Genomic DNA, 54,418 nt, shown 5'->3' on the forward strand with positions numbered 1-54,418 from the left:
CGCCGCGAGCGCCTGGGCCTGCCAGCCGAGCCGCGCCGACAGGTCGGGCAGGTGCCGCGTCGCCGGCGGGTCGAGCGCATCGTCGTCGACCGGATAGGCGGTGTTTCGCGTGGCGATCGTCGCGCCCTGGCACACCAGGGTCAGCCGCGCCACGCTCATCGCCGCCGCATCGGTGGCCGGGCCGCTCCCGCGACGGGAATGGCCATCACACCGGGCCGGATGGGTCCCGGCCGGCCTCGTCCCGGTCCCGCGCGAACTGGCGCAGCAGCGACCAGTCCACGGTGGAGCGGGCCGGCACCAGCCCGGGCACGACGATCTGGGTGGTGCGGCGCGGCCCTTCGCTGGTGGCGAAGAAGATGCTTTCCTCGACGCGCGTGTCCTGGCCTCCCGCCTCGAACATCCATTGCGTGCCGTCCGGCAACACCAGCATCACGGCCTTGCCGTGCGCCTGCTCCTCGGCCCGCGTGCCGGGATGCAGGTGGAAACGCAGCATGAAGGGGCGCGGCATGTCGGTGCTGGCACGCTTCGCTCCTGCCGCAGGCTCGAGCCCGTCCTCACCGAACAGGCCGCTGCCGTCGGCCGCGAGCGTCAGCTTGCGGCGGTGGATCAGCCCGAACCGCTCGGCATAGCCATCGTGGCGCACCTCGAAGCCGAGCGATTCGGAGGCCGGGTTCGGCTGGGCCGTCACCTGCCGCGGCCCGGAGGTGATCTGCCGGCCGAACCAGCGGCGCAGGGTGCCATCCGCGAAACGGCTCGACGAAGCGTCGTCGAGCACCAGCGTCGAATGGGCGGCGGTGGCGCGTGCCACCTCCTGCATCGCGGTTGCGGCCGGGGCGGGCCGGCCGCAATTGACAATCAGCCGTTGCGTGGCGTGCGAAAACTCGAAGGCCAGCGTGCCCGCATGGGCGCGTTCGGAAAAGGGCGGCGCCGGCGGCGCGCCGGTGTCGCAGATCACCAGGGCCGGGCCGGCCTCGAGCCGCCGATAGCCCGAATGGGGCGCATGGCCGAGCGGCCGCGCCTGGGTGTCGTCATGGCTCAACACGGTGGCCAGCAGATGCGCCTCCGTGACCCCCATGCCGTTGAACAGCGCCAAACTGCCGTCGCCATGGCGGAACATGCGCAGCACCGGCACCGCCCGGTCGATCACCGCCATCAACGGGGTCGGCAGCGGCAGGCCGCGGGCCGCAAAGGCCTGCCGCAACGGCAGCAGGTCCAGCAGGCAGGCCACCAGGATGCCGGGATCGCGCGACACATGCCCGCCATCGGGCAGGAACTGGCGCCGCAGCTCCTCGGTGAGGATGCGGGTGCCGGCCTTGCGGGCGCCGCCGAGGCCATCGGCGCAAACGCCCGCCTCGGCCAGCGCGATGGCGGCGAACAGGCGTGGGGCGCCATCGAGCCCGTTCGACAACGCCCGGGCCAGCACGCCGACCTGGCGGCCGATGCTTTTCATGTAGCGGCGGTAGAAGCCCGCGTCCGGCGGATCGAGCACCAGCGGCGACTGGGCCAGCCAGGACAACAGCCGCCGCGCCGTGACCTCCGGGTGCCAGGCGATCGGCACCCGGCCCGGTGTGCAATGATTGATCCAGTCGTCCACCAGCACCCGGGCATTGGCGCGCGCCAGGGCGGTGTCGGCGGCCCTGAGGTGGCGCAGCCAGCCGAAGCCGTGTAGGGCGGCCGCCCAGGCTTCCGTCGGCGGTTCGATGTCGAAGGGCGAGCGGCCATGCGCGTCCACCAGCCGGCCCGCGAAGGCCAGATGGCCGGCATAAATGTCGGACGCCACCGTGGGGTCGGCCGTGCGGATGTCCTGCGGCGCGATCACCAGGCGCTCGGGCGTACGGGACTGCAGCCGGCCGATCAGCCGGAACGGCCGCTGGGCCGTCGTCAGCGCCCGTCGGGCCTCGATGCGGGTGACGCCGGCCGCGAGGCGCGCGGTTTCGCTGAGCGGCCGCCTCACGGTCGTGGCGCCCCGTGGCGGCCACCCGGCCGGCCCGGCATGTCGGATCTCGGATCAGCCGGCAGGACGGATCACACCCTTCTTGAGGATGACGTTGCCATAAAGCCGAGCCTCGCCGGTGGCCACCAGCACGAAGCTTTCGGCCGCCTTGGCGTAGAAGGCGAAGCGCTCGAGGCGCGCCAGTCCGAACGCCGGCCCCGCATGCCGGGCCAGCGAGGCCCGGAACTCGGCGAAGATCGGCGGCTCGGCCGTAGGGTCGCCCACGACCTCCATGCACCAGGCGGCCTCGGGCACGAAATCGTCGAGCGGCAGCACCGACAACACCGCATCGAGCACCGCCGTCGCCGGGATGCCGTCGAGCCGCACCACCGGTGGGCCGCAGCTTTCGGCCGGGTAGTTGCCGTCCACGATGGCGATCTCGTCGCCATGCCCCATCGCCCGCAGCGCCCGGATAAGGTCGGGCGTGAGCAGCGGGTCGATTCCCTTCAGCATGATGGTTCCCTGATTTGCGTTGTTTGGAACCTTGAACCACGCGACCGGACCTGACAATGACAAGCCATCAGGCAGCGCCGGCGGAGACACGTGCGATGGCATCCAAGCTCGACCCGATGCGGGCCATGGCGGCCCGATGCTGACCATGTACGACGCCCGGGGCACGGTGTTGCCGGCCGGGTTCGAAGGGCGCGGCCTGCCGAGCGGCGTGGTGCTGATCGACCTGCTGCGACCGGACCCCGCCGAGATCGCCTATGTGCAGCGCGTCACCGGGCTGACGCTGCCGACCTCGCAGCGCATGTCGGAGGTGGAGGTGTCGAGCCGCCTCGCCATGCAGCGCAAGACCCTGCAGGTCACCTCGCCGATCGTCTACCGCACCGACGCCGTGGCGGTGAACACGTCGCCGGTGGGCTTCATGCTGTCCGAAAAGCTGCTCATCACGCTGCGTTTCGTCGATCTGAAGAGCTTCGACGATTTTCTGGCGCAGAAACCCTTTCGCGTCGCCGACCCGGCCCAGGCCGCGATCGAGCTGTTCCTGGGCCTGCTGGAAACCATCGTCGATCGCATGGCCGACGCCATGGAGCAGATCGGCGCCGACCTCGACCGCGTGTCGCGCGGCATCTTCCGGCCCGAAACGGGCGTGCATGCCACCGACAAGCCGACCGTGATCGAACGCCGGCTCAACCGGGCGCTGCGCACCATCGGCCAGAACGGCGACCACACTTCGCATGCCCGCGACAGCCTGCTCGGGCTCGGCCGCCTGATCGCCTATGTGGGCACCCACACGGGCGAGCGCCTGCCGGACGGGCTGAAGGCACGGCTCGAAACCCTGAAACAAGACGTCGGCTCGCTCAACGACTACGAGGGACGGCTGTCCGACAAGGTGCAGTTCCTGCTCGATTCGACGCTCGGCTTCATCAACATCGAGCAGAACCGGCTGTTCAAGCTGCTCACCATCGCATCCGTGATGGGCGTGCCGCCGACCTTCGTGGTGGGGCTCTACGGCATGAATTTCAAGAACATGCCGGAGGTCGACTGGAGCTATGGCTACCAGTTTGGCTGGGCCATGATCCTGGTCAGCATCCTGATCCCGGGGATCTGGTTGAAGCGCAAGGGCTGGTTCTGAACCCTTGTTTTTGGCTTAAGCGCGGCCGATGTAGCTTGGCGACGATTTATCGCGTGGGGGAGTGCGGGTCATGGAGTGGGAACAGTCCCGCCGGTCGGACAACATCGAGGATGTGCGCGGTCAAGGCGGTGGCGGTGGCGGTGGCGGTGGTGGGATGGCCATCGGCGGCGGTGGCCTCGGAATCGGCGCCATCATCGTGCTGGCATTGATCGGCTACGCGACCGGCATCGACCCGCGCATCCTGATCGGCGGCGCCGAGCAGGTGGTCAACCATGGCCAGACCCAGCAGCAGCCCGACACGGATCAGCGCCAGACCCAGCAGGCGCAAGGCCAGGCGGCCGGCGCCCCGAAGGACCAGATGGCCGACTTCGTGGCGGCCGTGCTGGGCGAAACCGAGGACGTGTGGAGCCAGGTGCTGCCGGCCCAGAAGGGTGTGCAATATCAGGCGCCGAAGCTCGTGCTGTTCAGCGGCGTGACGCGATCGGGCTGCGGCCAGGCGCAATCCGCCATGGGGCCATTCTATTGCCCGACGGACCGCAAGGTCTATCTCGACATGGCGTTCTTCAACGACATGAAGCGTAAGCTCGGCGGTGGCGGCGACTTCGCTTATGCCTATGTGGTGGCGCACGAGATCGGCCATCACGTGCAAAACCTGCTCGGCCTGCTGCCGAAGGTGCATGAAGCGATGGAGAACGCGGACGAAGCGCGCGCCAACCAGCTTTCGGTACGGCTCGAACTGCAGGCCGATTGTTATGCCGGCGTGTGGGCCGCCAATGCGGACCAGAAATACCACATCTTGCAGGATGGCGACGTCGACAAGGCGCTCAATACCGCGGAAGCCATCGGCGACGATCGATTGCAGAAGTCGTCGCGCGGTTATGCGACGCCCGACAGCTTCACCCATGGTTCCTCGGCCCAGCGCAAGCAATGGCTGGAGACCGGGCTGAAGACCGGCAAGGTCGACGCCTGCAACACCTTCGCCCAGTAACAAGCCTTCCGGGCCAGGGACCATGCCACGCATCGACGACACCCGGCCCTTCGTGCCGCTCGGCCTCGCGGTCCTGACCATGTCGGACACGCGGGCGCTCGCGGAAGACCGGTCCGGCGACGTGCTGACCGGTCGCCTCGCGGCAGCCGGGCACCGGCTCGCCGGGCGGGCTGTGGTGCGCGATGAGGTGACGGCCATCCGGGCTGCCGTGCAGGCTTGGATCGACGATCCGGCCGTCGACGTTGTGATCACCACCGGCGGGACCGGTTTCACCGGCCGCGACGTGACCCCGGAGGCGCTGGAACCGCTGTTCACCAAGCGGATGGACGGGTTCTCGGCCGTGTTCCACGCGCTGTCCTTCGCCAAGATCGGCACGTCGACGGTGCAGTCGCGCGTCACGGCGGGGCTTGCCGGCACCACCTTCGTGTTTGTGCTGCCGGGCTCGCCCGGCGCCTGCACGGACGCCTGGGACGGCATCCTGGCCTACCAGCTCGACTACCGTTACCGCCCGTGCAATTTCGTCGAGATCATGCCGCGTCTCGACGAGCACCTGCGCCGCGGCGTCTAGAGGCTGTCAGGGCCAAATGGGAAACCATTTGGCCTGATCGGGCAGCCGACCGAAGGGATGCTAGAGTTTGTCTGGTTCAGCAAGAACCAGACAAACTCTAGCTTAGGCGGCTCAGCCGTCGCCGCCGCTCCAGGCGCGCGTCCTGAACACGCGATGCGGCCGCAGGCTTCGCCAAAGCGCCGCAACGCTGTTGGCCCGCACGGCTGCCATCTGCTGACGCTCGGTCAACACGCCGACCGTCGGGGCGAACCGCGGCAGCACGCGACCGAAAACGCCGCTCTCGACCGCCTTGAGGGCGATGCCCTGCGGCACCCATGCGGCGTGCCGCGTGCCGATGCCCGCCATTTCATCCACGAAGGCACGGTCGAAGCTGACGCCGGCCAGCAGCACGAGGTGATGGGCACCGCGCGCCCGGGCAACCGCCGTCTGCAGCGCCGTGGCGAGATCGGCCTCTTGAATGAAGCCGCATCCCGCATGGTCGGCGATACGGTCGAGCGCGTCGTCGCCTGGTGCCGCCAACAGCTGCACGTCGCGCACCACGCCGTCCACCGCGGCCGGAACCAGCGCCGCAAGGGTGCGGACCGCGTCGGCGGTCGTCGAAGGGCGGCCCGTCGCCGTGTGCGAGCCGAGAACAAGAACCGAGACCATGCATGCATCCGGCCAGCCGCGCTGGGTGGACCGGGTGTAACCCATGCGGCGGCCCTGCGGAACCGCCCGGTGGCGTGCAGCGACCCATGACAGGTCACCGCGCGTGATTGACGCCGTCCTTGCCGTTCCGTATTTGTTCTGGCCTGAACGGCGACGCTCGTTCGGATGACGAGGTCTCGGCATCGCGTTTGCCGGAACGGAGCCGCCGCACGTGATGTCCTCGCCGAACACCACCGCGGGCTTTGAGGCCGACGTGTCCGAGCCTGCGCCGGCTCCGAAACGGCGACGCACCCCCCGCATCGTTCCGCCGCCCGTCGCGGTCGCCGACGATCCGGTCGACGAGGACCGCCGTCGCGGGCGCGGCACGGTGTCGAACCGTTCGGCCCGCTTCGAGCCGCTGCAGCGCGTCACCGAGGACGACGGCTGGGGGGCGCTTGAAACATTGGCGCCCTTCAAGACCACCGTGACGGTCGAGCGGCCCAAGACCATCATCACCCGCAACGAGTCGCCCGACCTGTCATTCGACCGCTCGATCAATCCTTACCGGGGCTGCGAACACGGCTGCGTCTACTGCTTCGCCCGGCCGACCCATGCCTATCTGGGCCTGTCGTCCGGGCTCGACTTCGAGTCGCGGCTGGTGGTGAAGCTCGGCGCGGCCGAGCGGCTCGAGGCGGAACTCGCGGCGCCCGGCTACAAGGTCCGCACGATCGCCATCGGCACCAACACCGACCCCTACCAGCCAATCGAGCGCGAGCACCGGGTGATGCGCAGCGTGCTGGAAGTGCTGGCCCGCACCGGCCACCCGGTCGGCATCGTCACCAAATCGGCGCTCGTCACCCGCGACATCGATCTGCTGGCCCCGATGGCGGCCCGCGGCCTCGTCAAGGTGGCGCTGTCGGTGACGACGCTCGACGGTAAGCTCGCCCGCACCATGGAGCCGCGTGCGGCGGCGCCCGGCCGCCGCCTCGAGGCGATCCGCCAGTTGAGCGAGGCCGGCATTCCGGTCGTGGTGATGACGGCGCCGCTGATCCCCGCCGTCAACGATCACGAGATCGAGGCGATCCTCGAGGCCGCGCAGGCGCGCGGCGCGCGCGAGGCCGGCTATGTGATGTTGCGGCTGCCGCTCGAGGTGCGCGACCTGTTCCGGGAATGGCTGCTGACCCATTTTCCCGACCGCTTGCGCCACGTGATGAGCCTCGTGCAATCGTTCCGCGACGGCAAGGACAACGATTCGACCTGGGGGAAGCGCATGACCGGCACGGGACCCTACGCCACCATGATCGGCCGGCGCTTCGAGATCGCGGCGGCGCGCCTCGGCTTCCCGAAGACCCGCATGCGGTTGCGCACCGACCTGTTCGTGCCGCCAGTGCCGAAGGGCGGCCAGTTGAGCCTGTTCTGATGGGGCGTTCTCCCAGGGCGGGTCGGCCCCCTGTCGTCCAAGCAGGGCTGAGGCTCGGACGCGAACTCGTCCTGTCCGGTCTCGGATTCCGCGCTATCGTCGGCATCGACGAGGTGGGCCGTGGCCCGCTGGCCGGCCCCGTCACGGCCGCGGCCGTGATCCTCGACGCCGACGACCTGCCCGACGGCTTGGCCGATTCCAAGGTGTTGCCGGCCGAAGCGCGGCACGAAGCCTATCGCGCCGTCTCGATGCGGGCCCGCGCGGTCGGGATCGGTTTCGCGACGCCGGCCGAGATCGACGCCATCAACATCCGGCAGGCGACCTTTCTGGCGATGCGGCGTGCCCTCGCGGCCCTTCCGGTCGCGCCCGACTACCTGCTGGTCGACGGGCGTGACCTGCCGCAGGGTGGCGCCGCCCCCGGCCTGCCCGGCGAGGCCATCATCAAGGGCGATGCCACCTGCGCCTCCATCGCGGCCGCCTCCATCGTGGCCAAGGTGGCGCGTGACCGGCTGATGGTGCGCCATCATGGCCACGATCCGCGCTACGGCTTCCACAACCACAAGGGCTATGCCACGGCCGAACACCGCGATGCGTTGAAGCGGCATGGGCCATCCCCCTTCCACCGCCGAAGCTTCGCGCCTTGCGGGCCGGGGCAGGGGGTGTTGTTCGACCTCGTTGTCGCCGATGAGACGCTGCCCGAGGCGTGAAGGCCTGACCCCGGCCGCGCCCGAGTTTTCATGGTTCGGTAACGCAAACGTCTCCGAACGACACAACATCTTTCCTGATCCGGAAACCCGCGCTTAAGCCTAACGCCCGTAATGTCGCGCTTGTCAGTAGCGTATTCGGTGTGTGGGTCATGCGTAATCTAAGAATAGCACACACCGGCTTGGCCGGCCCGAAGCCCCAGTCAAAGGTCTCGCGTCCTGGGGCTTCGGCCGCAATCGTTAAACCGAAGGAAGTCCTTCGACGCAATACGATCATGCTCGGCGATTGCATCGAGTCTCTTCGCGCCATGCCGCCCGAGAGCGTTGATCTCGTCTTTGCAGATCCACCCTACAACCTTCAGCTCGAAGGTCAGTTGTCGCGGCCCGACCAGAGTGTCGTCGATGCCGTCGATGACGACTGGGATAAGTTCGCAAGCTTCGCCGATTACGACCGCTTCACGCGCGACTGGCTCGCAGCGGCTCGTCGCGTGATGAAGCCCGACGCGACGTTGTTCGTCATCGGGTCCTATCACAACATCTTCCGGGTCGGCGCGACCCTGCAGGACCTGGGCTTCTGGATCCTCAACGACATCGTGTGGCTGAAGGCCAACCCGATGCCGAACTTTCGCGGCCGCCGCTTCACCAACGCCCATGAAACTCTGATCTGGGCTTCGAAGAGTCCCGAGGCCAAGCGCTATACGTTCAACTACGAGGCCCTGAAGGCCGGCAACGAAGATAGCCAGATGCGCTCCGACTGGTTGTTCCCCTTGTGCACCGGCCGCGAGCGGCTGAAGAACGAGGACGGCCGCAAGGTTCACCCGACCCAGAAGCCCGAGGCCCTGCTGGCCCGCGTCATCCTGTCGGCCACCCACCCGGGCGATGTGGTGCTCGACCCCTTCTTCGGCACCGGCACCACGGGCGCGGTGGCCAAGCGCCTCGGCCGCGACTTTGTCGGGCTGGAGCGCGACCCCGGTTACGCGGCCGCGGCCCAGGCCCGCATCGACGCCGTCGAGCCGCTGCCGGCCGAAGCGATCTCGCCCACGCCGGCCAAGCGCAGCGAGCCGCGCATCCCCTTCGCGTTGCTGATCGAGGCGGGCATGATCTCGGCTGGGGCGACCCTCACGGATGCGGCCGGGCGCCGCCCCGTGGTGGTGCGGCCCGACGGCGCGGTGGCGCTCGGCGCCATCATCGGCTCGATCCACAAGATCGGCGCCCTTGCCCAGGGTCTGCCGGCCTGCAACGGCTGGACCTTCTGGCACATCGAGCAGGATGGTCAGCGGCAGCCGATCGACGTGCTGCGCAGCGACTTCCGTGCCGGAACCCGTGACATGCAGGCCGCGCAGGCGGCCTGAGGCCTGCGGCGAAACGTTAAGGTTCGCTTAACCACGATCGTGGAACCGGGGTGGCGTCTTCCGCATTCGATTGACAATCAGGCGCCTGTCATAGGGCATGCTTTGATGTCGCGTGCGATCGTTCTTCGCCCAGGGTTCTGTCTTGGTGAAGTTCATTCGGGCCGGCGCACTCGGTCCGACGGCTGGTCTCATGGTAAGCTTGGTTCTGGCACTGGCAGCCGCTGCGGCAGCAGCTCTGATGGCGGTGCGTGACGATCGCCAGGAGCGGCCGGTCCCGGTTCGGGTGAAGCGCAAGGGCTGAACCAGCCTCCCAAACCCTCGACGCGCGTCGAGATTTATCGTCGACCGGCCAGTGCCATGTCCTGGTATAGCTTCAGGACCTTCCGCATCAGGGTGGGAAAGCCGATGCCGTCGAGCTGGCTTGGCGCCACCCATTTCCCATCTGCGTCGCTGTCGGGCGTCGACACATGGTGGACGTCGAGCGTCAGCTTGAAATGCGTCAGCCCATGTTCGATCTGGCCGAGATGGCGGGTCGGCCCGGCGAGGGTCGTGAGATCGTCCGGCAGAGTGGCTGATTGGCCTGCCGCGAAACCTTCCACCCACGGCGTCGATGGGAATTCCGGCAAGCCGCCGAACAGACCCGAGGGCGGCCTGTGGCGGACCAGCACGGCGCCGTCGGAACGCTCGATGACGAACACCGCTCCACCGCGTTCCGGCACGGCGGCCTTCTTGGTTTTGCGGGGCAGGTCGGCCTGCAAGCCCTCGGCCCTGGCCCGACAGGGCGTCGCCAGCGGACAGATCACGCAGGCGGGCTTTCGCGGCGTGCAGATCGTGGCGCCGAGATCCATCATGGCCTGGGCGAAATCTCCTGTCCGCGCGTCCGGGGTGACGCGGTCCATCGCGGCGTACAGGATCGGCTTGGCGCCCGGCAGCGGTGCCAGCACGGCGCACAGCCGCGCCATCACGCGCTCCACGTTGCCGTCCACCACCACGGCGCGCCGCTCGAACGCGATGGCCGCAATGGCCGCGGCCGTATAGGCCCCGATGCCCGGCAAGGTTCGCAGCCCTGCCTCGTTGCCCGGGAATGCGCCGCCGTGGCGTGCCACGACGGCCGCCGCGCAGGCATGCAGATTGCGGGCCCGGGAATAATAGCCGAGCCCCGCCCAGGCCTGCAGCACATCGGTCAGCGGCGCCGCAGCCAAGGCCTCCACCGTGGGCCAGCGGGCCAGAAAGCTGGTGTAATAGGGTTTCACGGCCGCCACCGTGGTTTGCTGCAGCATGATTTCGGACAGCCACACCGCATAAGGGTCGCTTGCCACCCCCGGCGGGCTACGCCACGGCAGCGTCCGCCGGTGGCGGTCGTACCAGGCGAGCAGCAGCGGCGCGACCGTTGCGGCATCGGGGTTCGGCGACGAAGGGATCGGTGCGGATTTGCTCACACCTGGTCTATACAGGGTCTCGCACCTCCACGCGCCCGGGCAGGCCACCACCGCGATGCCGCAGTCCTTCAGGCCCTTTCCGCCCCGGCGCAAGCCGCCCGGCAGCCGGCCGCTCGCCGACCTTGTCGGCGGTTGCATCGGCCCGGTGCTGGGCAAGCATGGGTTCGGCGAGGCCGATGTGCTGATGCACTGGCCCGAGATCGTCGGTGCGGAGCTCGCCGGCCGCTGTCAGCCGCTGCGCCTGCAATGGCGGCGCCGGCAGCGCGGCGACGAAGCCGTGGAACCCGCCACCCTGATCGTTCGGGTCGAAAGCGCTTCGGCCTTGATGCTGCAGCACCAGGGCGCCGTGGTGATCGACAAGGTCAACACCTACCTGGGATGGCGCTGCGTCGGGCAGATCGCGCTCCGGCAGGGGCCGCTGCCCCCGCCGCCGCGCCGCCGTTCGCAGCCGCGGCCGATCGAACCGGCCGCCTTGGCGGAGGCGCGCGCGCTTGTCGGAGCGGTCGAGGACGCCGGACTCGCGGAAGCGCTGGCGCGGCTCGGCGCCCGCGTGCTGAAGCGTCCTGTCAAAAAGTGATGCGGCGCCGGGCGGCTTTCCGCTAAGGTCGCGTCGAGGTCCGAGCCGCCCCGGCGGCCGACGATGCGAAAGAAGGATCACCATGTTCGTGCCATCGACGCGGCGGCAGCTCCTGCGTGGCGCCGCGCTGAGCGGGATCGCGCTCCCGGCCGTGCTGCGCGGCAGCGCCGCCTTCGCGCAGGCCAAGACCGACGAGGCCGTGACGGTTCCGGTCGACCAGCTGATGGCCGAAGGGCCGCTGCCGGACATGTGGATCGGTCAGAAGGACGCCCCGGTCTCCATCGTCGAATATGCCTCGATGACCTGCCCGCATTGCGCGGCCTTTCATGCCGAGACCTGGCCGACGCTGAAAACGAAATACATCGACACCGGCAAGGCGCGCTTCGTGCTGCGCGAGTTCCCGCTCGATCCGCTCGCCACCGCGGGCTTCATGCTGGCGCGCTGCGCCGGCCCGGACAAGCGCAACGCCATCACGGACCTGCTGTTCGACCAGCAGAAGAACTGGGCCTTCGTCGACAAGCCCGTCGACGCGCTTGCCGCCACGGTGCGTCAGGCCGGCATCACGCAGGCGCAGTTCGAGGCCTGCCTGAAAGACCAGAAACTTTACGGCCAGGTCAACCAGATCCGCGACGACGCCTCGACCAAGTTCAAGATCGACGCGACCCCGACCTTCTTCATCAACGGCAAGAAATACACGGGCGAGCTGTCCGTGGCCCAGATGGACAAGGACATCGACGACGCGACCAAGAAGTAGCGGCACGCCAGTTTTGGGCGCCGGACGACGCCCGCGCGGCGGTTCGGCGCCCGACACAAATCCGACACGGCCGCGTCGCTTGTGCGCTAGACGCGCCCGGGCCTGATCCCCCACATGGCGGCACCCTGTGTTCGAGCGCTTCCACGGAGTTACCCCCGTCCCGTGCGGTTTTCGCTTCTCAACCTGATCCGGCAGAGCTTCTCGCATAACCAGGGCTGGCCCGAGCAATGGCGCTCGCCGGAGCCGAAGCCGCGCTACGATGCCATCATCGTCGGCGGCGGCGGCCATGGGCTCGCGACCGCCTATTACATGGCGGCCGAGCACGGCATGCGGAACATCGCCGTGGTCGAGAAGGGCTGGATCGGCGGCGGCAACACGGGCCGCAACACCACGATCATCCGCTCGAACTATCTGTGGGAAGAATCGGAAGGGCTCTACAACCACGCGCTGACGCTGTGGCAGGACCTGAGCCACACGCTCAACTACAACGTCATGTATTCGCCACGCGGCTGCATGATGCTGGCCCACAACATCCACGACGTGCAGGTGTTCAAGCGCCACGTCCATGCCAACCGGCTGGCCGGCATCGACAACGAGTGGCTGACACCGCAGCAGGCGCAGGACGTTTGCCCGATCCTCAATATCTCGAAGGACATCCGCTACCCGATCGTCGGCGCGGCGCTGCAGCGGCGCGGCGGTACGGCGCGGCATGATGCCGTTGCCTGGGGCTATGCCCGCGCGGCTTCGGCGCTCGGCGTCGATATCCTGCAGAATTGCGAGGTGACGGCCATCCGGCGCGACCAGGCGGGCGCCGTCTCGGGGATCGAGACCACCCGGGGGGCGATCGCGACGGAGCGGCTCGGCGTGGTGGCGGCCGGCAACACCAGCCACGTGATGAGCATGGCCGACGTGCGGCTGCCGCTTGAAAGCTATCCGCTGCAGGCGCTCGTGTCCGAGCCGGTGAAGCCGGTGATGCCCTGCGTGGTGATGTCGAACACCATCCACGCCTATATGTCGCAATCCGACAAGGGCGAGCTCGTCATCGGGGCCGGCACCGACGCCTATACGTCCTATAGCCAGACGGGCGGGCTGCACATCGCCACCCACACGCTCGATGCCATCTGCGAACTGTTTCCCAACGTCCGCCGTTTGCGCATGCTGCGCAACTGGGGCGGCATCGTCGATGTGACGCCCGATCGCTCGCCCATCATCGGCCTCACGCCGGTGCCGGGGCTGTTCGTCAATTGTGGCTGGGGCACGGGCGGCTTCAAGGCGACGCCGGGCTCCGGCAACGTCTTCGCCCATACGGTGGCACGCGGGGTGCCGCATGCCATCAACGCCCCCTTCACGCTCGACCGTTTCCGCACCGGCCGCCTGATCGACGAGGCCGCCGCCGCGGCCGTCGCGCACTGAGCGGGCCCCAGGGTTCCCCGATGCTGCTGATCCCCTGTCCCTATTGCGGCCCGCGCAACGAGCTTGAGTTCAAGCACGGCGGCGAGGCCCATATCGCCCGCAATCCCGGCCAGGCCGACGACCAGGCCTGGGCCGAGTTTCTTTACGTCCGCTCGAACCCGAAGGGCGTCGTGGCCGAACGCTGGCGCCATACGGCCGGCTGCGGTCGCTTCTTCAATTGTTTGCGGCACACCGTCAGCGATCAGATCCTCGCCACCTACAAGGTCGGCGAAGCCCGGCCGGACGTCGAGCCGGTCCCCGTCCCGAGCGCCGAGCCGCCCAGGAGCTCCCAGCAATGAGTGGCGCCCTTCGCCTGCCGCGCGGCGGTCGTATCGACCGCAGCCAAATGGTCCGTTTCAGCTTCGACGGCCGCTCCTATGCGGGCTGCGCCGGCGATACGCTGGCTTCGGCGCTGTTGAGCCACGACGTCCACCTGTTTGGCCGCTCCTTCAAATACCATCGCCCGCGCGGCCTCCTGTCGGCCGGCGCCGAGGAGCCCAACGCGCTGGTGACGGTCGATCGCGGCGGTGGCCGGGTGACGCCGAACCTGCGCGCCACCCAGGTCGAGCTTTACGACGGCCTCGTGGCCCACAGCCAGAACCGTTGGCCGACGCTCGCGCTCGATGTTGGCGCCGTCAACGGCCTGGTGTCGCCGATGCTTGGCGCCGGCTTCTACTACAAGACCTTCATGGGGCCGCGCTTCATCAAGGGTGCCAAGCTGTGGGCCGACCTGTTCGAGCCGGCGATCCGCCGCGCCGCGGGGCTCGGTGCCGCGCCGAAAGTCCCCGACCCCGATCATTATGCCAACCGCTTCGCTCATTGCGCGGTGCTGGTTGTGGGAGCCGGTCCTGCCGGCCTTGCGGCTGCCCTTGCGGCGGCCGCCACCGGCGTGCGGGTGATCCTATGCGACGAGAACCCCGCCATGGGTGGCTCGCTGCTCGACGACCAGCATGGCGGCATCGAGGGCGTTCCGGCCGACGAATGGGCGTCCCGTGCGGTCGCGGAGCTCTCGGCCCGGCCGAACGTCACCCTGCTGTGCCGCACCCAGGCCTTCGGCTATTACAACCATAACCTCGTCGGCCTGCAGGAGCGCTTGACCGACCACCTGGCCAAGCCCGGCCATCGGGCCCCGCGCGAGCGCATGTGGCAGGTGCGGGCCGAGCATGTGGTGTTGGCGACCGGCGCCATTGAGCGCCCCCTGGTGTTCCCCGACAACGATCGGCCCGGCATCATGCTGGCTTCGGCGGGGCGCACCTTCCTCAACCGCTTCGGCGTCAAGCCGGGCCGCAAGGTGGTGATCGCCACCGCCCATGACAGCGCCTATCGGACGGCGCTCGACTTGGCGGCCGCCGGCATCGCGGTCGCCCGCATCGTCGACCTGCGGGAACGCCCCGAGGGCGCCCTCGTGCAGGCGGCCGAGCGCGCCGGACTGCCGATCCAGCGCGGCTCGGCCGTGGTCGGCACGCGCGGCAGCCACCGCGTCGCGGATGTGCGGGTCGCCCGCGTCAGCGGCGTCCATGTGACGGATGTCGAGACGATCACCTGCGATCTCGTGCTGATGTGCGGCGGCTGGACGCCTTCGGTGCATCTGTTCTCGCAATCGCGCGGCAAGCTGCGCTACGACGAGGCCAGCCAGAGCTTCCTGCCCGACGTGCCGGTGCAGCCGCAATCGACCGTGGGGGCCTGCGCGGGTGGCTTCGGCCTCGCGGACGCCCTGCGGGACGGGTATCGCGTCGGCGCGGCGGCGGCCGCTCACGGCACCGTGCCGCCGCGCGACTTCGGCGTGGTGGGCGACGATGCCTCGTCGGGTCCGGGCTTCATCGGGGCAACGCCGCACGACCGCGACGCCGCAACCGTGAAGGCCTTTGTGGATTTCCAGAACGACGTCACGGCCAAGGACATTGCGCTGGCGATGCGCGAGGGGTTCCGCTCGATCGAGCACATCAAGCGCTACACCACCTCGGGCATGGCGACCGATCAGGGCAAGACGTCCAACATGAACGCGCTCGGCATCGCGGCGGCGGCGCTGGACCGGCCGGTGCCGGCGATCGGCCTGACGACGTTCCGGCAGCCCTACACGCCCGTGACCTTCGGCATCTTCGCCGGCCTGTCGCGCGACGCGTTGTTCGACCCCGTGCGGGAAACCCCGATCCATGGCTGGGCCGCCGCGCATGGCGCCCGCTTCGAGGACGTCAGCCTGTGGAAACGGGCCTGGTACTTCCCCCAGGGCGGCGAGGACATCCATGCGGCCGTCAATCGTGAATGCAAGGTCGTGCGCAAGCGCGCCGGCCTTTTCGACGCTTCGACGCTCGGCAAGATCGAGGTGGTCGGCCCCGATGCGGCGGAATTCCTGAACCGCGTCTACATCAACGGCTGGAGCAAGCTCGGCGTCGGCAAGTGCCGCTACGGCCTGATGCTCAACGAGGCCGGCTTCATCATGGACGATGGCGTGGTCGGGCGCATCGCGGCCGACCGCTTCCACGTCACCACCACGACGGGCGGCGCGCCGCGCGTCATGGCGCATCTCGAGGATTATCTGCAGACCGAGTTCCCGGACCTGAAGGTGTGGCTCACCTCCACCACCGAACAATGGGCCGTGATCGCCGTGCAGGGGCCGCGGGCGCGCGACATGCTGCAGCCGCTGGTCGACGGCATGGACATTTCGGCCGACGCTCTGCCCCACATGGCGCTGAAGCTCGGCACCTTCCGGGGCGTGCCGATGCGCTTGTTCCGCGTCAGCTTCACGGGCGAGCTCGGCTTCGAGGTCAATGTGCCGGCCGATTACGGCCGTGCCGCGTGGGAAGCGTTGTGGGCCGAAGGCGAAAAGGTCGGGGCTGTCGCCTATGGCACCGAAGCGATGCACGTGCTGCGGGCCGAGAAGGGCTACATCATCGTCGGCCAGGACACGGATGGCACGGTGACGCCCGATGATGCCGGGATGGGCGGCATGATCGGCAAGGCGAAGCCGGACTTCGTTGGCCAGCGCTCGCTCGGTCGGCCCGACCTCGTGGTGCCGAACCGCAAGCAATTCGTCGGCCTGTTGACCGACGATCCGCGCACGGTGCTGGAAGAAGGCGCGCAGATCGTCGGCGACCCGTCGCCAGCCAAGGGCACCCACGCGATCGGACATGTCACCTCGTCCTATTGGAGCGAGGTGCTGGGCCGGTCCATCGCGCTTGCCGTGATCGAAGGAGGGCGGGGCCGCCTGGGCGAGACGGTCTTCATTCCCATGCCGGACGGGTCCGTCGCGGCGAAGCTGACGAAGCCGGTCTTCTATGATCCCGAAGGAGCGCGGCTGAATGGCTGACCTGGCCCCCCTCGACCGTCGCGGCCCCATGGCGGGCCGCCGCAATGTGGCCGTCACGCCCTTGCCGCCCTTGGCGCGATTCAGCCTACGCGGTCCAGTCGCGGATCTGGCGCCCCTGGGGTCTGCCTTCGGCATCGCGCCAGGTCAGGACACGTGCCGCGCGACCCAACAAGGCGATCGGGCCATTCTGTGGCTCGGCCCGGACGAGTGGATGCTGGTGGCGTCCCTGCCGAATGCCACGGCGTTGTTCGACGGCATCGAGCAGGCCCTGGCGGCCGTCCCGCACAGCCTGGTCGACATTTCCCATCGCAACACCGGCTTCACCGTGATGGGAGACGGTGTCGAGGCTTTCCTGGCCGAAGGGTGCCCCCTCGACCTCGACCAAGCGGCGACCCCGGTAGGCTTTTGCAGCCGCACGGTCCTGGGCAAATCTGAGGTGGTGTTGTGGCGCGTGGCCCCGGATGCTTTCCGCATCGAATGCTGGCGCTCGTTCGCGCCCTATGTGGCGGCGTTTCTGGCCCAGGCGACGGAAAATCTCTGACCGTCGCCTTGAGATCTGCGATTAGGACAAGCGACACGCCTGCAATCTGCGAAAGATCGAGAGCCGATCATCGATAAGGCAGCGCGCCTGCTCCAGCTGCATCAGCCGGTACGCTATATCTGTCCGGTTCTCGGGATGGCGCGAAGCGTCCGGGGGCTCGGTGGCGTGTTCGCCTTGCGCTTGCTTGTTCCCCGTTGTCCCAACAACGAGAGGGCAAACAGAGACCTGAATCTCCGCTTGCCCCAAAATTCTTACAATCATGACGGTCTACCTCGAGCCTTACCTATCATACCCACTAGGGGCATACAGTAAAGGCCTCAACTTGAGGTGGAGCCGCCCTGCTGTGACGGCGTGTGGCCGAGGATCTTACTCAGCAGCGGTCTGGGTCGTGCCGGCCGAGAAGTGACCGCACCAATCGCCCGTCGACACCACCGGCCACAGACCGTGATCCTGCGCGCTCGGCTGCGACACCGGCGGGTTGAAGCGGCACAGGCCGTCCTGCGTCGGCGTCTGGATGCCGTTCGAGTGCAGGTCGAAGAAAGCGCACTTGCTGCAGGTCACGTTGTTCATCGGAGGTCTCCGCCAGGGCCCCGTGCCCCGTTGCAGATTACAATAGTTCCAAAGCAGGAAGGTTGCAATACCTTGGAAGATTTCCAAACAAGGTTTTGGCGAGCGAGGGTCGGGCCCTCTGTGGCCACACTGGCCGGCAAGCCACAGACCGTCGTTAGGGTCCGATTGCCAGCCGATCTGCGTGAGACCGCTGCTGCATGGAGTCCAAAACATCCTTCATCCTGCTCGATCCCATGAGGCTGCCCGATGACGGTCTCCAAGCGTCGTGTTCCGCTCGGCACGGACGCATAGGCTGTCACTATGTTACGGACTGCCGGCCATCCGGCCCGCCCTCACGGGCGTGCCCTGTCTGGAGTTCAACGCTGATGCGGATCGTTCGCGCCGCCGACTGCCGCCGCATGCCGTGGAAGAACGGCGGAGGGGAAACGATCGAGATCGCCGTGGAGCCCGCCGGGGCTGGGCTCGAAGACTTCGCCTGGCGACTAAGCAGTGCCACGGTGGCGAGCGACGGCCCGTTCTCGGCCTTCGCAGGCATCGACCGGACGTTGGCGCTGCTCAGCGGCGCCGGGTTGCAGCTGGATGTGGGCGGCGGCGCATATCGGCTTCAGCCCGGCGATGACCCACTCGCCTTTCCGGGCGACGTGCCCACCGCGGCCAGCCTCCTGGACGGGCCGATCAGCGATTTGAACATGATGACGCGGCGAGGATCATGGCGGCATGCGATGCACGCGATCCGGCTCGACGGGGTGTTGGCGCTGCCGCGGCAGGCCACTACGACGCTGGTGTTTTGCGCCGATGGCCAGGTGCAGGTCGAAGACGCGGTTGTCGCGGCGCAGGATCTGGCCATCCTGGCATCTGACCCAGAGCCCGTGCGGCTCGCGGGTCTTGCCACGCTTTATGTGGTGACGATCGACAAGGCCTGACGGCGGCAAAGCCGGGAGCGAGTTTTAGGCGTCCCAGCCGCGCCGTTGGGTCGGGTCGATGTCGCGGCGCAGCACCAGGGCCGCGATCTGCTCGGTGGGGTTGTCGGTGCGGTAATAATTCTTGCGCCGCCCCACCTCGGCGAAGCCGAGGTTGCCATAGAGCTTGCGGGCGGCCGTGTTGGTTTCACCCACTTCCAGGAACAGCGTCTTCACATGGACGTTGCGCAGCCGCCCGATATGGCTCGTCAGGAGTTGTCGGCCGATGCCGCGTTTGCGCTGCCCGGCCGCCACCACCACGGTCAGCACTTCGGCCTCGTCGGCTGCGACCCGCGACAGGACGAAGCCAAGAAGGGTGCGCTTGCGCGGATCGATGGCCGCATCCCCAAAGGCGTTCGAGGCGCTGATCAGCCGCTCGAACTCGTGCTCGCCCCAGGAATAACGAAACGCCGTGGCGTGCAACTCCGCGCAGGCATCCGCGAGGCCGGTGTTGAGCGGCTGGATGATCGGCGGCGGCGTTTTGCCGAGGAGGGGAAACGGCGAGATCATGCGTCCGCAGGCGTGGGTTCGATGGGATCGGGCAGGCGCCGCACGAGCGTCGCGGACGGCTTGGCGTCGGGCGCCTTCAGGTAGAGCGGCTTCGGGCCCGCCGGGTCAGGGTCCGCCAGGGCGCCGAGACGGGCCACCAGGGCAATATCGGGGGCCGCGGCCTGGCTGTCGACATCGGCCACGCGGCCGCGCGACCAGGCCTCGATGGCCAGCATCGGGGCGCCCGAGCCGACGAGGCGCAACGGACCCGGGCCTGCCGCCTCGATCACATCCGCGACGGAGCGATGGCAGGCTTCCATCAAGGTGGTGCCGTTGGGGCCGAAGATCTGGGCGTAAACACTGCCGTGCCGCGCGTCGATGGCAGCGATCAGGGTACCCGCCGCCTTGGCCGCGATAGCGGGCGCCGCCAGCGCCTGCAGGGTGGACACGCCCACCACCGGCACCCGGCACGCGAGGCCGACGGCCCGAGCCGCCGAAACACCGACCCGGATGCCCGTGAAGGAGCCGGGGCCTATCGTGACGGCGACGCGGCCGACGGCCTCGAAGCCGCCGTCGAGCCGCGCCACCAGGCGGTCGAGCAGCGGGATCAGGGCTTCGGCATGGCCGCGCTGCATCGGCAGCGACTCGGCCGCCAGCGGCTTGCTGGCATTCATCTCCAGCAGGCAGGCCGACGCTGCACCGAGCGCCGTGTCGATGGCCAGGATGCAACGCTGTCGCGACAGCGCGCCCACCCGCGACGCAACCTCAGCCATGCCGGCTCCGGCATCGGCTGACGCGCTTGGCGCTCGAGGGTGGGCTTGCTGTCATGCCTGGACCTAGATCTGCTCGACCGCCTGGATCGACGGCACGAAGTGCTTCAGCAGGTTCTCGATGCCGTGCTTCAGCGTCGCGGTCGAGGAGGGGCAGCCCGCGCAAGCGCCACGCATGCTGAGATAAACGGTGCCGCCCCGATAGCCCTTGAAGGTGATGTCGCCGCCATCGCCTGCCACGGCGGGCCGCACGCGCGACTCGATCAGTTCCTTGATGGTGTCGACCGTTTCTTCGTCCTCGGCATCGAAGAACTCGTCGTCGTCATCACGGACATCGGCGTCCGAGGCCAGCACCAGCGGTGCCCCCGACATGAAGTGTTCCATGATGGCGCCGAGGATCGAGGGCTTGTAGTGGCCCCAGTCGCCGCTGTCCTTGGTGACCGACACGAAATCCGAGCCGAAGAACACGCCTTTGACGCCCTCGATCGAGAACAGCGCGTGGGCCAACGGCGATTGTTCGGCCGTCTTGGGGTCGCGGATGTCGAGCGTGCCCGCAGCCATCACGGCGCGGCCCGGCAGGAACTTCAGGGTGTTGGGGTTGGGTGTCGCTTCGGTTTCGATGAACATGCGATCCTCCAGCCGGTTCAAGGCCGGCCTCAGGCTTCAGGGATGAAGCCTATATGGCGGCGCCAGGGGGCGAAAGCAAACCGCGCCCCCGCGACGGCGGGCAGAAAATCGACGCTGTGGCGAGGCCGCCGCGCCTCACGGTGTCGCGATCTTGGCCTTGAGGGCGTTCACGGTGTCGGTGCCCATCTCGCCCGTCGTCGTCACCACGCCATCGGTGATCTTCCACAAGCGGAACGGGCCGGTGATGTCGCCGTAGCGGTCGAAGCGGATCGGCCCGATCACCCCCTCGTAACGGATCGTCTCGCCCTGCTTCAGCAGGGTGAGCGCCTTGCCGAATTCTTCCGGCCCGGCCCCGATCGGTGCGCCAGCCGGGTCCACGACCCTGGCAATGGCGTCCCGGATGGCCAGCGGCTCCCGCGAGGGCGCGGCCGCGATGGCAAGCCCCACGATGGCGCCCGCGTCATACGAGCGGTCGGCGGCCGGGCTGGCGGGATCGAGGCCCGAGAAGGCCTTGTAGCCGGCGTTGAAATAGGCCGTCGAGGCGGTCGGCGCCGTGCCCGAGGAGGTGCCGTAGGCTTCGTTCAGATATTGCGGCCCGACGCTGGCGATGAAGTCCTGCGAATTCATGCCGTCGTTGAGCAGGAACTTCTGCGGGCCGCCGCCCGCGATCCAGGCCCGGGCGATGGTGGCGCCGTCGACAGGGGTCGACACGAGGTAGAGCCCCTCCGGGTCGCCACTTTGGGCGGCCGTCGCTTCGGCGTCGTAGCTCGGCTGCTTTTCGTTATAGGGCACGGTGGTGACGATCGTGCCGCCGAGCGCCTTGTAGGCGGCCGAGAATTCCTGGGCGAGGTTGACGCCGAAATCGTTGTTGACGTGGATGATGCTGATCTTCTTCAAGCCCTTGTCGAGCGCGTAGCGGGCGGCCGCGACGCCCTGCAGCGCATCCGACGTGATGGTGCGGAAGAAGATGCCGTTGGTCTTGCCCTCACGGCCGAGCGCCGTCAGCGTCGGCGACGAGGACGCGGGCGACACCTGCACCACCTTGGCGGGCGCCGTCACGGCTGTCAGAATCGGGATCGTCACCGACGAGATGATGCCGCCGATGATCACCGGCACGTGGCGGACCTGGACGAGCTGCTGGGCCGCGTCGACCGCCAGCGTGCCGGTGGAATGCGAGTCCCGCGTGTCGGTGACGATCCGGCAACCCTGGGCGCCGCCCGCCTGGTTGAGATCGCGGAACGCCATCTCGACCGACTTGGCGCCTGCTTGACCGTATTCGCCGGCAGGGCCCGTGAGCTCCATCACGAGGCCGACCGGGATGGTGCAGTCCTCAGCCCGCGCAACGCCCGCCGCCGTCAGGCTCCCCAGGACCAGCGCCGTCGCCCCCCAAACCCGTGCCGACCGATCGATCATGGTTCCGCCGTTTCCTTTGCCGGAAGGGTCCCCGGGCCGGACCAGCATCGCCAAGAAGCGGCGGCAGATCAACAAAGCTTTACAAGGGTCGGCTTGCCTCCGGCGAAAGCGCGGGCGAGCATCGCCGGAACGACATATAACTGGGAGGAAGCGATGCGCCGATCGACTGTGAGGACGGGCCTTGCCGGCCTAGGGCTGGTCCTGGTGCTGGGGGGCGGCACTGCCTTGGCCCAAAGCGCGGCGCCGCATTGGGTCGGCAGTTGGGGCGCGCCGCCGGCTTTCCCGAACGGCCCGGAGGTCACCAACCAGACGATCCGCCAGATCGTCCGGTTGTCGCTCGGTGGCACGTCGGTGCGCATCCGGCTCAGCAACGAGATGGGCACGGCCCCTCTCGTCATCGGCGCCGCCCATCTGGCAAAACCCGGCGCGACGCCGGGCAGCGTCGACCCTGCCACCGACCGGGCGCTGACCTTCGGCGGCCGACCTGGCATCACGATCCCGCCCGGTGCGCCCGCGTTGAGCGATCCCGTCGCGATGGATGTGGGCGCGCTCGATAGCCTTGCGATCAGCCTGTACGTGCCGCGCGACACAGGGCCCGCAGCCACCCACCCGCTCGGGCGCGCCACAACCTTTCTGTTCGACGGTAGCGACAGGACCGGGGCCGAAACCCTGCCGGGCGCCGCCACCAGCACCGCGCGGTTCTTCCTCAGCGGCGTCGAGGTCGACGCCCCGGACGCCGGGGCCGTGGTGACGCTGGGCGACTCGATCACCGACGGCTACGGTTCGGCCCTCGACGCCAACCATCGCTGGCCCGACGTGCTGGCCGAGCGTTTCGCCGCCGCTCATGCGGCGGTCGGCGTGGTGGATGCCGGCATCAGCGGCAACCGGGTGCTGCACGATCTGCCCGAGGCGCAGTTCGGGCCCGCGGCCCTGGCGCGCTTCGACCGTGACGTGTTGTCGGTGCCGGGAGCCCGCAGCGTGATCGTCATGGAATCGATCAACGACATCGGTCACCCGACCAGTGCGGCGCTCGGCGATCAGGCCGTCAGCGCGGCCGACATCACGACCGGGCTGACGCAGATCGCCGACCGGGCTCATGCGCACGGCCTGAAGGTTTTCGGCGCCACCCTGACCCCCTTCGCCGATACGGTGTTCCCGGGCTATTTCTCGGCCGAGGGCGAGGCGAAACGGCAGGCCGTCAACGCCTTTATCCGCTCCAACCGCAGCTTCGACGGGGTGATCGACTTCGACACCGTGGTGCGCGACCCGGCACGGCCCGATCACCTGCGGGCCGACTTCGACTTCGGCGACCACCTGCACCCCAACGACGCCGGCTACAAGGCCATGGGCGAGGCGGTCGACCTCGCGCTGTTCAAGCGCGATTAGGTCGCGGGACTTGATGGGCCGCCCCTTCCTGCGCCATGTGCAGGGGGAGGAGCGGCCCGCATGAGCTTTCGTTCGATCTACCGCCATGGCTTCGCCCGGGTGGCGGCCTGCACCACCGGGGTCGCGATCGCCGATCCGGCCCGCAATGCCGCGACCATCCTGAAGGCGGCCCGCGCCTGCCACGACCGGGGTGCCGCCCTGGCGTTGTTCCCCGAACTCAGCCTGTCGGGTTATGCGCTCGACGATCTGCTGCTGCAGGATGTGCTGCTCGATGCGGTGGAGGCGGGGCTCGCGACGCTGGTCGACGCTTCGCGAGACCTGCTGCCGATGCTGCTCGTCGGCGCGCCGCTGCGCCACAGGGGCCGGCTCTACAATTGCGCGGTGGCGATCCATCGCGGTGCCATCCTCGGCGTGGTGCCCAAGGTGCACCTGCCGAATTACCGCGAATTCTACGAGCGCCGCCATTTCGCCTCGGGCGACGGACTCGCGGGCGACGCGATGCAGCTCGACGGCACCCTGGTGCCGTTCGGCCCCGACCTCCTGTTCCAGGCGAGCGACCGGCCCGACCTCGTGGTGCATGCCGAGATCTGCGAGGACCTTTGGGTGCCGAGCCCGCCGAGCGGCGCCGGGGCGCTGGCCGGCGCCACCGTGCTGGCGAACCTGTCGGCCAGCAACATCACGGTGGCCAAGGCCGACACGCGAAAGCTGTTGAGCCAGTCGCAGTCGGCGCGCTGCCTCGCGGCCTATCTCTACGCCGCTTCGGGGCGCGGAGAATCCACCACCGACCTCGCTTGGGACGGGCAGACCTCGATCTTCGAGAACGGCGTCACCCTGGCCGAAAGCGAGCGGTTTCCGGACGAGGACGGGATCGTCTTCGCCGACGTCGACCTCGATCTGCTGCGCCAGGAGCGTGCCCGGCAGGGCACCTTCGACGACAACCGCCGGCATTGTGGCATCGGGCCCGACAGTTTTCGCACCGTGCCGTTCCGGCTCGATCCCCCCGACACCGATATCGGGTTCCTGCGGCCGATCGAGCGCTTCCCCTTCGTGCCGGCCGATCCGGCGCGGCTCAACCAGGATTGCTACGAGGCCTATAACATCCAGGTGTCGGGGCTGCGGCAGCGGCTCGAGGCGATCCGGACCCACCGCATCGTCATCGGCGTGTCGGGCGGCCTCGACTCGACCCACGCGCTGATCGTCGCCGCCAAGGTCATGGACCGGATGGGCCTGCCGCGCGCCAACATCCTGGCCTACACCATGCCGGGCTTCGCCACCGGGGCGAACACCAAGGCGAATGCCTGGGCGCTGATGCGGGCCCTGGGGGTGACGGCCGAGGAACTCGACATCCGGCCGGCGGCCCGGCAGATGCTCGGCGACCTGCGGCACCCCTATGCGGACGGCAAGCCCGCCTATGACGTGACCTTCGAGAACGTCCAGGCGGGCCTCAGGACCGATTACCTGTTCCGCCTCGCCAACCACCAGGGCGCCATCGTGCTCGGCACCGGCGACCTCAGCGAGTTGGCGCTCGGCTGGTGCACCTATGGTGTCGGCGACCAGATGAGCCACTACAACGTCAATGGCGGCGTGCCGAAGACCCTGATCCAACACCTGATCCGCTGGGTGATGGCATCGGGCCAGTTCGAGCCGGACGTCGATGCGACGCTCGATGCGATCCTGGCGACCGAGATCTCACCCGAATTGGTGCCGGTGGCGGAGGGCGAGCGGCCGCAAAGCACGGAAGCCAAGGTCGGCCCCTACGCGCTGCAGGACTTCAACCTGTTCTACACGTTGCGCCACGGCTTCCGTCCGTCGAAGATCGCCTTTCTCGCGCTGATGGCCTGGGAGGATGCGGAGCGTGGCACCTGGCCGCCCGGCTTCCCGGCCGACAAGCGCGGCGCCTATGGGCTACAGGCGATCCGCCATTGGTTGATGGACTTCCTCAGCCGCTTCTTCGGCTTCAGCCAGTTCAAGCGTTCGGCGATGCCGAACGGCCCGAAGGTGCTGGCCGGCGGTTCGCTGTCGCCGCGCGGCGACTGGCGGGCGCCGTCGGACGGAAACGCCGTGGCCTGGTTGGCGGAACTCGACCGCAACGTGCCGAAGGAGGGGTGAGCGGCGCGTTCAGGCCTCAGTGGCTGGCGGTTGGTTGCCCGATCGTCAAGGCGTGGTCTTGCGCCGGCAGGTGAGGCCAGCCGGGGTGCAAGCGATGCCCGGCGTCGAGCATTGGGCGTGGCCGGCCGTCACGGTGCAGATCACGCAGCCGTTGGTCCATTCGGCACAGGCCGGGTTCTGCTGGCCATAAGCCTGCACGGGCATCGCCGTGCCCCGCTTCAGCGGCGCGGCATGGAAGCTGTCGGCCTCAGCCCGGGTGGTGAAGGCGTAAAAGGCCATGAAGGCCATCAGGGTGCGAAGCATCATCCTGCCGCTATACATCAGGTTGCCTCATATGATCGACCACCCTCATTCCGGCCGCAGCGCCAGCGGAGGGCCTCGACCGGGAAGGCTGGGCGATCCAAGCCGAAGCACACCGATTCCGGGTTAGGCTTTGTCGCCCCGGACTGGGCAACGTCGCGCAGCGTGGGACGTAAGCCTTGCCGGCCGATTTGCCCCAGCCGAGGAACCTTCCCCGCCCGGCATGCGTCTCCGCGAAGAAGCCGGCGCCGCTCTGGCGCGCCGTCACGAAAGGAACCCCAGCATGGCACAGGACAAGATCAGCCAGGTCGCCGACACGGACCCGATGGCGCTGCTCACCCCGTCCGACCTCGGCGACAATGCCACCAAGGCGATCTCGGTTGAGATCAACAAGCTCGTGGCCGATGCCTTCGCGCTCTACCTGAAGACCAAGAACTTCCATTGGCACATGAGCGGCCCGCATTTCCGCGACTACCACCTGCTGCTCGACGAGCATGCGGATCAGATCTTCGCCACCACCGATCCGCTGGCCGAACGCGTCCGCAAGATCGGCGGCAAGACGGTTCGCTCGCTCGGCAATATCAACGCCCTGACGCGCGTCCAGAACAACGACGCCGAATTCGTGTCGCCGCTCGACATGCTGCGTGAACTCTGCGCCGACAACAAGACGATGGCGCGCAACATGCGCAAAGCCCACGAAGTGTGCGACGAGCACGACGACGTGGCCACGGCCAGCCTGCTCGAGAACTACATCGACGAAACCGAGCGCCGCACCTGGTTCCTGTTCGAGGCGGTGCAGAACGCCGACACCACCGGCCATTGATCGGCCGTCGTCGCTTGCTCTTTCGGGAGTGAGCGACGACAAGGCGACCCGGACCCGCAAAGGAGCGACCGTGCCGCACCCCTTCCATGTCGTCGACGTGTTCACCGATACGGCTCTCGCGGGCAATCCGTTGGCGGTCGTGCTGGATGCCGGGGATATTCCGGACGACCGGGCGCAGGCCATCGCGCGCGAGTTCAACCTGTCCGAAACAGTGTTCGTGGCCGACCCGCGTGATGCCATCAATACGGCGCGCCTGCGCATCTACACACCGACGCGCGAGCTTCCGTTCGCGGGCCATCCGACCGTCGGTGTCGCGGCCTTGCTGGCCGTTCTGCGGGCGCCCGAGATGCTGGCCCGGCAGGATCTCGCCGTGGTGCTCGAGGAGCGCATTGGCGCCGTCGAGTGTATCGCTCGCTGGGTGAAGGGACGGCTGCAGGCGAGCTTTAGCCTGCCGAAGCTGCCCAAGACCCTGGGCGAGGCGCCGTCGCCTCGTGTTCTCGCCGAGGCGCTCGGACTCGCCGAAGCCGACATCGGCTTCGATGATCATGTGCCGATGATGATCTCGGCCGGCGTCGCCTATCATTTCGTGCCGCTGGCGCCGGGCGCCATCGCGCGCCTCCGGCCGCCTGTCGCGCGGTGGCCCGAGATCCTGCCGGCCGGAACCCCGACCGCGATCTACGCCTATAGCCGCGACGTGGCCGAAGACGGCTCGCATGTCCGGGCCCGGATGTTTGCCGCCGGACTCGGCATTGACGAGGACCCGGCCACGGGCTCTGCCGTAGCGGCGTTGGCGGGCGCCATCATGGCCTTCGAGGCGCTCCCCGACGGCGACCACACACTGGTGATCGAGCAGGGCTACGAGATGGGCCGTCCGAGCCGCATCGTGCTCGGGCTCGTGGTCGAGGCTGGGGTGCTGGCTTCGGCGTCGATCGGCGGTGGGGTGGTGCGCATTAGCGAAGGGACGCTGCACCTGTGAGCGGGCATGAGGTGATCGAGGCCGCCGCCGTCACTTGCGACGTGGTGGCGTTCGACTGGCCCTATGCTCGACACGAGGCCGAGGCCATCGAGGCGAACTGGCTGCGCCGCGTGGCCCGTACGCCGGAAATCTGGAACGGCCGCGTGCTGCTGATGCGGGACGGGACGCTGCAGGCTGGCAGCGCTCGACCGGTGTTCCACGGCCGCTGCTTCGAGACCGACTTCAAGACGTTTCTCGGCTGGCGTGACGCGGGCTTTCCTTCTGCAGGCGTGCGCAACGTCTTCTCGATGGCGGCGCTCGAGAGCCAGGACGGCGCCTTCATCCTGGGCGAGATGGCGCCCCACACGGCGCCGGCCGGCCAGGTCTACTTCCCGTCCGGCACTCCCGACCCGAAGGACGTCAGCCAGGGACGGGTCGACCTCGAGGCGAGTGCCCGGCGCGAACTCGGAGAGGAAACCGGCCTCGATCCGGCGGAACTGACCTGGATCGACGGCATGACGCTTGTCACGAGCCCGATCCGCTTGTGCTGCATGAAGCGCGTGGTGTCGCGGCTGCCGGCCGACGTTCTGGTGGCGCAGATCCACAGCTGGTTGGCCACCGACCCGCAGCCCGAACTGGCCCGCATGCATGTGGTGCGCGGGCCAGCCGACATCACGCCCGCGATGCCGGCCTTTGTGGTGGCTTATCTGAACCACCGGTTCGCCGCGACGGACCCCGCCGCGGCGTCGCAATGGGATCGGGTCAGATACCCCTGACCAGCAGCACCACGATGATGATGAGGCCGATGACGCCGATGCCGCCGCCCATCAGCGGGCCGCCTGCGCCGTAGCCGTAATAGCCGCCGCCGCCGAACAGCAGCAGGATGAGGATGATCAGCAGGATGACGTTCATGGGAGCAGCCCCTTTCGTGGTAAGCCTAAGCTAAACCGCGGCAGCGAGCTTTGTTCCTGCTCGCTGCGTGATCCTGCCGCAGATGTGGCAAAAATGCAGCATCAAGGAGGCGGGAACGCCCTTCCACCACCTTACGATCAGAACACCCGCTGAACCCAGCCGTGGGGATCGGCGATGGCGCCGCGCTGCAGGTCGGTCAGCTCGCGCCGCAGCGTTTCCGCGACGGAGTCGTTGGCAAGCCCTTCCAGCATCGCGAAGGAGTTCGCGCCGTCCTCCACCCGTCCCACGGGGGCGATCACGGCCGCAGTACCGCAGGCAAAGGCTTCCCGCAGGGTGCCGCTCGCCGCATCGGCGCGCCATTGCTCGATGCTGTAGGGCTCCTCGCGCACCGTCATGCCCTTGGACCGTGCCAGGGTGATGATGGAGTCGCGCGTGATGCCGGGCAGGATGGTGCCGTTCAGCGGCGGCGTCTGCAACGAGCCGTCGGCGAAGGCGAAAAACATGTTCATGCCGCCGAGTTCCTCGACCCAGCGCCGCTCGGCCGCGTCCAGGAACACCACCTGGTCGCAGCCCTGGCGCATCGCCTCCGCCTGGGCCGGCAGGCTCGCGGCATAATTGCCGCCGCATTTGGCCGCCCCGGTGCCGCCCGGCGCGGCGCGCGTGTAATGGCGCGACACCCACACCGAGATCGGCTTGGCACCCCCCTTGAAATAGGACCCGACCGGCGAGGCGATGACCATGTACAGGTACTGGCTGGCCGGCTTGACGCCCAGGAATGCCTCGCCGGCGATCATGAATGGCCGCAGATACAGGCTGCCGCCCGGTCCGGTCGGGATCCAGGCGCGATCGACGGCCACGAGGCGCTGCACCGATTCGACGAACATCGCTTCCGGCAGTGCCGGCATGGCAAGCCGGTCGGCCGAGTCGGCGAAGCGCCGGGCATTGGCGTCGGGCCGAAACAATTGCGCGCCGCCGCCCTCGACATGATAGGCCTTCAGCCCTTCGAAGATCTCCTGCGCGTAATGCAGCACGGCCGCGGCGGGGTCCAACGTGATGGGCTGGCGCGCCTCGACCCTGGCGTCGTGCCAGCCCTGTCCCTTGGTGTAGCGGATCGTCACCATGTGGTCGGTGAAGACCCGGCCGAAATCCGGGTTGGCCAGCAAAGCCACGCGCTCGGACTCTGCCACGGGGGCAGGGTGCGGAATGGTGTCGAAGCTGAAGGGGGCGTCGCCGTCCATGGGGGTGTCCTCCTCTTCGGTGCGGCCGAAGTCTGTTTAAAAGGTCAGTGTTGCTGACTTATACCGCATCGATGTCGGGCGTCCAACACCGATGCGCCGCGGGGAAGGATGTCAGCCGGTGGCTGGCCTGTCACCCCGGCGGGAGCGGAACGGCCAGTCGATGACGCCGGCGCAGAATAAGGCCCACCACACGAAGACGGGTTGGAACAACAAACGCGGGCCATGATACCACCAGCCGCTCGGCAGTTGAGGCACCGCCACATGGTCGAAGGCGTGCTTCAGGTTGGCCGGGTAGACGCAGACCGCGTAGAGCGCCAGCATCACCCCGGCGAGCCAGCGGGTGCGCGGCACCACGAGGCCGATGGCGCCCGCGATCTCGCAGACGCCGGTCAGGATCACCACCAGCCGGGGCGCCGGCACCCACGCCGGCATGATGGGCAGGAACGGGTCCGGCGTCGCGACGTGGATCAGGCCGAACACGAGATAGATCGCCGCCATCAGGATCAGCAGGATGCGGCGGGCGGTGGCATGCGGCAGCGCATCGAGGGGCATGGATGGGGTCCAGGTCTCGCTTCGGACGGAGCGGACCCTAGGTCTTGAACACTGGCCAGCGGTCCGGCCCGTCCAACGAGATAGAGCAATGGCATCCTCAGCAACACCCGTCTGGTTCATTTCCGGTTGTTCGACCGGGTTTGGCCGTGAACTCGCCAAGCTCGTCGCGGCACGCGGCTGGGCGACCGTCGTGACGGCGCGCGACAAGAGCCGCGTGGCCGACCTCGCCGAAGGCAACAGCCAGGTGCTGCCACTCGCCCTCGACGTCACCGACGCCAAGGCCGTCACGGCGGCCGTGGCGGCCGCGGAAGAGCGCTTCGGCGCCATCGACGTCCTGGTCAACAATGCGGGCTACGGCTATCAGGCCTCCGTCGAGGAAGGCGAGGACAGCGAGATCCGCGCCCAGTTCGAGGCCAATGTGTTCGGCCTGTTCGCGCTCACGCGCGCCGTGCTGCCCGGCATGCGGGCCCGGCGTCGCGGTCACATCATCAACATCACCTCGGTGGCGGGCTTCGTCGGGTTCCCGGGCTCGGGCTATTACGCGGCCAGCAAGCATGCGGTCGAGGGCTGGTCGGACGCGCTGGCGGCCGAAGGCGCACCGCTCGGCATCAAGGTGACCTGCGTCGAGCCGGGCCCGTTCCGCACCGACTGGGCCGGGCGCTCGCTGAAGCAGACCCCCAATCGGATCGCCGACTACGCCGAAACCGCGGGCTCCCGCTTGAAGATGACCGCCGACATCAGCGGCAAGCAGGCCGGTGATCCGGTGCGGGCCGGCGAAGCGATGATCGCGCTCGTCGACAACCCCAACCCACCCCGCCACCTGGTGCTCGGCCTGTGGGGACACGATGCGGTGGTGAAGAAGCTCAAGGAACGCCTCGACGAGGTGTCCGGCTTGCGCGATACGGCGCTCGCGACCGACTATCCGAAGGATCGATAACCGGGGACAGGACGGCAGCCCGGCGGCTTCCGCGCGATCGGCGCTGGCCCTCGGGGCCGGCCCGGCTTAGAACACCCGGGCTGGCCTCGCGCCGGTGGACCTTCGCAACATAAGCGGGGCCTTGAACAATCGAGGAGCCGCGAACGGGAGGCCAGGGTGGATCGCAGGACGGACACGGACCATCGGGTCCGGACAGGCGCGACGTGGCGTGCCCCGGCCGAACGGTTTGGTTCGGCCGTGCCGTTGTCGGGCCGATCCTGATCAGCCCGGCCGTTCCCGTGTCTGCCGCCCCGACCTCCGAGCCCAAGGCGCCCCTGCTGGTGGCGCGCGGCATCACCAAGGCGTTCGGGCGCACCCCGGCCCTGGTGGGCGCGGATTTCACGCTGCAGCCGCGCGAAATCCATGGCCTCGTCGGCGCCTTCGGGTCGGGCAAGTCGACGCTCGGCAAGATCATCGCCGGCCATGTCGCCTTCGACGAGGGCGAGATCACCTACCGCACCTATCCGATCCGCCTCCGCTCGACCCGCGATGCCATCCGGGTCGGCATCGCGATGGTGACCCAGGAAACCACCCTGGCGCCCGACATGACGGTGCTGGAAAACATCTTTCTGCCCGAGCTTGGCCGACCGGGCTGGCTCGACCGCGGGGCGCTGCGGGCGCGGGCCCGGGAGCTTCTCGCGAGCTTCGGCCAGGCCGATGCCGTGCCGCTCGATACCGAGGTCGGCCGTTTGTCGTCGGGCCAAAAGCAGATCGTCGAGATCGCCAAGGCGCTCGGCATCCGGGCGAAGCTGATCGTCTTCGATGAACCCACCGCCTCGTTGAGTTCGACCGAGGTGGACCGTTTGTTCGACATCATGGCGCGGCTGCGGCTGTCGGGCCGTGGGCTCGTGCTGGTGTCGCACCGCCCCGAGGATGTCGTCGACGTGACCGACCGGCTCACGGTGTTGCGCGACGGCCGCGCGACCCTGGATGCCCGCCGGGTCGCGGACATCACGCCGGACGAACTCGCCGAAGCCATGGTGGGATCGGCACCCCGGCTGGAAGCGCGACCGGGCCGACGCCGCGCCGCGTCCGAGGACGCCGACACGGCCCGGCTCGTCGTGCACCATCTGGCGTCGGCGCCCGCGGTGCAGGACGTGTCCTTCGCGGTTGCGGGCGGCGAGATTCTCGGCCTTGCGGGCCTCGTGGGGGCGGGGCGCTCGGAGGTCGCGGAGGCGATCTTCGGGCTGCGGCCGCGGGCCGGCGACGTGCACATCGACGGCCAGCCGCTCCGGCCCGAGGCGCCGCGCGCCGCCATCCGGGCCGGCATCGGCTTCGTGCCCGAAGACCGCCCCAACGGCAGCTTCGTGCCGGACATGAGCCTGCGCGAAAACCTGTTCCTGGCCCATCTCGGCACCCAGCGCGGCTTCGGTCGCGGCTACCAGCGCCGGGCCGCGGCCCTGGACGACCTCGCGCCCAAGCTGCAGCTGCCGCTCAGCCAAAGGCTCGATTCGGGTCTGCTGCGCTTTCCGGGCGATGTTCAGCAACGGGCCATTCTCGGGCGCTGGCTGCTTCTCGATCCGGGCGTGCTGATAGTCGACGAGCCGACCCGGGGCGTCGCCATTGCGACCCGCGCCACCATTCATGCCCTGCTGCGCGAAACCGCCGCCAAAGGCGCGGCCGTGGTGGTGGTGTCGTCGGACTTCGAGGAACTGCTCGCCCTCGCCGACCGGGTCGTGGTGCTGAGCGATGGCCGCTCCGTCGCGGATCTGCCGGCCGCGATGCTCGATCGCGAGGCGCTGACCTTGCTGGCTGCCCCCCGGAGTTCCGTCGCCCGCAACACCGCGCTGCTCGAAGACCTCACGGCCGAGAACGGCGGCGTCGGCTTCTGGGCCCTGATCGAGGGCGACCACGTCATCGGCCTCAACGCCGTGGTGGCCGATGCAAGCGCCGACCCCGGGTTCGCACCCGGCGAAGCCCGCATGTTCGACGCCACCCGCATCCCCGAGGCGCTCCGGGCCCGGCAACCCAGCTTCATTCGTGAAGCCGACGGCACGCGAACCACCCTGCTGGTGCCGGTCCGCAGCCCGCGCGGGCAGAATATGGGCTGGGTCGGCCTGACCCTGCCGGGCGGTCACGCGGTGCCGCCGGCCGCCGCCATCAAATTCCGCATCGATACGCTGGCCGCCAGCCTATGAGCGCCAAGGATCCCACCCTGAACACGTCGGCCCGAACCGATCTGAGCGGCCTGTTCCGCTCCACCCGTGGCCTCGATCTTGCCCGTCGGGTCGCCTTGCGAAAGCTGTTGCTCGCCTTTGCGCTGGCCGCGGTGTTGTCGTTTCTGTCGCCCTTGTTCCTGACACGTGTCAGCGTTCTGGCCATGCTGGACCAGTCGGTGGTGCTGGGCATCGTCTCGATCGGCATGACCTTTGTGGTGCTGACCGGCGGCATCGACTTGTCGGTCGGCGGCGTGGTGGGGCTCACCGGCATCGTGCTCGGCCTGGGGCTACAATATCTGTCGATCCCGCTCGCCATCGCGGCCGCCGTTCTGACCGGCGCCGGATTCGGCCTGGTGTCGGGCGTGCTGGTCGGCGTGTTCGGCCTGGCGGCCTTTGTGGCGACGCTCGGCGTGATGGCGATTGCCCGCAGCCTTGCCAGCCTCCTGTCGGGCCAGCAGTCGATCACCGCCATCCCGGACCGGCTGCAGGCGATCCTCAGCATGACGCCGCTCGGCGTGCCGCTGCACGCGATCGTGCTGGTGGTGCTTTGTGGCGCGGCCTGGACCTATCTGGCCTTCGCCAAGGGGGGGCGCACCCTCTACGCGGTCGGCTCGAATCGCGAGGCGGCCCGCGCGGCCGGCCTCAACGTCGGCCTTTATGCCGTGCTGCCTTATGTGTTGTCGGGCGTCCTGGCCGCCGTGGCCGCCACCTTGGCGATCGCGCGGCTGCAGACGGCCGACCCCCAGATGGGCAGCACGCTGGAGCTCGACGCCATCGCGGCCGTGGTGATCGGTGGCGCCAGCCTGTCCGGCGGACGCGGCTCGGTGGTGGGCACGTTGATCGGCGTCTTCATCATGGTGATGATCCGCAACGGGCTGAACCTGCTGGGCGTGTCGCCCGCCTGGCAGGGGCTCGCCATCGGCACACTCATCATCGGGTCGCTGTTGATCGAGCGGGCGACGGCGCGGCGGCTGCGGCGGTGACGTATCGCCGGCACCACGGGACTCGGAGGGCGCGCGTGCGCGGAGGAACGAAGCCATGCATATTCTGATCGTCGGCGCGGCCGGCATGGTGGGGCGCAAGCTCACCGATCGGCTGCTGCGCGACAAGACCCTGGGCCAGCAAGCCATCACGGCCCTGACGCTGGCCGATGTGGTGGCTCCCGTGCCGCCTGGAGGCGAGGCCGATGGGCCTGCCATCACGACCGTGACGGTCGACCTGTCGGAGCCGGGCGCCGCCGCCCGCTTGCTGGCGCCGCGGCCCGATGTGGTGTTCCACCTGGCCGCGATCGTGTCGGGCGAGGCCGAGGCGGATTTCGACAAGGGCTATCGCATCAATCTCGACGGCACCCGGTCGCTGTTCGACGCCATCCGGCATGAGGCGGCGCGCCAGCCCTACCGGCCGCGGGTGGTCTTCACCTCATCGATCGCGGTTTTCGGGGCGCCGTTCGCCGAGAAGATCGGCGATACGTTCTTGTCGGCGCCGCTCACCAGCTACGGCACCCAGAAGGCCATCGGCGAGCTGTTGCTCAACGATTATTCCCGCCGCGGCATCTTCGATGGCATCGGCATCCGGCTGCCCACCATCTGCGTCCGGCCCGGCCTGCCCAACAAGGCGGCCTCGGGGTTCTTCTCAGGCATCCTGCGCGAGCCGTTGAGCGGCCAGCCGGCCGTGCTGCCGGTTTCCCCCGACGTGCGGCACTGGTTCGCGAGCCCGCGGGCCGCGGTCGGGTTCCTGCTGCGCGCCGCGACGCTCGACACGGCGCGCCTCGGTGACCGCCGCAACCTGACCCTGCCGGGTTTGTCCGCCACCGTGGAGGAACAGATCGAGGCGCTGCGCCGCGCCGCAGGCGACAGGGCCGTGGCGCTGATCCGCCACGAGCCCGACCCCACCATCGCCCGGATCGTGGCCGGATGGGCCCGCGACTTCGACGCGGAGCGGGCGCAAACCCTCGGCTTCACGGCCGAAACCTCGATGGACGAGATCATCCAGGCCCATATCGAGGACGAACTCGGCGGGCGCATCGGCCTGTAAGGTCGCAAGGGAGGCAAACGCATGTCCGAAGGCAAGAAGATCGCCCTGGTGACGGGGGCCGGCACCGGGATCGGCAAGGCCGTGGCGCTGGCGCTCGGCCGGGCCGGTTATCGGGTGGTGTTGAGCGGCCGCCGCCAGGCCGTGCTCGACGCCGTGGCGGTCGAGATCGGTGCCGATGCGGTGGCGATCGCGGCCGATCTGACGGAGCCGGCCTCCGTGGCGCAGCTTTTCGCCGCGATCCGCGACCGCTTCGGGCGGCTCGATCTCCTGTTCAACAACGCCGGCACGGGCGCCCCGGCGATCCCGCTCGAGGATCTCAGCGTCGCCCAATGGAAGGCCGTCATCGACACCAACGTGACGGGCGTCTTCTTGTGCACCCAGGAAGCGTTCCGGATCATGAAGGCGCAGGACCCGCGTGGCGGCCGCATCATCAACAACGGCTCGATCTCGGCCACCGCGCCGCGACCGCATTCCGCCCCCTACACGGCGTCCAAACATGCCGTGCTGGGGCTCACCAAGTCGACGGCCCTCGACGGGCGTCGCTACGACATCGCCTGCGGCCAGATCGACATCGGCAACACTGAAACCACCATGGCGCTGAAGATGAAGGACGGCGTGCTGCAGGCCGACCTCTCGACACGTGTCGAGCCCACCTTCGATGTGGCCCATGTGGCGGATGCGGTGGTCTATATGGCGGGCCTGCCGCTCGACGCCAACGTGCTGAACATGACCGTCATGGCCACCAAGATGCCCTTCGTGGGCCGCGGCTGAGCCGCGCTCCCGGTCAGTGCACGTAGGCCCCGACATCGACCGGCGCGGTGCGTGCTTTTGCCAGGATGTCGAGCGCCGGGGCGCTTGTGGCGGTGCCGAACCCGATGGCCACGCTGGTCGAGCGCAGACGCAGGTCGAAGCTGCCGGTCGCGGTGTTCAGTGTCACGAAGCCGCTGAGCACGGCCGGCAGCACCGAATTCGCCGTGCCGGTCGAGCCTGAGCTGATCACCGTCTTGGTGCCGCTCGGGTAGGTGGTGATCGAGGCGGCGGCGATGTTGTGGTCGAAGGCCGTGTTGCCCGACGCGATGTCGAGCTGGGTGGCGATGTTGTTGCGCACCGTGACGCCGCTCGAGACCGTGCCGTCCTTGGCGTCGTGGATCTGGATCCAGCTCGGGTGGCCGGTCGGGTCCGAAGACACGACGGTGTTGTTCAACACCTTCGAGCTTTGGGCGCCGTAGAGCGTGATGCCGTTCCAGCTGTTCACCGCCACCACGTTGTTCTGCACGATCAGGCCGCTCCACTTGCCGTCGAAGAACGAGATGCCCTGCATGTAGGTCGTGCTGGCATCCCCCGTCTTCGTGACGATGTTGCCGTCCACCACCACGTTGGTGTTGGTGGCCGTGACGCCGCTCGTCACCGTCGACCAGCCCTGGATGCCGTCCGCATGCAACGGATCGAGGGTGGTGTTGAGCCCGTTCTTGATGGTGTTGTTCTTGATCAGCAGGTTGCTGGCTGTGATGTCGATGGCGTCGTTGCTGAAGCTTTCGAACAGGTTGCCCTGCACGAGCCCCTTCTCGGTCGTCATCACCAGGGCATTCGAGTTGTTGATGAAATGGTTGCCCGTGACGCTTGTGCAGGGCGAACTCGCCCGCAGCGCATAGGAATAAGGGTCGTTGAGCCAGTCGGCGGCCGTCCAGCCGCTGGTCGAGGCGGCGGCCTCGAAGGTGTTGGTGTCGAACACGATGTCGGTGGTCTGGCCTTCCCAATCCCCGTACCCGGTGATCGTCAGGTAGCCGCTCGGCATCGCCACCGTGGTGGCGCCCGTCACGGTCGAGGCCGCGCCCCGGAAGGTGAGGCCCTGGAACATCCACTTGGCCGAGCTGACGACCGTCAGCTTGTCGATCACCGGCGTGGCGCCGGGCGCCGCCGCCACGGTGATGAAGTCGCTGTTGAACATGTTGCTGATCGCCACCGAGCCATGATCGCCGGATCTCAGCAGGATCAGGTCGCCCGCCTTGACGGGGGCGGTGGCATTGATGGCGTGCAGGGTCGTATCGGTGCCGTTCTCGTAGGCCAGGCCCGCATGGCCTTGTGTCGAGATGATCTGATTGCCGACCGTGACCACATCGGCCAGTGTTCGCCAGGGCTTTGCCGAAGACCCATCACCCGAAGTGCTGCCATTCACAGGATCGACATAAAAGGTGCTGTGTCCGGTTTTCAATGCAGGCACCGAGCAGCCTGAATACACGCTTGCCGCAAAGGCCGGCATGGGCGGTATGACTGGCAGCAGGGCAGCCAGAATGTAAGTAAGCTTCATCTAACCCCCAGATCTATTTGCACCGGGAGCGTCGTAGGTCTGCGTTAAGACAACATTAAAGACACAACTAACCATTTTGTGACGCGGCGGAATTGCGGCGGAAATGCTTGAAATGCGTGGGAAAATTCCCCTCGAAAAATCTCTGTCAAAAGTTGCAACGCCGGTGTTCGATCGGTCGCGCCGCTTGCTATGGTCCGTGTCGTGACTACGAGAAGCGAATCCTGATGACGACGCTGTATGGCCGACCGATTGTGCGGCGGGATCTCGCGGCCCGGTCGGGCGCGCTCGCGGCCTTCGGGGGCGTTCGTCTCCTCGAGCTTTGCGACGGGGTCGAGCGCGGCAACCGGATGCTGGAGTTCCGCACCGGCTCGGGGTTGCGCTTCACGGTGCTGCTCGATCGCGGCATGGACCTCGCCGAATGCGAGCATAACGGCCGGGCGATCGGCTGGCATTCGCCGGCAGGCTTTCGCAACCCCGCCCTGCACGAGCCCGAAGGGGAAGGCGGCCTCGGGTTCCTCAGGTCGTTCTCGGGCCTGCTGGCCACCTGCGGGCTCGACCACGTCGGCTTCATGGCCGAGGAGCCGGCCGACCACTACAATTACGGGCCTCGCCACACCGTCCGGCATGCCATCCATGGCCGTGTCAGCATGGTTCCGGCTCGCCTGACCGGCTATGGCGAGCGGTGGGAAGGCGACCGCTGCATCCTGTGGGCCGAAGGCGTCGTGCGGCAGGCGGCTCTTTTCGGTGAAAACCTCGTGCTGGTGCGTCGCATCGAGGCCGACCTCGGCGGCGACGCGATCCGCCTGTCTGACCGGGTGGTGAACGAGGGCTTTTACCCGACGCCGCACATGGTCTGCTACCATTTCAACATCGGCTATCCGGTGCTGAGCCAAGGGTCGCGCTACCTGGCGCCGATCGCCGACGTGGTCTGGGCGTCGCATGCCGGCGATGGCTACCGACGCTCGGGTGTCGGCTATCGCACGATGCCGGAGCCGCAACCCCGCTTCCATGAGCAGGTCTGGCAGCACGAGATGGCGGCCGCCCCCGACGGGGTCGTGCCGGTGGCGCTGGTCAACGATGCGCTCGGCCTTGGCCTGATGGTCGACAGCCGCAAGGATCAGCTTCCGTGCTTCTACCAATGGCAGAATTTTCAGGCCGGCGCCTATGCGCTCGGGATCGAGCCCGCCACCAACCACATCCTCGGCCACGCTTATGCGCGGCAGCAGGGCGAACTGGCGATGCTCGACCATGGCGAGGAGCGGCGCTACGACCTGACCCTGCACGTGCTGCCCGGGGCGGAGGCCATCGCGGCCGCGGAAGCGCGCATCCGCGCCATCGCGGGCCAGCCCGACACGGAGTTCCCGGCGCCGTCGGGCCGGCATCTGCCCCTCGCAGCCGCTCCGCAGGGCACGATCCGACCCTGAGCGCCCATCGAGGGGTGCGGCCCGCCCGTCACCCGTCCATGCGGTCGAACGCCACCCCGAAGGCCAGGATCAGCCCTTTCAGATCGGGCTCGGCCACGGCGTCGGCGGCTTCGATATAGTTGAACCATTGGCGCGTGCGCTGCTTGCGTTCGCGCCATGTCGCCCGTTCGACGCGGACCTCGAGCGGGAACACGTCCACCCGGCAGGGCCAGCTTTTGCCGCCGATGCCGCGCTTGATATAAACGTAGCTGCCGATCGCGGCCTTGGCCACGGCGCCGCTGATGCCGGCCTCCTCCATGGCTTCGCGGGCCGCGGTGCCGCGTGGCCGGCGGCCCTTCATGGGCCAGCCTTTCGGAACCACCCAGCGGCGGGTTTCGCGCGAGGTGATCAGCATGATCTCCAGGCCGTCGCCGCGGCGGAACGGCAACGCCGCATATTGCTGCCGGACCTGCTCGACCTGCCCGGGCGCGCGGAGCTTCTTCATGCCATGTCGTACTCCGCCGGGCCGTCAGGTGATGGTGCCTTGTGCTGGCGTTCATGCGCCGCGTCCATCCCCGAACAGACCCGTTGGTGTCGCATCGGCGACATTCTGGCCGGCTCAACAGATTTCGGTCAACGAAACCGCGTCGAACCACCATCCAGAAAACGACATCGGCTTATTGCAGGACGGGGTAGCCCTGCCGCTCGGCCGCGTCTTGCATGGCCGTGATGACCGCATAGGCCTCGACCGGCAGAACCTCGACGCCCTCCAGCAGCAAGGCTTGCGCCGCGGGGGTGTGCCCGTCGCAGGCCGCGGCCAAGGCCGTCCGCAAACGCGTCAGGTCCAGGTCCGACGTCGATGGCGCGGTGACGAACGGAAGCCCGGGGGCTTGGTCCGTCAGGCACAGCACCCGGAGCCCTGCCGTTTCCTCGGGCGCATGCGCCTGCACGAGCGCCAGGGTGACGACGTCGATGGCCGCAAGGTCGGCTTCGCCGACACGAACGGCCCGCAACGAGGCGCGATGGCTTCCCGTCTCTGAGGTGGAGGCAAGGAAACGGCCCTTCGTGGCCCACGGCGCCACAAGGGCCCGCAGGGCATTGTAGCCGGATTGCGAGTCGCGGCTGTTATAGGCCGCGCGGCGGCCCGCCATGGCGGCGATGTTTTGGGCTGTTTCGTCGGCGCGGACCATGACGGCGCTCCGGTAGAAAGCGCCCTCGCAGCCCGGCGCCCGAAAGCGCGGCGTCGCCACATAGCGCACCCCATGTCGCAAGCTCGTGACGAACGGATAACCGCAGGTCTGGCTGAGCAGCAGGGCCGGGTCGCGCCAATGCGGAACGAGCTCCGCCGGGTGGGCCAGAGCGACCGGCAGCGCGGCGATGTTCTGGTCGGCGAGGCATTGCCGGAGATGCGGCCAGAAGCGCGCCATCGCATCGGGATCGACCGCATACATGGGCCAGGACACGGATCGGACCAAGCGTCGGGCTCCGGTGAGGGGGTGTTCTTCGCATCCTAGAAGGCGGCGTGTCGTAGAGGAAACAGCATCGGTCCGGCAAACCTTGGCAACGATACCTGCGTGTTACGTTTCGTTCTCTTTGTTTGCTCGTTTTGGCCCTGAGCCGGCCCATTCGGCCTTTTCCGGCCATCCCTAAGTCCCGGGCGCCTCGCGATTTAATCGAATGGCAATCGCTTCGCCACATGTTGGCTCGAGCCTGAAGGAACAGGTCGCCGGCAGTGCGACCCCATGGAGCCCCATGACCCGTCGCCCCAAAGGACAGATCGCATGACCGGCCTTTCCGCAGAAACCTTGTCGGCACCCAATGTCGTGGTGCTGGACGAAACCCTCGACCTCAACGCCGCCTCGGAGCTGGCCCGCACCTTCGCGGGCCTGCGTGGCGCGCCGGTGACGATCGACCCGTCCCATGTGGGCCGGGTGGGCGCCCAATGCGTCCAGGTGCTGATCGCGGCCCGCAAGACCTGGATGGCCGACGGGACCTATTTCACGGTGACGCCTGGATCGGAGCCGTTCAACGAGGGGTTGGACCTGCTTGGGCTGACCTCCTTCTTCTCCAACGAGAGAGCCTGATAATGAGCAAGACCATCCTCACGGTGGATGATTCCCGGACCATGCGCGACATGCTGCGCCTGGCTCTTTCGGCCGCCGGTTATTCGGTGATCCAGGCCGAAGATGGTGTGCACGGGCTCGAGGTCCTGGCCGATTCCGATCCGGATGTCATCATCACGGACATCAACATGCCCCGGATGGACGGCTTCGGCTTCATCTCGGGCGTGCGCCAGGGCGGTCGCCATCGCGCCGTGCCGATCCTGGTCCTGTCGACCGAGAGCGACATCGAGAAGAAGCAGCGCGCCCGCTCGGCCGGAGCCACAGGTTGGATCGTCAAGCCCTTCGATCCGGTCAAGCTGGTGGACGCCGTTCGTCGCGTTTCCGCCTGATCCCCTGACACCGCAGCCCAGCCCGCCTGCCGAGGAGCTTCTCTCTTGGATACGATGGCCGCCATCAAGCAGACCTTTTTCCAGGAATGCGAGGAACAGCTCACAGAACTCGAGGCGGGCCTCCTGCAGCTCGACGACGGCAACCATGATTCCGAGGTCGTCAATGCCGTGTTCCGGGCCGTCCACTCGATCAAGGGCGGAGCCGGCGCTTTCAACCTGACGGCCCTGGTGCAGTTCGCCCATGTGTTCGAAAGCGCCATGGACCGCGTCCGGGTGGGCAAGCTGCATCCTTCGCCCGACGTTTTGCGGGTGATGCTGCGCGCCGCCGACGTGCTGGCCGACTTCGTGCGGGCTGCCCGCGAGGACGATGTCGTGCCGGCCGAGCGCAGCGCCGGCATCGTGCTGGAGCTGAAGGCGCTGGCCGAAGGTCAGGGCGTGGCGCCCGCCGGGGCCGCCCCGGCGCCCGCGCCGGTCGCGGAGGCCGAAGCGGAACTCGAATTCATTCCGATCGCCATCGACCTGTCGTCCTTTGACGACCTCCTGGCCCCGCCATCGGGCCCAGCCGGCTTCCGCATCGGCTTCAAGCCCCACCCGGCGCTTTACGCCAACGGCAATGAGGCCGTGATCCTGATCCGCGAAGTCGGCCGCCTCGGCACGTTGCGGGTGACCTGCGACACCGACGAGGCGCCCGGGCTCGACGGCCTCGATCCCGAAGGCGCCTACCTGTTCTGGACGCTCGAGCTCGAAACCGACAAAAGCGAAGCCGACGTCCGCAGCATCTTCGATTTCGCCGAATATGATTGCGTGTTGAGCTTCGAGCCCCTGGCGGCACCCGCGGCGCTGCCGGACCTGCCGGTCGTAGAAACCGAACTCGAGTTCCACGCCATCCCGGTCGAGTTCGTGGCGTTGCCGGACGAGCCGGTGGCGGTCGCGCCTCCGGCGATCGAGGCTCCTCTCGCCCCGAGCCCCGCCGCGCCCCGGGCCGCGGTCGAACCGCCCCATGCAGAAGCCGCCGCGGCCGGAGCCAAGCGCGAGGTGGCGGCCGCTGCCGCGCCCACCATCCGGGTCGACCTCGAGCGTGTCGACCGCCTGATCAATCTTGTGGGCGAGTTGGTCATCAACCAGGCCATGCTGGCCGTGCGGGTCACGGAGGCCGGCCTGGCCCGCGTGTCCGCCGTGGCGGTCGGTCTCGACGAGCTCGAGCAACTGACCCGCGAGATCCAGGACAGCGTCATGGCGATCCGGGCGCAGCCGGTCCGCTCGGTGTTCCAGCGCATGCCACGCCTCGTGCGCGAAGTGGCGGCCCAGACCGGCAAGACGGTCCGGCTCGTCACCGAGGGCGAGGGCACGGAAGTCGACAAGACCGTCATCGAACGCTTGAGCGACCCGCTCACCCATATGATCCGCAACGCGATCGATCATGGGCTCGAGAAGCCGGAGAAGCGGCTTGCCGCCGGCAAGCCCGAAGAGGGTCTCGTCAAGCTGGTGGCGCTGCACCGGTCGGGCCGCATCGTCATCGAGGTGTCGGACGACGGCGGCGGCATCAACCGCGAGCGGGTGCGCCAGATCGCGGTCGACAAGGGCCTGATCTCGCCCGACGCCAAGCTGACCGACGACGAAATCGACAACCTGATCTTCCTGCCGGGCTTCTCGACCGCCGCGGTCGTGTCCGACATCTCGGGTCGCGGTGTCGGCATGGATGTGGTGAAGCGCTCGATCCAGGCGCTTGGCGGCCGCATCGCCATCTCGTCGCGTCCCGGCGAGGGCTCCACCTTCACCATGAGCCTGCCGCTGACCTTGGCGGTGCTCGACGGCATGGTGGTGACGGTGGCCGACCAGACCCTGGTGATCCCGCTGACCGCCATCGTCGAAACGCTGCTGCCGCGCTCCACCACGGTGCACAATTACGGCGAGGGCACCCGGTTGATCGGCGTGCGCAACGGCTTCATCCCGCTGATCGATGTGGGTGAGATGCTGCAGTTCCGGCCCGGGGTCGACGATCCGAAAACCGGCATCGCGCTGCTGGTCGAGACCGAGGGCGGCGCTCGCAACGCGCTCCTGGTGGATGCCATCCAGGGGCAGCGCCAGGTGGTGATCAAGTCTCTGGAAACCAATTACGGCCACGTTCCTGGAATCGCGGCCGCCACCATCCTGGGCGACGGGCGCGTGGCGCTGATCCTGGATGTCGATGCCGTCGTATCGGCTTCGCGCGACGACGCCGCGGCCCAATCCTTCGCACTCGCAGGGTGAACACCATGACTGACCGCATCAAGGAAGCAGGCAAGATGCTGGAACTCGTGTCCTTCCGCATCGGCGACCAGGAATTCTGCGTCGACATCATGTCGGTCCGCGAAATCCGCGGCTGGACGCCCGCAACCGTGCTGCCGCACTCGCCGGCCTTTGTGCGCGGTGTCATCAACCTGCGCGGCGCCGTGTTGTCGATCGTCGACCTCGGGGCGCGCTTCGGCCTGCCGCTGGCCGAGCCTTCCGCCCGCCACGTCATCATCGTGGCCCAGGTCGGGCCGCAGGTGGTGGGCCTTCTGGTGGACGCCGTGTCGGACATCCTGACGGTCTCGACCGACTCGATCCAGCCGACCCCGGATGTCGCCTCGGAACTGGCGCGTTCCTTCGTGCAGGGCGTGCTGGCCATCGACAACCGCATGATCAGCCTGATCTCGCTCGACCACGTGCTGCCGGCGCCCGACAGGCTGGCCGCGTGATCACCACCGAGAAGCGGCCCCCCTCCCAGGCGGAACGCCCTCTCGTGGAAGGCGATTTCATCTTCCGGACGGAAGACTTCAACCGCATCGCGGCGATGCTGCACGCCGATGCGGGCATCTTCCTGCCCGAAACCAAGGCCACGCTGGTATATTCCCGCCTGGCCAAGCGCCTGCGGTCGCTGGGGCTGCAGTCGTTCCGCGATTATTGCGAACTCGTGGCCGGCCAGGACGGCCTCGAAGAGCGGCAGAAGATGTTGGTGTCGCTCACCACCAATGTGACGAGCTTCTTCCGCGAGCCGCATCACTTCGACATGCTGCGCACAAGCGTGCTGCCGCCGTTGCTTGCCGCCGCCAAGGCCGGCAAGCGGGTTCGCCTTTGGTCGGCGGCCTGCTCGAAAGGCCATGAGCCTTATTCGATGGCGATGACCATTCTGGCCCTGATGCCGGATGCGGCCGATCACGACATCCGCATCCTGGCGACCGACATCGACACCGAGGTGCTGGCCGAGGGGCAGGCGGGTCGCTACGACGAAAGTCTGGTGCAGTCGGTTCCGCCCGCCGAGCGACGCAAGGGCTTTCTGCCGATGTCGAGCGATGGCCGCATCCTGACCGTGACGCCCGATATGCGCCGGCTCGTATCGTTTCGCGAACTCAACCTCATCGGCCAGTGGCCCATGAAGGGCAAGTTCGACGTTATTTTCTGCCGCAACGTCGTGATCTACTTCGACGACGACACCCAGGCCAAGGTGTGGAGCCGCTTCGCCACCATGATGGTTCCGGGCGGCACGCTGTTCATCGGCCATTCCGAGCGCGTGCAGGGGCCAGCCTCCAATCTGTTCACCACCGCTGGCACGACGGCCTACCGGTTCCGCGGAGGCAAGCCGTGAGCAGCATCAAGGTCATCATCGTCGACGATTCGGCCAGCATGCGACGCCTCATCCGCGCCGTGCTGGAGCGCACCTCCGACATCGTCGTGGTGGGCGAAGCGCAGGACCCGATCGAGGCGCGCGACGCCATCAAGGTGCTCAACCCGGATGTGGTGACGCTCGACATCGAGATGCCGCGCATGAACGGGCTCGAATTCCTCGAGAAGATCATGCGGCTGAGGCCGACCCCGGTCATCATGGTGTCGAGCCTGACGGGGGCCGGAACCGACGCCACCATCCGGGCGCTCGAGATCGGCGCCGTCGATTGCATCGCCAAGCCGGAACCGGGCGAGCGCGAGCTGTTCGCGGCGCTGCCGGACAAGATTCGCATCGCCGCGAAATCCCGCGTCGGCTCCCTGGCCGACCGGCTGCAGAGCCGGCACGAGCCGCGCGCCCCCGTTTCCGGCAAGGCCTACCGGCCCGATGGTAGCATCGTGGCGATCGGATCCTCGACCGGCGGGGTCGAAGCCTTGACGGCGGTGCTGTCGTGTTTTCCGGCCAATTGCCCGCCGACCGTCATCACCCAGCATATGCCGCCGTTGTTCACCAAGAGCTTCGCGGACCGCCTGGATCGCCTGTGCGCCCCGCATGTCGCGGAAGCGAGCGACGGCGCGCCGCTGCTCGAAGGCCATGTCTACATCGCCCCCGGCAGCCCCACCCATCACCTCGAGGTGGTGGGGTCTCCCGGCCGGCTCCGCTGCCGGCTCCGGGCCGCCGCGCCGGTCAACGGGCATTGCCCGTCGGTCGACGTGCTGTTCCAATCGGTCGCGAAAACCGCCGGGGCCCAGGCCCTCGGCGTGATCCTGACCGGCATGGGACGGGACGGCGCCACGGGCCTGATGGCCATGCGCCAGGCCGGCGCCCGCACGCTCGGCCAGGATGCGGCAAGCGCGCTCGTTTACGGCATGCCGAAGGTCGCCTTCGAAATCGGCGCCGTCGAACGCCAGGCGCCGTTGCGCCGCATCGGCCACGACATTCTCACCCTGACCACTCTCAACACGGACCAGCCGCCATGCCACTCGCCGCAAGTCTCAAGGTGATCATCGCCGACGATCAGCAGACGAGCCGCCTGCTGATCCGCGCCGGCCTGGCCGAACTCGGCGTCCAGCACATCGCCATGGCGAAGGACGGCGAAGAAGCCCTGGTGATGATGAAGCAGTCGCCGGTTCATCTGGTGATTTCCGACTACCACATGCCGAAGGTGAACGGCGTCGAGCTGCTGCGCGCCGTTCGGGCCAATCCGGCCACCAAGGGGGCGGCCTTCTTCCTGTTGACGGGCGTCGAGGGCAAGGAGTTCCTGCAGGAGGCGATCAACCTGAAGATCAACAACTACCTGAAAAAGCCCGTCTCCGTGCCCGAACTGAAGGCCAAGATCGAAGCCGTGTTCGGGGTGCTGCAATGACCTATGCCGGCCGGAGCGCCGACGAGGGCCCGGTCGACAAGCCGACGCTTGTGATCCAGGGCGAGTACAAGATCTCGCAGGATGCCGGCGTCGTTCTAAACACGCTGCTCGGCTCCTGCGTGGCGGCCTGTATCCGTGATCCGATGGCCGGCGTGGGCGGCATGAATCACTTCCTGCTTGCCGAGGGCTCCGCCTCCGACAAGCAGCACCACGCCGAGCGTTACGGCGTGCATGCCATGGAGTTGCTGTTGAACGGGCTGCTCAAGCGCGGCGCACAACGCAACCGGCTCGAGGCGAAGCTGTTCGGTGGTGCCAAGACCATGGACGGCCTCGCGGATGTCGGGGCCTCGAACGCCCGTTTCGCCCGCGCCTTCGTGGAGCGCGAGGGCATCAAGCTGGTGGGCGAGTGCCTGGGCGGCACGCGGGGACGTCGCATCAACTTCTGGCCGGTTTCCGGTCGGGCACGTCGGATCTTTATTTCGGAGCCCGTGCCGATGCGGCCCATGGCGCCCCCACCCAGCCTGCCGACCAGCGGCGCGCTGGAATTGTTCTGACGGCTTTGGAAACCAGGACCATGGCGCAGGAACCCGCACCGGATTTGACGGCCAATTCGGCCGAATGGAACGGCTTGTTCGAACGCGTCGGCTCCGAACTGCGGACGCTGGCCGGCGCCGTCAACAATCTGCAGCAGTTTCTGACGCCGCTGGTGGAGGAGGTGGTGTCCCGCGACCCCTCCGCCATCACCCGGCTGCAGGATCTCGACCTGCTGGAACAATCGCTGCACGGCTTGTCGGACCTGATGTCCTGCCTCGATGCCTCGACGACGCTGACCGATGTCGGTGCCTTGTCGAGCGGGGTCAAGATGATCCGGCTGTCGGGATTGGCGGAGCGACTGTCCTCGGGCGGCAGCGCCCCGCAGGCGGACCCGGCCGCGCCCGCCGAGCTTGACCTGTTCTGAAGCGATGACGCCAGCCTCGGGACGGCTGCACGAGCAACGCGCCGGGCGCCCCGAAAGCTTTGCTCAACATCCTTGTGGCTAGATCGGTCGAAGCCAGGAACGCCGGCGCCTCGGGTTGAGTCGGCCCCTCGATACGGAGAACCAGACGGTGTTGTCGTCCGAAGCCCAGCGCCTGCATGCCTCAGATGCCAGCCGCGCCGCCAGCGCGGTTCATCTGGCGCAGGTGTTCGATCTTTACGTCGGCGGGCTGTCGCCGGCCCTGGCGGCCGCGTTGCGGCCGAGCGGCGGCGCCCCGCATGCGGCCGATGTCGTGATCGAGGGCATTCTCGAGGTGGCGGATCGCCGGAGCGGCGACGCCGTGGCGCGATACGACCTGCTGCGCCGCAGCGGCGGCGGCCCGCGCCATGATGCCGTGCTGGGCCACGCGCTGATCAAGGCTCTCGAGGCGGTGCTGGGTGCGGCCTTCGACGATGCGACGCGCCAGGCCTGGGCGGACAGCTATATCCGCCTTGTCGAAACCGTCATGGCGGCGCGACGCAACAGGATCGACTTCGTGGCCTGAAAAACCGCCATCGCGTCCGGGCCACACGGATGGCCCGGCGTTTGGCCGCTGATCGACCCCGCGAAGGGCGATCACGACGCGGGGTCGCGCTGTTCCTCGATCATGGTTTCGGTGGCCACGATGGCGCTTTCGAGATCGGCGATCTGCCGTAGCGCGCTATAGGTCGGCATGGCTTCCGCCTCGGCGGCCACCAACAACAGGCCGCGTTGCGCCTCCACCAGGCGCTTGCGCAAGGTCACAAGCTTTCGTTCCACACTCACACTGACCACCGGACGCTCCGCCACGTTGAATGGCATGTGACGTTGCGCGTGGGGCGGAGCGGCGATGACGCTCACCGGCCCCGTCGGCCGGAAGCTGACGCCAAAAGGCGTCTCCGGGGCGGGGCTCAAAACCATCTCACGCAACATCGTCACGACTGCAACATCGTCGAAATAGCATGGACCGGAGCGCGATGTCGCCGCGGAAAACATCGGCGGCCGGTTTTAACGTATTGTTAGTAAATGGTTGATGCAGAACAGCGGAGGAACGGGGCCACCAAGCTGGCGGCCCCGAGCGCAGGGATTTAGTTGCGGGCCTTGTCGACCATCTTGTTCTTGGAGATCCAGGGCATCATGGCGCGCAGCTTCTCGCCGACTTCCTCGATCTGGTGGCTGGCCGCCTTGGCGCGGGTTGCCTTGAAGGAGGTCTGGTTGACCTTGTTCTCGAGCATCCAGTCACGGGTGAACTTGCCCGACTGGATGTCGGTCAGCACACGCTTCATCTCGGCCTTGGTTTCGGGCGTCACGATGCGCGGGCCGGTGACATATTCGCCGTATTCGGCGGTGTTCGAGATCGAATAGTTCATGTTGGCGATGCCGCCCTCATAGATGAGGTCGACGATCAGCTTCACTTCGTGCAGGCACTCGAAATAGGCCATCTCGGGCGCGTAGCCGGCTTCCACCAGCGTCTCGAAGCCGGCGCGGATCAGTTCCACGAGGCCGCCGCACAGCACGGCCTGTTCGCCGAACAGGTCGGTCTCGCATTCTTCCTTGAAGGTCGTCTCGATGATGCCGGCGCGACCACCGCCGATGGCGGACGCGTAGCTGAGGCCGAGGTCATGCGCGTTGCCGGACGCGTCCTGCGCGATGGCGATCAGGCACGGCACGCCGCCGCCCTTCTGGTATTCGGACCGCACCGTGTGGCCGGGGCCCTTGGGGGCCACCATCAGCACGTCGATGTCGGCGCGCGGCTCGATCAGGTTGAAGTGAACGTTGAGGCCGTGGGCGAACAACAGTGCCGCGCCGGCCTTCATGTTGGGCGCGAGGTCGGTGCGGTAGATGTCGCCCTGCAGTTCGTCGGGCGTGAGCATCATCACGACATCGGCCCACTTGGCCGCATCGGCGACATTCATCACTTTCAAGCCTTCGCCTTCGGCCTTCTTGGCCGAGGGCGAACCCTCGCGCAGCGCCACGACCATATCCTTGACGCCTGAATCGCGCATGTTGAGCACATGGGCGTGGCCCTGGCTGCCGTAGCCGACCACCACGACCTTCTTGCCCTTGATGAGGTTCAGATCGGCATCCCGATCGTAGTAGACGCGCATGATCCTTCAGTCCTTTTGAACAACAGCCCGGAGCGGGAATGGGCTGCTTCTAGTGGTCACAGGTTGTCCCGGCAACCCGATTGGCATGCGAGGACGTCGTCAGTCCCTGAACACCGGATACAGCGAGGCGATCAGCAGCACCGCCATGGTGGTGTTGAAGATCGCAAGGTTGCGCGGGCGGCCGAGCCAGCGTTGCAGCGCCGCCCCGAACCCCACCCAGGCGCCGCTGCAGGGCGCCGTCACGGCCGCGAAGACGGCGGCGATGAGGCACACGCTGAGCGCGTAGCGGTCGGGGTCCGTGTAGGTCGTGCAGGCCGTGACGGCCATGATCCAAGCTTTCGGGTTCACCCATTGAAAGGCGGCTGCCTGCAAGAAGGTGAGGGGGCGCGCTTGGGCGGCCGCGCCTTTGATCGGGCCCGACCGCGCGATCTTCCAGGCGAGCCAGATCAGATAGGCGGCCCCGAGCCATTTCAGCGCCACCAGCAGCGCCGGCGCCCGCACGAACACCTCGGCGAGTCCGAGCCCTACCAGCAACGTCATCACGGCGAAGCCGAGGTCGACGCCGAGGAAGTGCGGCAGCGTGCGCCGCACCCCGAAATTCAGGCCCGACGTCATCAGCATGATGTTGTTGGGGCCCGGCGTGCCGGAGCTGACGAGGGCGAAGAGCAGGAGCGCTGGAAGGAGGGACAGCATGGTGGGCTTCGGGACGGAGGGCGCGACCGCGAGGGCATCGGGATACCCGGTCAGGTGCCGGCCATCCCCGGACATGGTTCGGGGACGGCCACGGTGACGGGCGGGGCTAGATGGTGTCCGGCCCGCGCGAAATGGCGGCCACGCCGGTGCGCGACACCTCGACGAGGCCGAGCGGCCGCATCAGCTCGACATATTGATCGATCTTCGAAGGGGCGCCGGTCAGCTCGAAGACGAAGCTTTCCGTGGTGGCGTCGATCACCCGGGCCCGGAAGGCGTCGCCCAGGCGCAAGGCCTCGGCCCGGTGTTCGCCCGTGCCGCGCACCTTGATCATGGCCAATTCGCGTTGGATGAAAGGCTTCTCGATCGTCAGGTCGTTGACCTTGTGGACCGGCACCAGCCGCTCGAGCTGGTGGCGGATCTGGGTGATGGCCTCGGGCGTGCCGGAGGTCACGATGGTGATGCGGCTGAGGTGCTCGGCATGCGCCACCTCGGCGACCGTCAGGCTCTCGATGTTGTAGCCGCGGCCGGAAAACATCCCCACCACCCGGGCCAGGACGCCGGGCTCGTTGTCGACCAGCACCGACAGGGTGTGGGTTTCGGTGTTGGAGGTGACGAGCGCCGACGAATAAGGCGACGGCGGCTGCTGCGGGGCGGGGGTCGGGGCGTTCATGCGGCTTGGCTCGTGGCGTTCGAGGGGGAAAGGGCGAAATCGAGCAGTGCCGCACAATGCAGCGCCGTGGTGTCGAGAACCGGCAGGGTCGTGTCGTCCTGGCTGAACAGCAGGCCGATCTCGGTGCAGCCGAAGACGAGGCTGTCACAGCCGTGCCGGGCCTGGGCATCCGCCACCATGGCCAGCACGGCCGCCTTGGAGCCGGGTTTGCACACCCCCAGGCATAGCTCGTCGAAGATGATGGCGTGCAGCCGGTCGCGCGCCGCCTCATCGGGGACCACCACCTGCTGGGCAAAGCGATCCTTGAGGTGATCGCGGTAGAAGTTCTGTTCCATCGTGGTGCGAGTGGCGAGCAACAGCGGCCGTCGTAGCTCCTGGCTTTGCAGGGCCTGCCCGGTCACGTCGCGGATGTCCACGAAGGGCAGGGCGGTCGAGGATGCGAGCGGCGCCGCAAGCTTGTGCATGGTGTTGGTGCAGAGCGCCGCGGCGTCGGCACCCGCGGCTTCGAGGCGCCGGGCCGCCGCCACCAGCGTTGCCTCGACCTGGTCCCAGCGATCCGCCGCCATAGCAGCCGCGAGCGGCGCGAAGTCGAGCGACAGTAGCACCAGCGATGCCGAGGCCAGTCCGCCGCGGCGGGTGCGCACGCCCTCGTTGAGCAGGCGGTAATACACCGCCGTCGATTCCCAGGACGTGCCGCCGATGAGGCCGATGGTCTTCATGATCCTTCTCAAGTTGATCCTTCTCCCACTCGCGTGGGAGAAAGTGGAAAGGGCGGACTAAACCAGCAGCTTGCCCTTTTCGTCGATGACGCTGCCGAGGTCCGGGCCGCCCCAGTCGTCGATGCCTTCGGGCAGCAGCATCTCGTTATGGGCCTTGCCTGACGGGATCATCGGGAAGCAGTTCTCGTTCTTCTCGACCACGCAATCGAAGATCACCGGACCGGGGGTGTCGATCATGCGCCGGATGGCGTCGTCGAGCCCTGCGGGATCGTCGCAGCGGATGCCCGTGCCGCCATAGGCTTCGGCCAACTTGACGAAGTCCGGCAGCGCTTCCGAGTAGGATTCCGAATAGCGGCCCCCGTGCAGCAGCTCCTGCCATTGGCGCACCATGCCCATGTAGCTGTTGTTGAGGATGAACACCTTCACGGGCAGCCGGTATTGCAGCGCGGTCGACATTTCCTGCATGTTCATCAGGATCGAGGCTTCGCCCGCGATATCGATCACCAGTGCGTCCGGATGCGCCATCTGGACGCCAACCGCGGCCGGCAGGCCGTAGCCCATGGTGCCGAGGCCGCCGGAGGTCATCCAGCGGTTCGGCTCCTCGAAGCCGTAATGCTGGGCCGCCCACATCTGATGCTGGCCGACCTCCGTGGTGATGTAGGTTTCGCGGTCCTTGGTCAGCTCGTACAGGCGACGGATGGCGTGCTGCGGCCGGATCGTGGTGGTGGAGGGGCCATAAGCGAGCGAGCGCCTGGCGCGCCAGCCGTCGATGGCCCGCCACCAATCGTCGAGCGCCGCAGGATCAACCGCGCCCGGCGTCGCCTTCCAGGCCTCCACCATGTCGCCGAGCACGGACGCGCAATCGCCCACGATGCCGAGGTCGACCTTGACGACCTTGTTGATCGACGAGGGGTCGATGTCGATGTGGACCTTGGTCGAGCCGGGCGAGAAGGCGTCGAGACGTCCCGTGATGCGGTCGTCGAAGCGCGCCCCGACGGCGATCATCAGGTCGCAATCGTGCATGACATGGTTGGCCTCGTAGGTGCCGTGCATGCCCAGCATGCCGAGCCAGTTCGGGCCCGAGGCCGGGTAGCTGCCGAGGCCCATCAGGGTCGAGGTGACCGGAAAGTTCGTCAGCGCGACCAGCTCGCGCAGCAAGGCCGAAGCCTTCGGGCCCGCGTTGATGACGCCGCCGCCCGTGTAGAAGACGGGCTTGCGGGCCGACTTCATCATGGCGATCAGCTGGGCCACCTTGCCGGCGTCGGCCTTGGTCTTTGGCCGATAGGTCTTGTGCCCGACTTCGGCGACGTTCTCATATGCCCCGGTGGCGAATTGCACGTCCTTCGGGATGTCGATGACGACCGGGCCGGGCCGGCCGCTCCTCGCCACGTAGAAGGCCTCGTGCATGATGCGCGGCAGGTCCTCGACCTTGCGGACCAGATAATTGTGCTTGGTGCAGGAGCGCGTGATGCCGGTGGTGTCGGCTTCCTGGAAGGCGTCGGAGCCGATCAGGTGGGTTGGCACCTGGCCGGTGATGCAGACCAGCGGGATCGAGTCGAGCAGCGCATCCGTCAGCGCCGTGACGACGTTGGTGGCGCCGGGGCCGGAGGTGACCAGCAGCACACCGACCTTGCCGGTCGAGCGGGCATAGCCCTCCGCCGCATGGCCGGCGCCCTGCTCGTGCCGGACCAGGACGTGACGGACGGCGTTCTGCTGGAACAACGCGTCGTAGATCGGCAGGACGGCACCGCCCGGGTAGCCAAACACGGTGTCGACGTCCTGATCCTTCAGGGCCGTGACGACCATTTCGGCGCCCGTCATCTGCTGTGCCATTGGTGCTGCTCCCTTGGAGATGGTGTGATCGCGGCGGAATTTCAGGCAATAAAAAAGGCCCTCGAGGGGCCTATGGGTCGCGTCAGTTCGTGGGCGCTTCGGGAGCTAATCCCGGCCCAGGCCTGACGCGAATCGTACGAGAATGCGGATCATCGGATGCCAAATTCCAAACTGGTGGCAGGCTGGGTAGCATCGGGTCGCGGGAGTGTCAACGGCGGTGCGATCCACTGCTGCTTCTGATGCTATAGCGGTTCGATCTCATGCTTGCTGTGGGAACTTGTGCCACGGCCCTCGATTGTCGCAAGGTCGCCAAGGAGAGTTCCGATGACACGTGCTGTTCCCGCCACCCTCGCCCTGTTGCTGGCCGCGCTGCCCTTTACGGCCCAGGCAGCCGATCGGGTTTCGGATGCGGACAAGGCCTTTGTGGCCATGGTCAGCCAGGGTGGCATGTTCGAGGTGGCGCTCGGCACTGTAGCGGCTCAGCAAGGATCGACGCAGGACATCAAGGACCAGGGCACCACGGAAGCGCACGACCATGCGCTCGTGGGCGACACGCTCAAATCCATCACGGCGGCCGCGAAGCTGGATGTCGCCGTCGATCTCGATGCCGCCTTTAC

Annotated in this window: 57 protein-coding genes (1 of these 57 cut by a window edge); 35 read left to right on the forward strand and 22 right to left on the reverse strand. The window is 67.8% G+C overall.

Annotated elements, in window-relative coordinates; all coding sequences use genetic code 11:
- Window positions 1–205: 205 nt before the first annotated feature.
- Together P7D22_RS07665 and P7D22_RS07670 are read right to left on the reverse strand one after the other, a co-directional pair.
- Complete coding sequence (locus P7D22_RS07665; protein ID WP_319933637.1) at window positions 206–1,954, reverse strand: heparinase II/III family protein; 1,749 nt, start codon at window positions 1,952–1,954, stop codon at window positions 206–208.
- 54 nt (window positions 1,955–2,008) lie between these two features.
- Window positions 2,009–2,446 carry an RbsD/FucU family protein gene (locus P7D22_RS07670; RefSeq protein WP_319933638.1) on the reverse strand — a complete coding sequence of 146 codons (438 nt, stop codon included), beginning with the start codon at window positions 2,444–2,446 and terminating at the stop codon, window positions 2,009–2,011.
- Window positions 2,447–2,582: 136 nt separating this feature from the next.
- Between P7D22_RS07670 and P7D22_RS07675 the strand changes: the two genes are divergently transcribed.
- The 3 genes from P7D22_RS07675 (at window position 2,583) to moaB (ending at window position 5,128) form a co-directional block, all read left to right on the forward strand.
- Window positions 2,583–3,572, forward strand: a complete 990-nt coding sequence (locus P7D22_RS07675) for a magnesium transporter CorA family protein (protein WP_319933639.1) — start codon at window positions 2,583–2,585, stop codon at window positions 3,570–3,572.
- Window positions 3,573–3,642: 70 nt separating this feature from the next.
- Window positions 3,643–4,560, forward strand: coding sequence for a KPN_02809 family neutral zinc metallopeptidase (gene ypfJ, locus P7D22_RS07680; RefSeq protein WP_319933640.1), 918 nt, complete (start codon window positions 3,643–3,645; stop codon window positions 4,558–4,560).
- Window positions 4,561–4,582: 22 nt separating this feature from the next.
- Entirely contained in the window at window positions 4,583–5,128 is a 546-nt protein-coding gene (gene moaB / locus P7D22_RS07685) for a molybdenum cofactor biosynthesis protein B (RefSeq protein ID WP_319933641.1), read from the forward strand.
- Between the two features lie 111 nt (window positions 5,129–5,239).
- Here moaB and P7D22_RS07690 read toward each other — a convergent pair whose 3' ends face one another.
- On the reverse strand, window positions 5,240–5,776 hold the full coding sequence (locus P7D22_RS07690) for a hypothetical protein (RefSeq protein WP_319933642.1): 537 nt from the start codon (window positions 5,774–5,776) through the stop codon (window positions 5,240–5,242).
- A 214-nt stretch (window positions 5,777–5,990) separates the two neighbouring features.
- Between P7D22_RS07690 and P7D22_RS07695 the strand changes: the two genes are divergently transcribed.
- The 3 genes from P7D22_RS07695 to P7D22_RS07705 all read left to right on the forward strand — a co-directional run bounded on the left by P7D22_RS07695 (window position 5,991) and on the right by P7D22_RS07705 (window position 9,231).
- Window positions 5,991–7,175, forward strand: a complete 1,185-nt coding sequence (locus P7D22_RS07695; protein WP_442916052.1) for a PA0069 family radical SAM protein — start codon at window positions 5,991–5,993, stop codon at window positions 7,173–7,175.
- Complete coding sequence (locus P7D22_RS07700) at window positions 7,175–7,882, forward strand: ribonuclease HII (RefSeq protein WP_319933644.1); 708 nt, start codon at window positions 7,175–7,177, stop codon at window positions 7,880–7,882. The genes P7D22_RS07695 and P7D22_RS07700 overlap by 1 nt, the downstream gene beginning before the upstream one ends.
- Before the next feature lie 149 nt (window positions 7,883–8,031).
- Window positions 8,032–9,231, forward strand: coding sequence for a site-specific DNA-methyltransferase (locus tag P7D22_RS07705; RefSeq protein WP_442916047.1), 1,200 nt, complete (start codon window positions 8,032–8,034; stop codon window positions 9,229–9,231).
- A 335-nt stretch (window positions 9,232–9,566) separates the two neighbouring features.
- Here P7D22_RS07705 and mutY read toward each other — a convergent pair whose 3' ends face one another.
- Window positions 9,567–10,670 carry an A/G-specific adenine glycosylase gene (gene mutY, locus P7D22_RS07710; protein ID WP_442916048.1) on the reverse strand — a complete coding sequence of 368 codons (1,104 nt, stop codon included), beginning with the start codon at window positions 10,668–10,670 and terminating at the stop codon, window positions 9,567–9,569.
- A 55-nt stretch (window positions 10,671–10,725) separates the two neighbouring features.
- Between mutY and P7D22_RS07715 the strand changes: the two genes are divergently transcribed.
- The 6 genes from P7D22_RS07715 to P7D22_RS07740 all read left to right on the forward strand — a co-directional run bounded on the left by P7D22_RS07715 (window position 10,726) and on the right by P7D22_RS07740 (window position 17,301).
- Window positions 10,726–11,247: a DUF721 domain-containing protein gene (locus P7D22_RS07715; RefSeq protein WP_319933646.1), complete on the forward strand. Its 522-nt coding sequence runs from the start codon at window positions 10,726–10,728 to the stop codon at window positions 11,245–11,247.
- A gap of 82 nt (window positions 11,248–11,329) precedes the next feature.
- The gene (locus P7D22_RS07720; RefSeq protein WP_319933647.1) at window positions 11,330–12,001 is read left to right on the forward strand and encodes a DsbA family protein; all 672 of its coding nucleotides are present in this window, start codon (window positions 11,330–11,332) and stop codon (window positions 11,999–12,001) included.
- 162 nt (window positions 12,002–12,163) lie between these two features.
- Complete coding sequence (locus P7D22_RS07725) at window positions 12,164–13,414, forward strand: sarcosine oxidase subunit beta family protein (RefSeq protein WP_319933648.1); 1,251 nt, start codon at window positions 12,164–12,166, stop codon at window positions 13,412–13,414.
- Between the two features lie 20 nt (window positions 13,415–13,434).
- Window positions 13,435–13,752: a sarcosine oxidase subunit delta gene (locus tag P7D22_RS07730; protein WP_319933649.1), complete on the forward strand. Its 318-nt coding sequence runs from the start codon at window positions 13,435–13,437 to the stop codon at window positions 13,750–13,752.
- The gene (locus tag P7D22_RS07735) at window positions 13,749–16,760 is read left to right on the forward strand and encodes a sarcosine oxidase subunit alpha family protein (RefSeq protein WP_319933650.1); all 3,012 of its coding nucleotides are present in this window, start codon (window positions 13,749–13,751) and stop codon (window positions 16,758–16,760) included. The genes P7D22_RS07730 and P7D22_RS07735 overlap by 4 nt, the downstream gene beginning before the upstream one ends.
- Window positions 16,753–17,301: a sarcosine oxidase subunit gamma gene (locus tag P7D22_RS07740; protein ID WP_319933651.1), complete on the forward strand. Its 549-nt coding sequence runs from the start codon at window positions 16,753–16,755 to the stop codon at window positions 17,299–17,301. Before P7D22_RS07735 ends, P7D22_RS07740 begins: the two co-directional genes overlap by 8 nt.
- A gap of 366 nt (window positions 17,302–17,667) precedes the next feature.
- Here P7D22_RS07740 and P7D22_RS07745 read toward each other — a convergent pair whose 3' ends face one another.
- Entirely contained in the window at window positions 17,668–17,871 is a 204-nt protein-coding gene (locus P7D22_RS07745) for a hypothetical protein (protein ID WP_319933652.1), read from the reverse strand.
- A 365-nt stretch (window positions 17,872–18,236) separates the two neighbouring features.
- Between P7D22_RS07745 and P7D22_RS07750 the strand changes: the two genes are divergently transcribed.
- Window positions 18,237–18,794: a HutD/Ves family protein gene (locus P7D22_RS07750; RefSeq protein WP_319933653.1), complete on the forward strand. Its 558-nt coding sequence runs from the start codon at window positions 18,237–18,239 to the stop codon at window positions 18,792–18,794.
- 24 nt (window positions 18,795–18,818) lie between these two features.
- Here P7D22_RS07750 and rimI read toward each other — a convergent pair whose 3' ends face one another.
- From rimI to P7D22_RS07770, 4 genes are all read right to left on the reverse strand, one after another.
- A complete protein-coding gene (gene rimI, locus P7D22_RS07755) occupies window positions 18,819–19,340 on the reverse strand; it encodes a ribosomal protein S18-alanine N-acetyltransferase (protein ID WP_319933654.1) in 522 nt (173 codons plus the stop codon).
- The gene (gene tsaB / locus P7D22_RS07760) at window positions 19,337–20,092 is read right to left on the reverse strand and encodes a tRNA (adenosine(37)-N6)-threonylcarbamoyltransferase complex dimerization subunit type 1 TsaB (RefSeq protein ID WP_319933655.1); all 756 of its coding nucleotides are present in this window, start codon (window positions 20,090–20,092) and stop codon (window positions 19,337–19,339) included. Before tsaB ends, rimI begins: the two co-directional genes overlap by 4 nt.
- A 63-nt stretch (window positions 20,093–20,155) precedes the next feature.
- Window positions 20,156–20,716, reverse strand: coding sequence for a NifU family protein (locus P7D22_RS07765; RefSeq protein ID WP_319933656.1), 561 nt, complete (start codon window positions 20,714–20,716; stop codon window positions 20,156–20,158).
- A 135-nt stretch (window positions 20,717–20,851) separates the two neighbouring features.
- The gene (locus P7D22_RS07770) at window positions 20,852–22,129 is read right to left on the reverse strand and encodes an ABC transporter substrate-binding protein (RefSeq protein ID WP_319933657.1); all 1,278 of its coding nucleotides are present in this window, start codon (window positions 22,127–22,129) and stop codon (window positions 20,852–20,854) included.
- Between the two features lie 153 nt (window positions 22,130–22,282).
- Here P7D22_RS07770 and P7D22_RS07775 point away from each other — a divergent pair, with 153 nt between their 5' ends.
- The gene (locus P7D22_RS07775; RefSeq protein WP_319933658.1) at window positions 22,283–23,515 is read left to right on the forward strand and encodes an SGNH/GDSL hydrolase family protein; all 1,233 of its coding nucleotides are present in this window, start codon (window positions 22,283–22,285) and stop codon (window positions 23,513–23,515) included.
- 60 nt (window positions 23,516–23,575) lie between these two features.
- On the forward strand, window positions 23,576–25,624 hold the full coding sequence (locus P7D22_RS07780; protein ID WP_319933659.1) for an NAD(+) synthase: 2,049 nt from the start codon (window positions 23,576–23,578) through the stop codon (window positions 25,622–25,624).
- Between the two features lie 45 nt (window positions 25,625–25,669).
- Here P7D22_RS07780 and P7D22_RS07785 read toward each other — a convergent pair whose 3' ends face one another.
- Window positions 25,670–25,930: a hypothetical protein gene (locus P7D22_RS07785; protein ID WP_319933660.1), complete on the reverse strand. Its 261-nt coding sequence runs from the start codon at window positions 25,928–25,930 to the stop codon at window positions 25,670–25,672.
- A 277-nt stretch (window positions 25,931–26,207) separates the two neighbouring features.
- Here P7D22_RS07785 and P7D22_RS07790 point away from each other — a divergent pair, with 277 nt between their 5' ends.
- From P7D22_RS07790 to P7D22_RS07800, 3 genes are all read left to right on the forward strand, one after another.
- Complete coding sequence (locus P7D22_RS07790) at window positions 26,208–26,747, forward strand: Dps family protein (protein WP_442916049.1); 540 nt, start codon at window positions 26,208–26,210, stop codon at window positions 26,745–26,747.
- Window positions 26,748–26,817: 70 nt separating this feature from the next.
- Window positions 26,818–27,723, forward strand: coding sequence for a PhzF family phenazine biosynthesis protein (locus P7D22_RS07795; RefSeq protein ID WP_319933661.1), 906 nt, complete (start codon window positions 26,818–26,820; stop codon window positions 27,721–27,723).
- Window positions 27,720–28,478 (forward strand): NUDIX domain-containing protein, encoded by a 759-nt coding sequence (locus tag P7D22_RS07800; RefSeq protein WP_319933662.1) that lies wholly within the window; start codon window positions 27,720–27,722, stop codon window positions 28,476–28,478. Before P7D22_RS07795 ends, P7D22_RS07800 begins: the two co-directional genes overlap by 4 nt.
- Here the strand turns inward: P7D22_RS07800 and P7D22_RS07805 are convergent.
- The 3 genes from P7D22_RS07805 to P7D22_RS07815 form a co-directional block, all read right to left on the reverse strand.
- Window positions 28,465–28,614, reverse strand: a complete 150-nt coding sequence (locus P7D22_RS07805; RefSeq protein WP_319933663.1) for a DUF3309 family protein — start codon at window positions 28,612–28,614, stop codon at window positions 28,465–28,467. The genes P7D22_RS07800 and P7D22_RS07805 overlap by 14 nt on opposite strands.
- A 137-nt stretch (window positions 28,615–28,751) precedes the next feature.
- Window positions 28,752–29,852: a branched-chain amino acid aminotransferase gene (locus tag P7D22_RS07810; protein ID WP_319933664.1), complete on the reverse strand. Its 1,101-nt coding sequence runs from the start codon at window positions 29,850–29,852 to the stop codon at window positions 28,752–28,754.
- 111 nt (window positions 29,853–29,963) lie between these two features.
- Entirely contained in the window at window positions 29,964–30,404 is a 441-nt protein-coding gene (locus P7D22_RS07815; protein ID WP_319933665.1) for a DoxX family protein, read from the reverse strand.
- 88 nt (window positions 30,405–30,492) lie between these two features.
- Here P7D22_RS07815 and P7D22_RS07820 point away from each other — a divergent pair, with 88 nt between their 5' ends.
- The 5 genes from P7D22_RS07820 (at window position 30,493) to P7D22_RS07840 (ending at window position 36,344) form a co-directional block, all read left to right on the forward strand.
- Window positions 30,493–31,341 carry an oxidoreductase gene (locus P7D22_RS07820; RefSeq protein ID WP_319933666.1) on the forward strand — a complete coding sequence of 283 codons (849 nt, stop codon included), beginning with the start codon at window positions 30,493–30,495 and terminating at the stop codon, window positions 31,339–31,341.
- Window positions 31,342–31,619: 278 nt separating this feature from the next.
- Window positions 31,620–33,518 carry a sugar ABC transporter ATP-binding protein gene (locus tag P7D22_RS07825; RefSeq protein WP_319933667.1) on the forward strand — a complete coding sequence of 633 codons (1,899 nt, stop codon included), beginning with the start codon at window positions 31,620–31,622 and terminating at the stop codon, window positions 33,516–33,518.
- Window positions 33,515–34,522: an ABC transporter permease gene (locus tag P7D22_RS07830; protein WP_319933668.1), complete on the forward strand. Its 1,008-nt coding sequence runs from the start codon at window positions 33,515–33,517 to the stop codon at window positions 34,520–34,522. Before P7D22_RS07825 ends, P7D22_RS07830 begins: the two co-directional genes overlap by 4 nt.
- Before the next feature lie 55 nt (window positions 34,523–34,577).
- Complete coding sequence (gene denD / locus P7D22_RS07835; protein ID WP_319933669.1) at window positions 34,578–35,573, forward strand: D-erythronate dehydrogenase; 996 nt, start codon at window positions 34,578–34,580, stop codon at window positions 35,571–35,573.
- Between the two features lie 21 nt (window positions 35,574–35,594).
- On the forward strand, window positions 35,595–36,344 hold the full coding sequence (locus P7D22_RS07840) for an SDR family oxidoreductase (RefSeq protein WP_319933670.1): 750 nt from the start codon (window positions 35,595–35,597) through the stop codon (window positions 36,342–36,344).
- A 13-nt stretch (window positions 36,345–36,357) separates the two neighbouring features.
- On the opposite strand, the gene P7D22_RS07845 is transcribed toward P7D22_RS07840, so the two are convergent.
- Complete coding sequence (locus tag P7D22_RS07845; RefSeq protein WP_319933671.1) at window positions 36,358–37,794, reverse strand: right-handed parallel beta-helix repeat-containing protein; 1,437 nt, start codon at window positions 37,792–37,794, stop codon at window positions 36,358–36,360.
- 311 nt (window positions 37,795–38,105) lie between these two features.
- Here P7D22_RS07845 and P7D22_RS07850 point away from each other — a divergent pair, with 311 nt between their 5' ends.
- Window positions 38,106–39,305: an aldose 1-epimerase family protein gene (locus P7D22_RS07850; RefSeq protein ID WP_319933672.1), complete on the forward strand. Its 1,200-nt coding sequence runs from the start codon at window positions 38,106–38,108 to the stop codon at window positions 39,303–39,305.
- 28 nt (window positions 39,306–39,333) lie between these two features.
- On the opposite strand, the gene P7D22_RS07855 is transcribed toward P7D22_RS07850, so the two are convergent.
- Complete coding sequence (locus P7D22_RS07855; RefSeq protein WP_319933673.1) at window positions 39,334–39,789, reverse strand: NUDIX hydrolase; 456 nt, start codon at window positions 39,787–39,789, stop codon at window positions 39,334–39,336.
- Window positions 39,790–39,961: 172 nt separating this feature from the next.
- Window positions 39,962–40,747 (reverse strand): phosphate/phosphite/phosphonate ABC transporter substrate-binding protein, encoded by a 786-nt coding sequence (locus P7D22_RS07860; RefSeq protein WP_319933674.1) that lies wholly within the window; start codon window positions 40,745–40,747, stop codon window positions 39,962–39,964.
- Window positions 40,748–41,065: 318 nt separating this feature from the next.
- Here P7D22_RS07860 and P7D22_RS07865 point away from each other — a divergent pair, with 318 nt between their 5' ends.
- The 10 genes from P7D22_RS07865 to P7D22_RS07910 all read left to right on the forward strand — a co-directional run bounded on the left by P7D22_RS07865 (window position 41,066) and on the right by P7D22_RS07910 (window position 48,304).
- Window positions 41,066–41,368, forward strand: a complete 303-nt coding sequence (locus P7D22_RS07865) for an STAS domain-containing protein (RefSeq protein WP_319933675.1) — start codon at window positions 41,066–41,068, stop codon at window positions 41,366–41,368.
- A 2-nt stretch (window positions 41,369–41,370) separates the two neighbouring features.
- Window positions 41,371–41,736, forward strand: coding sequence for a response regulator (locus P7D22_RS07870; protein WP_319933676.1), 366 nt, complete (start codon window positions 41,371–41,373; stop codon window positions 41,734–41,736).
- Window positions 41,737–41,790: 54 nt separating this feature from the next.
- A complete protein-coding gene (locus P7D22_RS07875; RefSeq protein ID WP_442916053.1) occupies window positions 41,791–43,986 on the forward strand; it encodes a chemotaxis protein CheA in 2,196 nt (731 codons plus the stop codon).
- Between the two features lie 5 nt (window positions 43,987–43,991).
- Window positions 43,992–44,456, forward strand: coding sequence for a chemotaxis protein CheW (locus P7D22_RS07880; RefSeq protein ID WP_319933678.1), 465 nt, complete (start codon window positions 43,992–43,994; stop codon window positions 44,454–44,456).
- On the forward strand, window positions 44,453–45,343 hold the full coding sequence (locus tag P7D22_RS07885) for a CheR family methyltransferase (protein WP_319933679.1): 891 nt from the start codon (window positions 44,453–44,455) through the stop codon (window positions 45,341–45,343). Before P7D22_RS07880 ends, P7D22_RS07885 begins: the two co-directional genes overlap by 4 nt.
- Window positions 45,344–45,381: 38 nt before the next feature.
- The gene (locus P7D22_RS07890; RefSeq protein WP_442916054.1) at window positions 45,382–46,422 is read left to right on the forward strand and encodes a protein-glutamate methylesterase/protein-glutamine glutaminase; all 1,041 of its coding nucleotides are present in this window, start codon (window positions 45,382–45,384) and stop codon (window positions 46,420–46,422) included.
- Window positions 46,395–46,784: a response regulator gene (locus P7D22_RS07895; RefSeq protein ID WP_319933681.1), complete on the forward strand. Its 390-nt coding sequence runs from the start codon at window positions 46,395–46,397 to the stop codon at window positions 46,782–46,784. Before P7D22_RS07890 ends, P7D22_RS07895 begins: the two co-directional genes overlap by 28 nt.
- Complete coding sequence (locus P7D22_RS07900) at window positions 46,781–47,338, forward strand: chemotaxis protein CheD (protein ID WP_319933682.1); 558 nt, start codon at window positions 46,781–46,783, stop codon at window positions 47,336–47,338. The genes P7D22_RS07895 and P7D22_RS07900 overlap by 4 nt, the downstream gene beginning before the upstream one ends.
- A gap of 20 nt (window positions 47,339–47,358) precedes the next feature.
- Window positions 47,359–47,742: a hypothetical protein gene (locus P7D22_RS07905; RefSeq protein WP_319933683.1), complete on the forward strand. Its 384-nt coding sequence runs from the start codon at window positions 47,359–47,361 to the stop codon at window positions 47,740–47,742.
- Window positions 47,743–47,857: 115 nt separating this feature from the next.
- Window positions 47,858–48,304, forward strand: a complete 447-nt coding sequence (locus P7D22_RS07910; RefSeq protein WP_319933684.1) for a hypothetical protein — start codon at window positions 47,858–47,860, stop codon at window positions 48,302–48,304.
- A gap of 71 nt (window positions 48,305–48,375) precedes the next feature.
- Here the strand turns inward: P7D22_RS07910 and P7D22_RS07915 are convergent, their stop codons facing one another.
- From P7D22_RS07915 to P7D22_RS07940, 6 genes are all read right to left on the reverse strand, one after another.
- Complete coding sequence (locus P7D22_RS07915; protein ID WP_319933685.1) at window positions 48,376–48,774, reverse strand: hypothetical protein; 399 nt, start codon at window positions 48,772–48,774, stop codon at window positions 48,376–48,378.
- Window positions 48,775–48,866: 92 nt separating this feature from the next.
- Window positions 48,867–49,886 carry a ketol-acid reductoisomerase gene (gene ilvC, locus P7D22_RS07920; protein ID WP_319933686.1) on the reverse strand — a complete coding sequence of 340 codons (1,020 nt, stop codon included), beginning with the start codon at window positions 49,884–49,886 and terminating at the stop codon, window positions 48,867–48,869.
- Window positions 49,887–49,985: 99 nt separating this feature from the next.
- On the reverse strand, window positions 49,986–50,579 hold the full coding sequence (locus P7D22_RS07925; protein WP_319933687.1) for a LysE family translocator: 594 nt from the start codon (window positions 50,577–50,579) through the stop codon (window positions 49,986–49,988).
- A 106-nt stretch (window positions 50,580–50,685) separates the two neighbouring features.
- A complete protein-coding gene (ilvN, locus tag P7D22_RS07930; RefSeq protein ID WP_319933688.1) occupies window positions 50,686–51,249 on the reverse strand; it encodes an acetolactate synthase small subunit in 564 nt (187 codons plus the stop codon).
- Complete coding sequence (locus P7D22_RS07935) at window positions 51,246–51,968, reverse strand: aspartate/glutamate racemase family protein (RefSeq protein WP_319933689.1); 723 nt, start codon at window positions 51,966–51,968, stop codon at window positions 51,246–51,248. Before P7D22_RS07935 ends, ilvN begins: the two co-directional genes overlap by 4 nt.
- Window positions 51,969–52,025: 57 nt before the next feature.
- Window positions 52,026–53,801 carry an acetolactate synthase 3 large subunit gene (locus P7D22_RS07940; RefSeq protein ID WP_319933690.1) on the reverse strand — a complete coding sequence of 592 codons (1,776 nt, stop codon included), beginning with the start codon at window positions 53,799–53,801 and terminating at the stop codon, window positions 52,026–52,028.
- 324 nt (window positions 53,802–54,125) lie between these two features.
- On the opposite strand from P7D22_RS07940, the gene P7D22_RS07945 reads away from it, so the two are divergent.
- Window positions 54,126–54,418: the 5' portion of a DUF4142 domain-containing protein gene (locus P7D22_RS07945; RefSeq protein WP_319933691.1), read on the forward strand. It continues 214 nt past the right edge of the window; 293 of the gene's 507 nt are visible here — the first part of the coding sequence; its start codon is at window positions 54,126–54,128; the stop codon falls past the right edge of the window.

Source organism: Lichenihabitans sp. Uapishka_5, from assembly GCF_033947565.1.
GTDB lineage: Bacteria > Pseudomonadota > Alphaproteobacteria > Rhizobiales > Beijerinckiaceae > Lichenihabitans.

What these genes read in the sequence shown, in the direction of transcription:
- P7D22_RS07740 (WP_319933651.1), top strand. Translation starts at nt 16,753, where the DNA reads ATGGCTGACCTGGCCCCCCTCGACCGTCGCGGCCCCATGGCGGGCCGC.
- P7D22_RS07675 (WP_319933639.1), top strand. Translation starts at nt 2,583, where the DNA reads ATGCTGACCATGTACGACGCCCGGGGCACGGTGTTGCCGGCCGGGTTC.
- P7D22_RS07780 (WP_319933659.1), top strand. Translation starts at nt 23,576, where the DNA reads ATGAGCTTTCGTTCGATCTACCGCCATGGCTTCGCCCGGGTGGCGGCC.
- P7D22_RS07775 (WP_319933658.1), top strand. Translation starts at nt 22,283, where the DNA reads ATGCGCCGATCGACTGTGAGGACGGGCCTTGCCGGCCTAGGGCTGGTC.
- P7D22_RS07670 (WP_319933638.1), bottom strand. Translation starts at nt 2,446, where the DNA reads ATGCTGAAGGGAATCGACCCGCTGCTCACGCCCGACCTTATCCGGGCG.
- denD (WP_319933669.1), top strand. Translation starts at nt 34,578, where the DNA reads ATGCATATTCTGATCGTCGGCGCGGCCGGCATGGTGGGGCGCAAGCTC.
- P7D22_RS07855 (WP_319933673.1), bottom strand. Translation starts at nt 39,789, where the DNA reads ATGAAGAAGCTCCGCGCGCCCGGGCAGGTCGAGCAGGTCCGGCAGCAA.
- P7D22_RS07895 (WP_319933681.1), top strand. Translation starts at nt 46,395, where the DNA reads ATGCCACTCGCCGCAAGTCTCAAGGTGATCATCGCCGACGATCAGCAG.
- moaB (WP_319933641.1), top strand. Translation starts at nt 4,583, where the DNA reads ATGCCACGCATCGACGACACCCGGCCCTTCGTGCCGCTCGGCCTCGCG.
- ilvN (WP_319933688.1), bottom strand. Translation starts at nt 51,249, where the DNA reads ATGAACGCCCCGACCCCCGCCCCGCAGCAGCCGCCGTCGCCTTATTCG.
- P7D22_RS07890 (WP_442916054.1), top strand. Translation starts at nt 45,382, where the DNA reads ATGCGACGCCTCATCCGCGCCGTGCTGGAGCGCACCTCCGACATCGTC.
- P7D22_RS07705 (WP_442916047.1), top strand. Translation starts at nt 8,032, where the DNA reads ATGCGTAATCTAAGAATAGCACACACCGGCTTGGCCGGCCCGAAGCCC.
- rimI (WP_319933654.1), bottom strand. Translation starts at nt 19,340, where the DNA reads ATGATCTCGCCGTTTCCCCTCCTCGGCAAAACGCCGCCGCCGATCATC.
- P7D22_RS07735 (WP_319933650.1), top strand. Translation starts at nt 13,749, where the DNA reads ATGAGTGGCGCCCTTCGCCTGCCGCGCGGCGGTCGTATCGACCGCAGC.
- P7D22_RS07730 (WP_319933649.1), top strand. Translation starts at nt 13,435, where the DNA reads ATGCTGCTGATCCCCTGTCCCTATTGCGGCCCGCGCAACGAGCTTGAG.
- P7D22_RS07785 (WP_319933660.1), bottom strand. Translation starts at nt 25,930, where the DNA reads ATGATGCTTCGCACCCTGATGGCCTTCATGGCCTTTTACGCCTTCACC.
- P7D22_RS07830 (WP_319933668.1), top strand. Translation starts at nt 33,515, where the DNA reads ATGAGCGCCAAGGATCCCACCCTGAACACGTCGGCCCGAACCGATCTG.
- P7D22_RS07875 (WP_442916053.1), top strand. Translation starts at nt 41,791, where the DNA reads ATGGCCGCCATCAAGCAGACCTTTTTCCAGGAATGCGAGGAACAGCTC.
- P7D22_RS07765 (WP_319933656.1), bottom strand. Translation starts at nt 20,716, where the DNA reads ATGTTCATCGAAACCGAAGCGACACCCAACCCCAACACCCTGAAGTTC.
- P7D22_RS07840 (WP_319933670.1), top strand. Translation starts at nt 35,595, where the DNA reads ATGTCCGAAGGCAAGAAGATCGCCCTGGTGACGGGGGCCGGCACCGGG.
- P7D22_RS07905 (WP_319933683.1), top strand. Translation starts at nt 47,359, where the DNA reads ATGGCGCAGGAACCCGCACCGGATTTGACGGCCAATTCGGCCGAATGG.
- P7D22_RS07750 (WP_319933653.1), top strand. Translation starts at nt 18,237, where the DNA reads ATGCGGATCGTTCGCGCCGCCGACTGCCGCCGCATGCCGTGGAAGAAC.
- ilvC (WP_319933686.1), bottom strand. Translation starts at nt 49,886, where the DNA reads ATGCGCGTCTACTACGATCGGGATGCCGATCTGAACCTCATCAAGGGC.
- tsaB (WP_319933655.1), bottom strand. Translation starts at nt 20,092, where the DNA reads ATGGCTGAGGTTGCGTCGCGGGTGGGCGCGCTGTCGCGACAGCGTTGC.
- P7D22_RS07865 (WP_319933675.1), top strand. Translation starts at nt 41,066, where the DNA reads ATGACCGGCCTTTCCGCAGAAACCTTGTCGGCACCCAATGTCGTGGTG.
- P7D22_RS07940 (WP_319933690.1), bottom strand. Translation starts at nt 53,801, where the DNA reads ATGGCACAGCAGATGACGGGCGCCGAAATGGTCGTCACGGCCCTGAAG.
- P7D22_RS07900 (WP_319933682.1), top strand. Translation starts at nt 46,781, where the DNA reads ATGACCTATGCCGGCCGGAGCGCCGACGAGGGCCCGGTCGACAAGCCG.
- P7D22_RS07915 (WP_319933685.1), bottom strand. Translation starts at nt 48,774, where the DNA reads ATGTTTTCCGCGGCGACATCGCGCTCCGGTCCATGCTATTTCGACGAT.
- P7D22_RS07880 (WP_319933678.1), top strand. Translation starts at nt 43,992, where the DNA reads ATGACTGACCGCATCAAGGAAGCAGGCAAGATGCTGGAACTCGTGTCC.
- P7D22_RS07815 (WP_319933665.1), bottom strand. Translation starts at nt 30,404, where the DNA reads ATGCCCCTCGATGCGCTGCCGCATGCCACCGCCCGCCGCATCCTGCTG.
- P7D22_RS07820 (WP_319933666.1), top strand. Translation starts at nt 30,493, where the DNA reads ATGGCATCCTCAGCAACACCCGTCTGGTTCATTTCCGGTTGTTCGACC.
- P7D22_RS07935 (WP_319933689.1), bottom strand. Translation starts at nt 51,968, where the DNA reads ATGAAGACCATCGGCCTCATCGGCGGCACGTCCTGGGAATCGACGGCG.
- ypfJ (WP_319933640.1), top strand. Translation starts at nt 3,643, where the DNA reads ATGGAGTGGGAACAGTCCCGCCGGTCGGACAACATCGAGGATGTGCGC.
- P7D22_RS07790 (WP_442916049.1), top strand. Translation starts at nt 26,208, where the DNA reads ATGGCACAGGACAAGATCAGCCAGGTCGCCGACACGGACCCGATGGCG.
- P7D22_RS07745 (WP_319933652.1), bottom strand. Translation starts at nt 17,871, where the DNA reads ATGAACAACGTGACCTGCAGCAAGTGCGCTTTCTTCGACCTGCACTCG.
- P7D22_RS07850 (WP_319933672.1), top strand. Translation starts at nt 38,106, where the DNA reads ATGACGACGCTGTATGGCCGACCGATTGTGCGGCGGGATCTCGCGGCC.
- P7D22_RS07720 (WP_319933647.1), top strand. Translation starts at nt 11,330, where the DNA reads ATGTTCGTGCCATCGACGCGGCGGCAGCTCCTGCGTGGCGCCGCGCTG.
- P7D22_RS07925 (WP_319933687.1), bottom strand. Translation starts at nt 50,579, where the DNA reads ATGCTGTCCCTCCTTCCAGCGCTCCTGCTCTTCGCCCTCGTCAGCTCC.
- P7D22_RS07695 (WP_442916052.1), top strand. Translation starts at nt 5,991, where the DNA reads ATGTCCTCGCCGAACACCACCGCGGGCTTTGAGGCCGACGTGTCCGAG.
- P7D22_RS07700 (WP_319933644.1), top strand. Translation starts at nt 7,175, where the DNA reads ATGGGGCGTTCTCCCAGGGCGGGTCGGCCCCCTGTCGTCCAAGCAGGG.
- P7D22_RS07810 (WP_319933664.1), bottom strand. Translation starts at nt 29,852, where the DNA reads ATGGACGGCGACGCCCCCTTCAGCTTCGACACCATTCCGCACCCTGCC.
- P7D22_RS07715 (WP_319933646.1), top strand. Translation starts at nt 10,726, where the DNA reads ATGCCGCAGTCCTTCAGGCCCTTTCCGCCCCGGCGCAAGCCGCCCGGC.
- P7D22_RS07690 (WP_319933642.1), bottom strand. Translation starts at nt 5,776, where the DNA reads ATGGTCTCGGTTCTTGTTCTCGGCTCGCACACGGCGACGGGCCGCCCT.
- P7D22_RS07870 (WP_319933676.1), top strand. Translation starts at nt 41,371, where the DNA reads ATGAGCAAGACCATCCTCACGGTGGATGATTCCCGGACCATGCGCGAC.
- P7D22_RS07805 (WP_319933663.1), bottom strand. Translation starts at nt 28,614, where the DNA reads ATGAACGTCATCCTGCTGATCATCCTCATCCTGCTGCTGTTCGGCGGC.
- P7D22_RS07770 (WP_319933657.1), bottom strand. Translation starts at nt 22,129, where the DNA reads ATGATCGATCGGTCGGCACGGGTTTGGGGGGCGACGGCGCTGGTCCTG.